The organism is Priestia aryabhattai B8W22, assembly GCF_000956595.1.
GTDB lineage: Bacteria > Bacillota > Bacilli > Bacillales > Bacillaceae_H > Priestia > Priestia aryabhattai.
Genome location: NZ_JYOO01000040.1, coordinates 1 through 42017, shown reverse-complemented (window position 1 = coordinate 42017; position 42017 = coordinate 1). Strand labels below are relative to the sequence as shown.

General features: G+C 33.3%; 22 protein-coding genes and 1 pseudogene. 21 read left to right on the top strand and 2 right to left on the bottom strand.

The window, feature by feature from the left end:
- The first annotated feature begins 5 nt into the window (after nt 1-5).
- From N178_RS22605 to N178_RS22570, 8 genes are all read left to right on the top strand, one after another.
- Nucleotides 6-3515: a non-ribosomal peptide synthetase gene (locus N178_RS22605; RefSeq protein WP_337588893.1), complete on the top strand. Its 3510-nt coding sequence runs from the start codon at nt 6-8 to the stop codon at nt 3513-3515.
- On the top strand, nt 3419-5953 hold the full coding sequence (locus tag N178_RS22600) for a condensation domain-containing protein (protein ID WP_045295057.1): 2535 nt from the start codon (nt 3419-3421) through the stop codon (nt 5951-5953). The genes N178_RS22605 and N178_RS22600 overlap by 97 nt, the downstream gene beginning before the upstream one ends.
- A gap of 11 nt (nt 5954-5964) precedes the next feature.
- On the top strand, nt 5965-6231 hold the full coding sequence (locus N178_RS22595) for an acyl carrier protein (protein WP_045295055.1): 267 nt from the start codon (nt 5965-5967) through the stop codon (nt 6229-6231).
- Nucleotides 6232-6257: 26 nt separating this feature from the next.
- Nucleotides 6258-10976 (top strand): non-ribosomal peptide synthetase, encoded by a 4719-nt coding sequence (locus tag N178_RS22590; protein ID WP_045295053.1) that lies wholly within the window; start codon nt 6258-6260, stop codon nt 10974-10976.
- 68 nt (nt 10977-11044) lie between these two features.
- Entirely contained in the window at nt 11045-12793 is a 1749-nt protein-coding gene (locus tag N178_RS22585; RefSeq protein WP_045295051.1) for a condensation domain-containing protein, read from the top strand.
- A complete protein-coding gene (locus tag N178_RS22580) occupies nt 12780-18728 on the top strand; it encodes a non-ribosomal peptide synthetase (protein ID WP_160297371.1) in 5949 nt (1982 codons plus the stop codon). Before N178_RS22585 ends, N178_RS22580 begins: the two co-directional genes overlap by 14 nt.
- On the top strand, nt 18728-21631 hold the full coding sequence (locus N178_RS22575; RefSeq protein WP_045295048.1) for a non-ribosomal peptide synthetase: 2904 nt from the start codon (nt 18728-18730) through the stop codon (nt 21629-21631). The genes N178_RS22580 and N178_RS22575 overlap by 1 nt, the downstream gene beginning before the upstream one ends.
- Nucleotides 21632-21659: 28 nt before the next feature.
- The gene (locus tag N178_RS22570) at nt 21660-22382 is read left to right on the top strand and encodes a thioesterase II family protein (protein WP_045295046.1); all 723 of its coding nucleotides are present in this window, start codon (nt 21660-21662) and stop codon (nt 22380-22382) included.
- A 343-nt stretch (nt 22383-22725) separates the two neighbouring features.
- Here the strand turns inward: N178_RS22570 and N178_RS22565 are convergent, their stop codons facing one another.
- The gene (locus N178_RS22565; protein WP_045295045.1) at nt 22726-24426 is read right to left on the bottom strand and encodes an L-lactate permease; all 1701 of its coding nucleotides are present in this window, start codon (nt 24424-24426) and stop codon (nt 22726-22728) included.
- A 368-nt stretch (nt 24427-24794) separates the two neighbouring features.
- Between N178_RS22565 and N178_RS22560 the strand changes: the two genes are divergently transcribed.
- The 7 genes from N178_RS22560 to N178_RS22530 all read left to right on the top strand — a co-directional run bounded on the left by N178_RS22560 (nt 24795) and on the right by N178_RS22530 (nt 34374).
- The gene (locus N178_RS22560) at nt 24795-26120 is read left to right on the top strand and encodes an FAD-binding oxidoreductase (RefSeq protein WP_052942423.1); all 1326 of its coding nucleotides are present in this window, start codon (nt 24795-24797) and stop codon (nt 26118-26120) included.
- The gene (locus N178_RS22555; protein ID WP_045295044.1) at nt 26121-27482 is read left to right on the top strand and encodes a (Fe-S)-binding protein; all 1362 of its coding nucleotides are present in this window, start codon (nt 26121-26123) and stop codon (nt 27480-27482) included.
- Complete coding sequence (locus tag N178_RS22550) at nt 27466-28917, top strand: FAD-linked oxidase C-terminal domain-containing protein (protein WP_045295042.1); 1452 nt, start codon at nt 27466-27468, stop codon at nt 28915-28917. Before N178_RS22555 ends, N178_RS22550 begins: the two co-directional genes overlap by 17 nt.
- Nucleotides 28918-29087: 170 nt before the next feature.
- The gene (locus N178_RS22545; RefSeq protein WP_045295040.1) at nt 29088-31265 is read left to right on the top strand and encodes a malate synthase G; all 2178 of its coding nucleotides are present in this window, start codon (nt 29088-29090) and stop codon (nt 31263-31265) included.
- A gap of 108 nt (nt 31266-31373) precedes the next feature.
- Nucleotides 31374-32150 carry a fumarylacetoacetate hydrolase family protein gene (locus N178_RS22540; protein ID WP_045295039.1) on the top strand — a complete coding sequence of 259 codons (777 nt, stop codon included), beginning with the start codon at nt 31374-31376 and terminating at the stop codon, nt 32148-32150.
- A 53-nt stretch (nt 32151-32203) separates the two neighbouring features.
- On the top strand, nt 32204-32998 hold the full coding sequence (locus N178_RS22535) for an IclR family transcriptional regulator (protein ID WP_034268928.1): 795 nt from the start codon (nt 32204-32206) through the stop codon (nt 32996-32998).
- A 143-nt stretch (nt 32999-33141) separates the two neighbouring features.
- On the top strand, nt 33142-34374 hold the full coding sequence (locus N178_RS22530) for an aminopeptidase (RefSeq protein ID WP_045295036.1): 1233 nt from the start codon (nt 33142-33144) through the stop codon (nt 34372-34374).
- 60 nt (nt 34375-34434) lie between these two features.
- Here the strand turns inward: N178_RS22530 and N178_RS22525 are convergent, their stop codons facing one another.
- Nucleotides 34435-34971, bottom strand: coding sequence for a site-specific integrase (locus tag N178_RS22525; protein ID WP_045295034.1), 537 nt, complete (start codon nt 34969-34971; stop codon nt 34435-34437).
- Nucleotides 34972-35168: 197 nt separating this feature from the next.
- Between N178_RS22525 and N178_RS22520 the strand changes: the two genes are divergently transcribed.
- The 6 genes and pseudogenes from N178_RS22520 to N178_RS27935 all read left to right on the top strand — a co-directional run.
- The gene (locus N178_RS22520) at nt 35169-37265 is read left to right on the top strand and encodes a DUF262 domain-containing protein (RefSeq protein ID WP_045295033.1); all 2097 of its coding nucleotides are present in this window, start codon (nt 35169-35171) and stop codon (nt 37263-37265) included.
- Between the two features lie 248 nt (nt 37266-37513).
- Nucleotides 37514-38038 (top strand): DUF1643 domain-containing protein, encoded by a 525-nt coding sequence (locus N178_RS22515; RefSeq protein ID WP_045295031.1) that lies wholly within the window; start codon nt 37514-37516, stop codon nt 38036-38038.
- A 567-nt stretch (nt 38039-38605) separates the two neighbouring features.
- On the top strand, nt 38606-39619 hold the full coding sequence (locus N178_RS22510; RefSeq protein ID WP_045295029.1) for a nucleoid-associated protein: 1014 nt from the start codon (nt 38606-38608) through the stop codon (nt 39617-39619).
- A 2-nt stretch (nt 39620-39621) separates the two neighbouring features.
- Nucleotides 39622-40569: a GapS4a family protein gene (gene gapS4a / locus N178_RS22505; protein WP_045295027.1), complete on the top strand. Its 948-nt coding sequence runs from the start codon at nt 39622-39624 to the stop codon at nt 40567-40569.
- A complete protein-coding gene (locus tag N178_RS22500) occupies nt 40566-41738 on the top strand; it encodes a hypothetical protein (RefSeq protein ID WP_045295025.1) in 1173 nt (390 codons plus the stop codon). Before gapS4a ends, N178_RS22500 begins: the two co-directional genes overlap by 4 nt.
- A 111-nt stretch (nt 41739-41849) precedes the next feature.
- A pseudogene (locus N178_RS27935) lies at nt 41850-41966 on the top strand (aminopeptidase); the annotation flags it as partial.
- Nucleotides 41967-42017: the final 51 nt, after the last annotated feature.

Here is a 42017-nt window from a genome sequence, read left to right as displayed (position 1 = left end):
ATAAGCTGATAGGTATTGATCAATCACTATTGAAGAGCGGAATGAATTCATTATTGATAATGAGATTGATTATGCAAATAAAAAACTTATTTAATATTGACCTTATTCCTTCAGAAATAATGGAGAATGACACTATTTCAAAATTGGCACAGTTTATATCGACTCGTAAAAGCCAAGGTGCATCCCAGGGTTCTACGCCTATAAAAATAAACCACAAAAAAATATATCCTTTAACATATGAACAAGAAAATTTATGGTTTATTTATCAAACAAATAAAGATAAAGCTTTATATAATACAGTATTTTCTTATGACATTTCAGGTGCAATTAATAAAGAAAAATTACAACTAGCTTTAAATAAGATGAGTGTACAACATCAAATTTTAAAGAGTGTAATAAAAGAGGATTCAGGAAAAGGTTCCTTGTTTTTTGATGATTCAATTTATCATTATATTGAATTTATAGACCTTTCTGATGTGTTCATAGATCAAGAAAAACAAATAGATGATTTAGTAGAAAAAGAAGTAACACGACAATTTGATTTAGAAAGTGGTCCGCTCCTATCAATTACATTAGTCAAGAAAAACAAAGGGAATTACCAATTAATCTGTAATATTCATCATATTATTTTTGATGGCTGGTCAATTCCTTTACTAGTTGAAGGCTGGTTTAATATCTACGAGAGCTTAGAAATTGAAGAATCAAGTCAAGGAAGACAGCATAACCCTTTACAATATGGAGATTACGCTCTATGGCAAAAGAATTCTTTAACTTATATCCAAGAAAAAGATGAGGATTTCTGGAGAAATGAACTAGCTACTATTAGTCAAAAATCTTTATTACAATATGATTATCCCAAAACCATAGATAGTAACAGTGACTCTAATATTGTCAGATTTTCAGTGCCCAAAGAGGTCCAAAACAATCTGAACAACCTGAATAAGAAAACAAGATCAACCTTATTTATGAGCTTGCTTACAGCATATCAAACTTTTTTGTCTGCATATTTAGACGAAAAGGAAGTTATCGTAGGAAGTCCCTTAGCAAAGAGAAACCACGTGGACTCTGAAAATATAATAGGATATTTCGTAAACACTTTGCCTTTTAAACTCAATATTTCAAAAGAGGATTCATTTGAAGAAACATTAATTAAAAATATTAAAAATATAACAAACGTCTTTGATCATCAGGACTTGCCAACGGAAAAGATATTGAAGCATTTACCTTTTGATCGAAACATAGATTCATCCCTTTTATTTGATACTGTCTTTGTCTTGCAAAATAACCAGAAAGCAAAGTTAACATATCAAGCTCTAAAATTAAAGCCTAAAAAAATTAATACATTTAAAGCAAAGTTTGATTTGGTAGTAGAAGTAGAAGAGCTAAATAATGAGTTATCCATTTCTTTTGAATATAAAAAAGCCTTATTTAATAAAAACACAATTGAAAGAATGGCAAGTAATTTTAAACATTGGCTGCAGGAAATAACTATGAAGACAGATGAACGTTTAATAGATTTATCCTATATTGAACCAGAGCAGTTGCAAACCATTATTAAAATGAGTACGAACAAAGTTGAGTGTGAAACAAAAAACAACCTCTCATTCAAAGACGTTATTACTAGATTTGAAAAAACAGTAAGTATGAACCCTAAAGATATTGCAATTGTTCATGGCACCAGCCATATAAATTATGAAGAATTAAATTCTAGAGCAAATCAAATTGCCCATTGGTTATTTCAAAACAAAGTTACAGTTGAAGATAAAATAGGCGTATTTATGGATAGGTCCATTGACATGATTACAGCTGTTTTAGCTATTATGAAAGTGGGAGCAGGATATGTCCCTCTGGATCCTTCACAACCAGAATCTAGACTTAAATATATGATTGAAGACTCTGAAATCATTTATTGTTTAACTAATGATGAGAATAAACTTAAATATCCAGGTGAAAGAACTAAATTACTATTAGTGGAGGAAAAAATAAATGAACTCCAAGGTGAATTGGTATGCTTTTCTTCAGTTAAATTGTCCAAAGGTAATCTAGCTTACATCATTTATACCTCAGGTACAACAGGAAAACCTAAAGGGGTCATGATTGAACATGGAGGATTAGCAAATCTTTGTGATTGGCACACTAATTATTATTCTCTAACTCAAAAAGATGCAGCATCACTTGCTTCTAACACTTCTTTTGATGCATCAATATGGGAAATTTTCCCTTATTTAACAAATGGAAATAAACTGACGATACTAGACTACTATGATTTACTGGACGTAGAGGTCCTCTCAGAAAAGTTGGAACAAGAACATATTTCCCTTGCATTCTTTTCTACAGGACTACTCGAGCAACTTTTTATTAACAAAATGAAGTTTCCAAAATCAATAAGAGCTCTTTTAACCGGGGGGGATCGTCTAAAAACAATTCCTAATCATCTAGAATTTGACTTGTATAATAACTATGGACCAACCGAGGGTACAGTTGTTTCTACATCTTGTAAAATTACTCCAAATAATGATGCGGTTATTCCTATTGGAAAGCCAATCCTTAATGTAGAGGCATATGTTTTTAATTCAAACATGAAACTCACCCCTATAGGACAAACTGGTGAACTATATATTGGAGGTAAAGGCGTTGCAAGGGGATATATAAATAACGAGGAAAAAACCCGTGAAAATTTCATTAGAAGTCCGTTCGCACCTTCAGAAAGATTGTACAAAACGGGAGATTTAGTACGTTACACAGAAGAAGGAAACTTACTGTTTGTAGGCAGGGTAGATGATCAAGTGAAAATTAGGGGGTTTCGAATAGAGTTAGGTGAAATCAATGCTGTTCTAAAAAATTGTCAAGGAATAAAAGATTGTGTAGTGACTATAAGAGATGAATTGAATTCAAAGAAAGCAATTCTAGCATATTATATTTCAGACATGGAAATAGATGATGCACATATTCGTAAATATATGAAAACTTACCTTCCTGATTATATGATTCCATCTTTTTTCATGAAAATGGACTCTTTTCCTTTAACCGCTAATGGAAAGGTAGATATAAGAAGCCTACCAGCCCTAAAGGTTAGTAATAAAAAAACGCCTACAAAAAAATATATTAGCAATACGGAAGAAAAATTATTAAAAATTTGGAAGAAAGTATTAAAAAATCAAAAAATAACCACATCCGATAATTTTTTCGAATGTGGAGGGGACTCTATCTTAAGTATTCAAATTTGCTCACTGGCAAAAAAAGAAAATCTGTTTATTACAACAAAAGATATTTTTGAAAAACAAACTATCGAAGAGCTTACTCAAATTGTGGAATTAAAATCTAATCTAAGAATAAGTCAGTCTGAGGTTTACGGAAAAGTATCATTAACTCCAATTCAGAGTTGGTTTTTTAATCAACATTTTGAGAATATAAACCATTGGAATCAATCTGTTACTCTAATTGGATACCCTTTATTAACTTTAGAAAAACTAAAAAAATCATTTGTTATATCGTTGGACATCATGATGGATTAAGATCTGAGTTTTATAACAAAGAGCTATTTTCAACTGTTGAAAAAAATATAAAAAATAAAAAATTCTGGAATATAACATTTGTCGATCTCTCCAGTGTAGATAATAAAGTCAAAGAACAAGAAATAATTAAGCTAGAGAACGCTGCACAAAAAGCTATAAATATCGCAAAAGGGCCTATGATGCAGGTTGTGTGTATAAAAACAGAAGAAAATAATCATAGAATTATTTGGATTATTCATCATTTAATCGTAGATGGGGTTTCTTGGAGAATCTTGATTGAAGATTTTAATCAGTTATATCTTCAAGATCTAAATAATCAGGAACTGAAACTAAGTAATAAAACAACATCATTTAAAGAGTGGGCGAACAAACTAAATAGTTATAAAAACGAGATTCCTAAGGAAATCAAAGAGTATTGGCTTCAAGAATGTACTAAATTAAGTGATGACATATTAATTAAAGGAGACGATATCTATGACGGAAAATCTTTTAAAATAGAGCTCGATGCGGAAACAACTGAAAAGATTTATAACGTAATAACCAAACTTTGTCAAGCATCTCCAGATGAAATATATTTATCTCTTTTCAGCAGAATAATCGGAAAATATTTCAATAAAAAAGAAATTCCTATCACACTAGAAGGACATGGACGTGAAGAGGTCATTGAAAATATTGATTTGTCTAGAACTATAGGATGGTTTACCACTATGTATCCGATTTATTTAAAATGTAAAGAATCGTTATCAAAAACGATTAAAGAAACAAAGAGAAAACTAAGGGGTATTCCAAATAAAGGAATAGAGTATGGGATACTAGCGCAATTTTGTGGAGAAAAATATCTTCCCAAAAATAAGCCGGCTATTAGTTTTAACAATTTAGGGAAGTTTTCTCAAAGTGATGAAATATGTGCAAAAGAAGTTATCTTTTTAAGTGAAAATGACATTCAACAAAACTCCTATACTACACATGATATAGACCTTGAACTTCTTTTAGTGGAAGATAAGCAAATAATAAAAATTAACTACAATAAAAATTTTGTAGGTGCTAATTTCGAAAATTATATTTACACGGAATTACTAGAGTTACTAGAAAGCTTTGGAGAAGAGACAGAAAAAACAAGTAAATCACTAAATATCTTGGAACAATTCCCTATATTTCAAGGTACCGAAGGGCATAAATCATTACTCTGTAATGATTTGAGGATCATTGATATTTATGATTTAACCCATTTACAAAAAGGAATGCTGTATCACAGCTTATTCAATAGAGAAAGCCAAGAATACAAGGTGCAACTTATTTTTGAGATTAAAGGAAGTCTCAATATTTTAGAAATGAAAGACGCAATCAATGCTACGATTAAAAAACATGATATTTTAAAAACTAAATTTTACTCTGATAAAAAAGGAATATTTCATCAAGTGGTAATGGATGAATTAGAGGTAGAAGTTCAGTATAGAGAACTTCCATATACCCATATGGCTCTTGAAAATTTATTAACAACTCAGTACAGAAACATAGATATTGAGAACAATAAATTAAACAACTTTTTAATTATTAAGCAAGCTAATAATGACTATCTCTTAATATGGACCTTCCATCATATCCTTATGGATGGATGGAGTTATTCAATGGTGATAAAAGATGTTTTTAATTATTACCATTCAAAAAGGTTTTCTTCTGACAGAAATGCTTCATTTAAAAGCTATATTGAATATATGAAAGACTATACACAGCAAGCAAAACTTAAAAAATACTGGTCAGAAAAGTTGCAGAATTATTCCATATTGCAACCAAATTTAATACATTCATTCCAGAGTGAGGAACATATAGAAGGTTGCTATTCAAAACAGATAGATGAGGAATTAAGTACCTCTATTCAAAAGTTTTGTCAGAAATATAGGATTACGATTAATACCTTCTTTCTAACTATTTGGCTTTCTACATTAAAAGAAATAAAAGGAACAGAGAGTGTATGTTGTGGCGTAGTGACCTCAGGCAGGAATGTTTCGGTAAAACATATTGATGAGATAGTAGGACCAATTATCAACACTGTACCCTTTATAAAAAAGATGACGTCTACTAGTTCCTATGAGGAACTGCTAAAGGAGGTTCAAACAGAATTCTTAGAACTACGTGACTATGAGAATACGCCATTATCAAAAATTTATGAATGGACAAATATAAAAAGCCCATTGTTTGATTCATTATATGCTTTTGAGAATTACCCAATTGATTTACCAAGTACCGAAGAAATGGACGTGAAATTAAAAGAAGGAAGAGAAAAAACACATTATCCAATTGTCATCATTATCAATCCAGGCTCTAATGTTCAAATTAAATTTAATGAGTCAGTTATCGACGAAAAATTAAGAAACTCTTTTATTAAGGTATTTAATCAAATTTTAGACAAAATGTTGCAAAAAATAAAAGTTAAGTGAGGGAAAAAGACATGGAAATCATTACAATACCTGAAAAAACTTTAATTAAGGAAGAGCTTATTAGTTATTGGAAAGAAATTTTGGAGTATGAGGATTTTAGTGAGGACTCCAACTTCTTTGACCTAGGAGGGAACTCCCTTTTAGCCATGCAATTTATTCAAATGGTTAAAAATAACATGGGTGTTAAATTACCAATTAAGGTAATATTTGAACAATCAACCATTAAAGAACTTACAACACTGATTAAACATATAAAGGATATTAATAAATTGAATTAACTAGGAAAGAAAGGAGAGAATCTTGTGTGAATAAAATCGTTACCGGTACCGAAAAGAAGCTATTAAATATATTATCAATTAATCAAAAACAACTTTCTTTGCTTGAAAATATAAATATAATTTTAGAAACTGTTGAAAAGCAGAATACATTTTTGAATCTTGTAAGACAAGAATTTAATATTCTTTTGACTTCTGACATTATTCAAGTTCATTCCACTGTGGAAAAATTGGCTGCTTTTATAGATATGCTTCTCGATATGAGAGAAGATGAAGAAGATAAACCAATGAAGCTTGGACAAAATAAAGGCATACTTTCTCACAATCAAGATCGAATGTATCTGTTCGATAGATTTGAAAATCAGAGAATGCTCTATAACATGCCATTTAAATTTATTTTGAATGGCATGGTAGATGTTAAAACTCTACAACTTGCACTTAATAACATAATAGAACGTCATAAAATTTTGAGGACTAATTTCAAAAGAAAAGATCATGAAATTTTTCAAGTGGTAAATAAAGCTGATATTAATTTAATAGTATATGAAGATTGTCGCAATCTAAATTTAGATGAAGCTAAATTAAGGGTTAATTCTTACCTCAATAAAGAAATAAAAAAGTGTTTTGACTTAGAAAACGATTTACTTTTCAATATGAAATTATTTCAGTTTGAGGAAGATAAATATTATTTAGCATGTAATTTCCATCACATCATTTTTGATGGAGTATCATTTGAGATATTTTTCAAAGAACTAATGAGAGTTTATGAATTGCTCCAATTAGGAAAAAGTGACAAGATACCTCCAATAGAAATGCAATATTTAGATTATGCTAGTTGGCAAAAGCGATGGATTAAAAAACACGTTTCTGAATGTGGTGAATTTTGGAAAAAATATTTACGGCATGAGGAAGAACCTTTGGCGCTTCCTTATGATTTTCAACGTCCCAAAACAACTTCGTATTTGGGAGATAGATTGGAATTAGTAATTCCCAATGAACTGCGTTTATTAATAGAAAAAGTAACAAGAAGTAGCAATACAACTTTGTTTACTTTTATGGTAACTGCTTACCAGACATTTTTAAGTCAATATACAGGAAAGGATCAAATTACTGTTGGCAGCACAGTGGCAAACCGTGGACAAGAAGATTTTGCTCACACAATTGGCTGCTTTGTAAATACGCTTCCTTTTAAAATAACAGTAGAAAATGAGGCGTCATTTCGTAAAATCTTACAGAAGAATAAAAAAATAATATTAAATTTATTGGAACAACAACATTTCCCATTTGAAAAAATTGTTGAAGCTGTAAATCCAAAGCGAGATTTAAGCTATTCTCCTCTCTTCCAAACGGCATTAGCAATGGAAGATAAATTTGAGGAAAGTTTCAGCAATTCATTCTTCTGTATCAAGAAAGAAGAATTTAATGTTCCTTTTTCAAATTATGATCTTATTCTTAAAGTAAAGAATTCTCATCAACTAGTATTGGAGTTTGAATATTCTACTGAACTGTTTCAACATAATACAATTAACAGGCTTATGAAAAGTTTTAAGAAATGGTTATTTCAAATTTGTGAAAATATAGAAGCTCCACTTTGTCAATTAGAGTATTTAGATAATGATCAATTAAATCTACTATTATCTAAATGGCAAGGGGAAGTCGCGGAAATAAATCCGAAAGATACCATTGTTTCTATTTTTAAAAAAGTTGTTAAAAATTCCCCGTATAAAATAGCTGTTGTAGATGATAAAAAAACTATCACTTACTTAGATTTAGATAAAAAGTCAGATGTAATTGCAAACTTAATTAAAAAACGTGTAAAAGGTGAGGTCAATAAGGTTGGACTACATGTAAATAGATCCATTGATATGATAATTGGTATGTTAGGAATCATTAAGGCAGGATGTGCCTACGTACCTTTGGATCCTAAGTTACCTAGTGAAAGACTAAAGTATATTATTAAAAACTCCAAACTAGATATATGTATTACGAATCAAGATTCGAACGCGTCTAGTATAGAAAAAGTTAAAAATAGAATATGTCTTAAGAAGATAAGTTACGAAGTTACAAAATCTCATTTAAAAAAACTATGCCCTTCAGACCCGGCTTATATTGTTTACACTTCTGGAACTACCGGAAAACCAAAAGGAGTGATGATAACTAATAGAGGTGTAGTAAATTTAATTAGGAGTCAAAGAAAATATTTACAGCTTAATGAGGCTTCACGGGTATTACAATTTGCTACTTTTAATTTCGACGCTTCAATTTACGAAATATTCGGAAGTTTATTAAATGGAGCAGAATTGCATATTGGAAATAACCAAGAAGAAATGTTTGATTTATATGCACTTGAAAAGCAAATTATAAATGACAAATTAACTCATCTTGTATTACCACCTGCAGTATTAAAAGAATTAAATATAAATAATTCTAGTGTTGAATATATTGGCTCCGCAGGATCGGAATGTCCAACAGATTTGCCTAGCAAATATAAAAATGTAAATTTTTATAATGCATATGGTCCAACAGAATATTCTGTATGGAGTACATTTAAATTATTTAAAGCAAACGACAGCACACAAACAAAAAATAAGAAGGTTTCTATTGGGAAACCAATATTGAATACAAATATTTATGTATTGAACCCCTATCAAAAGCTTGTTCCTATAGGTGCAATAGGTGAAATATATATTGGGGGTAAAGGATTAGCTACCGAATATATAAATAATCGAGAATTAACATTAGATAAATTCATTGAAAATCCGTTTAAAGTAGGAGAGCGTTTATATCGAAGCGGTGACCTTGGAAGGTTTACAGAGAATGGTGAATTAAATTTTTTAGGACGCATAGATAATCAAATAAAAATAAGAGGGTTTCGAGTCGAGCTTGATGAGATCCTGATTACCCTTAAGCAATTTCCAACAATAAACGACGCATTTATCAAGATTAAAGATCATCCAGAAGTTAATAAACAAATTATTGCTTACTTTAAATCAAATCAACAAACAGATTTGGATCAATTAAAAAACTTTTTAAAAGAGAGATTACCAGCTTACATGATTCCCACGTTTATTATACAAGTGGATAAATTCCCTTTAAATACCAATGGGAAGATTGATTCGTCTAAATTTCCAGAACCTGAAATTAGAATTAGCACAGAATTAAAAGAACCTAAGACAGGTAATGAGAAAATTCTTCTTGAAATTTTTAAGCAGGTATTAGGAATAAAAAGGTTAAGTATTCATGATAATTTTTTTGAACTTGGAGGAGATTCAATACAAAGTATTCAAATATGTTCCTTAGCTCGACAAAAAGGTATTACTATTAATCCTAAGTCTATTTTTGAAAACCAAACAGTATCTGAATTAGCTTCTGTTGCAACATACGAAAATAAATTAGTAATTAAGCCCGTAGAGACAGAGGGATATGTAAAATTGACCCCAATTCAAGAATGGTTTTTCGCAGAACATCAGAAGGCTATTAACCATTGGAACCAATCAGTAGTCTTTAAAAAAGAAGTGTGTGGAAAAGAAGAGGATATTGAAAACATTCTATCTCAAATAGTAAAGCATCATCATGGGTTATCAACCTTATTTGAAGAGCATGATAATAAATATGTAGGGTTTTTAAACAAAAAGAAAAAAACCTGGGAATTAATTTATAAAGATATTCATCATTTAGACGAAGAAAAGCAACTAAAAAAGAGGAATGAATGGGAAAAAAAGATACAAAGTTCATTGAACATAAAAAATGGACCTATTATGAAAATGCTTGTTTTAAAAGAACAAACGAACAGATACCGCTTTTTTTGGGTAATTCATCATTTATTAGTAGATGCTGTCTCTTGGAAAATCTTACTTGAAGACTTTAATTATCTTCATAACCAATTATTAAATGACAAAGTTGGAAAGTTACCAACTCAAACATCCTCATTTAAAGATTGGTCCAACTTTTTAAGAAAATACGATAAATTCCATTTAAACCCTAAAACAATTCACTATTGGAAAGAGAAAACAAATAGTGAAATCTCAGAATTTAAGCTGACGGAAAGCTTTGTATCAAAAGATGAAATAACAGTAGAAAAATCATTTGATAAGAATGAAACAGATTTATTAGTTTTGAAATTAACTGGTCAATCCAAAGCCACTATTGAGGAAGTTTTATTATCATTCATTGTAAGTGGATTGAACCGTTCTTTTGAAATAAATGATTTCTGGATTGAAATAGAAGGACACGGTCGAGAGATGTTAGATGAGAATGTAGATGTCACCAGAACGGTAGGATGGTTTACTGTAATATATCCTATTCTTCTATGTTCAGATACGACATTTTCTGGTACTTTAAAACACACTAAAAATGCAATTAGAGAAATCCCAAATAAAGGATTTGATTATAGTGTAATTAAGTATTTACGTCCGGGAATTATTAGTGACCCGGATGCTCATGTTACCTTCAACTACTTAGGCAAACTTGATTCTCAATTTGAATCGTCTAATAGTAAGGATTTTGGAGAGTTTGAAAACAAACCGAGGCTTCACTTCTTAGCTTTCATTCAGGAGGGAAAATTAACTATAAAAATCATTTCAAAATTAGATCAGAAACGAATAGGTCAATTAATAAAAAGTATAGATGAAATTGTAAAAGAAGTAATCCAATCTCAAGATGATCAAAGCGCCTTAATGGAAAGTGATTTTCCAGATGCTGTGGTTACCGAAGATGATTTGTTGCACATATTAAACTCTATTAATTAAAAATAATTGGATAATTGATAGTAGAGGTTGATTCAATTATCCAATTAACAATATCGGGAGGGATAAAATTGGAGAAATTAATACAAAACATCTATTCATTAACTCCGCTTCAAGAGGGAATTCTTTATGAGCTTAAGATGGAGAATTCAAAAAAGAACTTATACATATCCCAGATGCAAATTAAAGTAACAGGTGAGCTTGAGGCAAATACGTTACTTAGGGCCTGGAATGAAGTTGTAAATCGTCATGAAGCATTAAGAATGAAAGTTATATCTGAAAATGTTGAAAACAGCGTACAAGTTGTTTTCAATACAATCGACTATCAACCCGCAATCATCGATATAACGAACTTCAATGAAAAAGATCAGCTCAAAGAAATACAAAGAATATCTTTTGAATCTAGGCAAATGGAAGTTAACAACTCTAAGTTAATGAAATTTCAGATAGTAAAACTTAAAGAGAGTGAATTTATTATAATTTGGACCCACCATCATATTATTTTAGATGGATGGAGTACAAGCATTGTTATCAAGGAGTTTTTCGACATTTATAACAAAATGATAAGTAAGAATTCAAAAGGGACTATTTCAAGATCTAAACAGTACGGCGATTTTATTCGATTTATAAATAAAATGAAGAAAGAAGATTTAAACGATTTTTGGGAAAATAAAGTTAAACATATAGACCAACCAACCATTACTTTCCCTGTTAATACACAAATAGAGGAAAAGCAGAGAGAGAATAATATCTTTTGGGAAATAGATAAAAAGCAAAGTAAGATTTTAAGAGATTTTGCAGCCGAAAACCATGTAACAGTTAATGTTTTATTACAACTAATATGGTCGATAGTCTTAAAAAAAATTTCGCATCAGGATCAAATAATATTTGGGATTGTGAGTTCTGGTAGATCGAGCGATTTACCAAAAGTAGAGGAAATCGTAGGTTTATTAATTAACACTCTTCCAATGATAATAGAGGTTAAAAATACAGACTCTATCGTTAAAGTGTTAAAACAATCACAAAAAACATTAAACGACATTCTCTATTTTTCACAAGTGTCCTTGGCAGACATCAAAAGATATACTAAGTTAAAAAAAGAAAATCCGTTATTTGAATCTTTATTTGTTTATGAAAATTACCCAGAAGCTAAAAGTGAAAATTCCGCTATTCAGTGGGAAATAAAAGATGGAACAGAATTACACAGCTTTCCTTTATCATTACAAGCTCAAGATAATAAAGAAACGATTAAATGTAAATTATTTTTCAATCCAAGCTGCTTGGAGAATACATTTTCAGAAAAAATAAAGGAAGCATTTATGCAGATTACTAAACAAATCACAAAAGCTCAGCATATCAATGAAATTTCTATTAAAGTTGACTTCCCAATGGTAAAAAACATCATTAACACTAAAGATGAAGAGTCCTTTGATGCTTCCAAGTCTAAAGTAAATATTGATGAAAACCTTAGAAGATTATGGGAAGAATTCTTTAAAGGGAGCGAGATTCATCAGGATTCTGACTTCTTCCAATTAGGTGGCCATTCAATAATGGCTATGAAGTTTATATCTAAAATAAATAAGTCGCTCAATACCAATTTGAAATTAAAAGATTTATTTGAAAATCCAACGCTACATTTGTTGAATTTGAAAGTATATCCAGAAAAAGTCCATGAGTACGAACTAGGGCAGAATGTTATATCAACTGTTGAATATGCCTTTAAGGAAATATTATCCATAAGTTCCGTTAATAAAAATGCTGATTTTTTTGTAGTTGGGTGGCCATTCTCTTCTAGCTATGAAATTATTGACAAAACTTAATAAACAGCTTAATCATAGCCTAACTCTCAAAGATATTTTTCAACATTCAACAGTTCTTTCCCTGTCTAAATATATCATTGATCAGATCCCGCATACTAGTGAGAGTGATATTGAGGAAATTAAATCAGAAAGCTATACTCTGTCTAGTAACCAAGAGGCTTTGTGGTTTGACCAAAAACTAAACGGTAATACAACTAATTATAATATTCCTCAAAAATATATTCTTACTGGAAAGGTGGATATTAGCCTTCTAGAAAAAGCGTTGAATCAAGTAATTAACAGACATGAAATTTTAAGAACCGTAGTTTATGAAAAAGATGGGAAAGGCTATCAAGAAATACAAGAAAATTTACACTGCAAAATAAAAGAAATTGATCTATCCAAAGTGAATACAGAAGATCAAATCAATCAAATTTCCCAAATAGAAGAAGAAGTAAAATTAAAGATCTTTGAGATTGAAAAAGGCCCTCTCCTATCAATTACACTAGTTAAATTAAAGGAAGAAAATTTTATTCTATTTGTTAACCATCACCATTTCGTATTTGATGGATGGTCAGTAGGTATCTTTTTCGATGAATGGTTATCGTTTTATGATAAAGTAATGAATCAAGAAGAAATTTCTGCAAATAAAAATTTTTTGCAATATAAAGACTTTTCTTTAAAACAGAAAGAATGGTTAAAACGTAATTTTGAACAAGAAATGCTTTTTTGGAAAAGACATTTAAGAGGAAACCTACCAAAATTAGAACTTCCCTTAGATGCTGTTCGAAAAAAGAAAAGTCAAAATAAAGGGAATAGTTTCATCGTAGAATTAGATAAAAAAGAACTTCAAGCTTTAAAATTGTTATCACTGGAAAAAAATTCAACTTTGTTTATGACTTTGCTAACAATGTATCAATCTTTTTTAGGGAGATATACAGGTCAAAACGATGTAATTGTTGGAAGTTCTTTAGCAAATAGAATACTTCAAGATACAGAGCGATCGATTGGTTATTTTGTTAATACGCTACCTTTCAGACTAGAAGTGGAACCTAAGGAGACTTTTGGGGACATTTTGAGAAGAAATACTAAACATATTATTGATGTATATGATCATCAGCAAATGCCTTTAGAAAAAATTGTAGAGGGTATTAATCCTGATAGGACTTTGGCGAACAGCTCTTTATTCCAAACTGTTTTCATCTTACAAAACAATGCCAAAGCTAAATTTCAAAGTGAATATGTGAAGTTACAACCTGAAGTTATAACTTCTAATGGAGCAAAATTTGATTTAAGTTTGGCTGCAGAAGAATATGAAGATAAGCTTTTGTGTGCTTTTGAATATAATTCAGAAATTTTCAATGAAAATACTATTCGATTGTTAAGTGAAAACTTTTTATCATGGGTTAAATCTATTATTATCCAACCTGACCTTTCATTAAATCAGATTTCCGTTATAAGTAAGAGCCAAGAGAACGTTTTAATGGATTACGGGCAAGGTGAAACTATTTCATTTGAGGGAATTGACGCTTCTATCCCAGAAGAATTTTACAAAATTGTGAAAAAATCCTCTGCTAAAATCGCTATTGTTGATGGTATAAAACGTATTACATACCAAGAATTGAATGAAATGAGCAATCAAATCGCATGGTATTTACTGAAAAAAGGAGTATCCAAAGAAGAGAAAATCGGGATATATGCAAATAGGTCTATTGATATGGTTGCAGGGATGTTAGGAATCATCAAAGCAGGAGCGGCTTATGTTCCTTTAGATCCACATTATCCAGAGGAAAGGTTAAACTATATTATTCAAGATGCGTCTATTTCATATTGCTTAACCCACGAAAATTTAAAAGAAAAAGGATTAATTAATTCTTCTAAAGCTATCTGTTTTGAGGATATTGAGAGAGAAGCCCCTATGTTAAGGAGCGAAAACCTATATATTGCAAGTCGTAAAAATCTAGCATATGTAATCTACACTTCTGGAACAACAGGACGACCAAAAGGGGTCATGATAGAGCATCGTGGAGTTATTAACTTAGTATTTAATCAAAATGAAATGATGTGCTTAAATTCGTCAGCTAAAGTTCTGCAATTTGCTACTTTTAATTTTGATTCTTCTGTGATTGAAATTTTTAGTTCCCTATTATTTGGTGCTGAACTTCATATAAGTATAGATAAAAAAAACCAATTTGATATAAATAAACTAGTGGAACAAATAAAAAAAGAAAAGATTTCTCATATTATTTTACCGCCCGCTATTTTGAAAGAAATTCCAATCATGGAACTTCCAAGTATTAAAGTGTTAGGATCTGCAGGTTCAGAATGCCCAGTAGACTTAGTTTCAAAATTCAAGCATATATCTTTTTTTAACGGCTATGGTCCAACTGAATATTCGGTATGTACAAGTTATAAGATATTTCCGCCAAATGAAGATAAAACGAGCGAGTTTGTTGTTCCTATTGGAAAGCCTTTGTCTAATACTACTGTATTTATACTAGATAAAAATAGAAAGTTAGTGCCACTAGGCTCAGTCGGAGAACTTTACATTGGAGGAATTGGGTTAGCAAGAGGTTATTTAAATAATGAGAAGTTAACAAATAAACGATTTATATGTAATCCCTTTAATCCTTCTGAGAGATTATACCGAACTGGCGATTTAGTTAAATTTAATAGGGACGGAGAATTAATTTATATTGGCAGGACGGATGATCAAGTAAAACTACGAGGATACCGTGTAGAGTTATCTGAAGTTAACATTTCTTTACAGCAGATAGAAGGAATTAAAGATAGTTTCACAACAGTAGTACAAGACAAGTTTGGGAATAAAAGGCTTATGGCTTACTATATGGTAGATAATAATATTTCAGAAAAGGTCATTAGAAAACAATTAAGAGAGACACTTCCTAATTTTATGATTCCTTCTTATTTTATGAAACTGGACATCTTTCCTCTTACTCCGAATGGAAAGATTGATAAAAAGGCGCTCCCTAAATGGGATGAAAAAGTTAAAATTCAAAGTCATTCACTGGATGCAGAAAAATTATCTGAGATAGAAATGAAAATTTTGAACATTTGGAGAGATGTTTTAAATAATCCATTAATAGGTTCAAAGGATAATTTCTTTGATTGTGGTGGAGACTCAATTATTAGTATTCAAATTTGTTCTGCTGCAAAAGAAAAGCAATTATTCTTTACCCCAAAAGACATATTTGAATATCAAACAGTGCATGAATTAGCAAACATTGTTCAAGAACAAGCACAAAATACGGTTGTACAAGAAAAAATAGTAGGTTGTGTTCCGTTAACACCTATTCAATCTTGGTTTTTTAATGAAGAGCATAAAAATATTCACCATTGGAATCAATCTATTGTATTAATGAAGAAAAATGAAATGTCAACCGAAAAATATAAAAAAGTCGTTGAGAAGTTAGTAGATCATCATGATGTTCTACGAACGTATTTTGAAAAACAAGATGGGTTATATATTGGTAATATTAGAGATTATAATAACACTTTTGATTGTATCGAATATCACATGTCTGATCTTAAAGAAGGAAACAATTTAAAAAGAATAAAAGAATTAGAAGATGTAGCTCAACAGAGTTTGAATATACACAATGGTCCCATGATGAAGGTACTTCTTTTCAGAGACAAAAAAGAAGTAAGAGTTTTTTGGGTAATTCATCACCTTCTAGTTGATGGAGTTTCATGGAGAATCCTTCTCGAAGACTTTGAAAGATGCTATCAACAGATGAAGAACAACGAGGAACTTTTCCTCCCTCTCAAAACAACTTCTTACAAAAAGTGGTCTGAGGAGCTTAATCGATACGGGAACATGAAACCATCAGAAACAGTTGTTCAATATTGGGAGAAAGAAATTAATAAGCCTGTTTCACCTACTGCAATAAACTTAGGAGAAAACTGCGACTTCGAAGATATATTTAAAATAGAAGTTGATGTACCTCAAACACAAAATCTAATTAAAAATACACTAAGGAAATATAAGACAACAATTGACGAATTATTATTATCTGTCATTGCACGTGTATTTGCCAGTAAACTAAATATCAATGATTTTTGGATTGATCTGGAAGGTCATGGTAGAGAAAACATTACAGATCACATCGATCTCACAAGAACGGTAGGTTGGTTCACCTCTATGTATCCTATAAGAATTGAAGGAAAAGCATCTCTGGGATCGACCTTGAAAAGCACAAAACATATATTAAGAAATGTACCAAATAAAGGGTTTGACTTTGGGGTTCTTAAGTATATTTCTAATCAAAACTATAGCTACCCTACAAGTATTATCAGTTACAACTATCTAGGCCAATTTAATAATCTAGAAGATGTAGTGCATACTGAGAGTAGTAATATTGATTTAAGTTATAAGTTTTCATCTAAAATAAATTTTGTTGTAAGTATCGTAAACAATAAACTTATTGTAAATATCATTGGGGATACAAACAATACAAACTTCCAGTTATTTTGCAAGGAATTTAAGTCAAAGCTAAATCTTATCTTAAACGGACAGCTAAATTTAAACGATGCTGTTGTCGCAGCAGATTTTGATTCGGAAAAAGTAGTTGATGAAAGTACTATTAATTATTTTATTAACAGATTTAAAAATATTGAAGACATTTATCCCGTGACTTCACTTCAAGAGGGTATGTTATTCCATAGTGAAATAGCTCAAAGTTCGGAGTACATTTCACAACTCTCTTTTGATCTAAAAGGTGACCTCAACCTTGATAAATTAGAAAGAGCCTGGAATGACACTTGTAGAAAATACGAAATACTAAGGTCTGTCTTTAGGAGAAATCATATAGGCGACCGTTATCAACTCATTCTTAATGATATCTATTACGTGTTTAATCATATGGATCTACAGAATATTAAAGGTAAGGAGTTAAAAGAAAGGGTAGATAACTTATTATTACAAAGCAGAGAAAGGCAAATAGATTTAGAAAATGGACCACTTATGACTGTAACATTAGTTAAACTATCGGATTCCCACTACAAATTCGTTTGGACACATCATCACGCTCTGATAGATGGTTGGAGTTTACAGATCGTTATTGGCCATTTTATAGATAGTTATCACAATTCCTCTCTTACTTTATTAGATACTGGAGAACATCATCGACGTGCGTACAAACAATTTATAAAGAATGTACAAAATATTAATAAAAATGAGGAAGCAGCTTTCTGGAAATCAGAGCTAAAGAGTATAAATGAAGTTAACGCAATTGCAAACAAGGTCACAGTTGACAAAGCTACTGCCTTAAATCAGGTTATTGAATATAGCTTATCAGAAACTTTGACAGAAAAGTTAATAACAGTAGCCCAAAACAATAGGGTGACCATCAATACAATAGTTCAAGGTGTTTGGGGAATTGTTCTCTCCTATATTAATAATAGCAATGCTATATGTTATGGTATTACAAGCTCTGGAAGAAACTCTAGTATTTCTCATATCGAATCAGCTGTGGGATTGTTAATTAATACACTTCCATTCTCTATGAAAGTTGATTTTGAATACAACTTATCTTCATACTTTGCGGACATTCAAAATAAGCAACTAAAAATGAGAGATTATGAATCTAGCTCATTAACAGATATTAAGCAATATGCTCAGATTCCATGGGATAAGGAATTATTTCAACAAATTTTTGTTTTTGAAAATTATCCTAGCACAGAATTCAAAAGGAATTCAGACATAACAATTGAAAATTCTGCTGGAGATGAGTCAACAAATTTTAACCTTACCTTCTCTGCAGCAATAGTGAATTCTAAATTGCGGTATAAAACTATCTATAAAGATAATATCTTTGATGAAGATAATGTCTTACGTGTAATGAATTCAATGGAAACTTTATTTTTCAAGCTTACTAAAGATGGAAATGTAACTATTAATGACTTACTAAATGACTTGAAAGTTGAGGCGCTATAATGAATAAATTTACGACAATGGATAAATTAATGTCAATAACTGAAGCTTTTAATAAAATAATAGATGGCAAGCAAAATAAAGTTGCTTTATGTACAAATGTACATAAAGTGACTTATGAAGAATTAGATACTCTCTCTGACAAACTTGCTCAAAAAATTATTAGCTTAGGAATTCAAAAAGAAACAATGATAGGAATTCCCGCTCAAAGATCCATTGAACTTGTTATAGGAATGCTTGCAATTATAAAATCTGGCTGTTGTTATGTTCCAATAGATGGAAAGTATCCATTAAAAAGATTAGAATATATAACTTCAGATACATGTATGGACTTTTTCTTATCCTTTGGTAACTATGAAGAGGACTTTAGCAATCTAGGCCTTAAGCCAATACATTTTGATTTAAGTGAATTAGACGGAATGCCACATATTCCTGTCAATCTTTCGTCACCTAATAGTTTGGCATATGTCATTTACACTTCTGGAACGACAGGAAATCCAAAAGGTGTAATGATAGAACAAAGTAGCGTAGTTAATTTGGTACTAAACTCAAAAATTCTTGAAATAAATGAAAATAATAATGTAGCCCAATTTTCTAATCCTTGTTTTGATGCAGCTACTTTTGAAATATGGGGAGCGCTATTAAATGGTGCTACTTTATTCTTAATGCCGAACGAATATACTTCTTTTGAGGATTGGAAAGAAGCAATATCTTTTGGAAAAGTAGATATCGCTTTTTTTACAACTGGACTGTTCAATGCAATGATAGATGAAGATCCATTCATATTTAAAGGTTTAAGTAAAATTGTAGTAGGTGGAGATAAAATATCTATTTCTCATGTAAATAAATTAAAAACAGCACTTAGTAATGTTTCTGTAATTAATGGTTACGGGCCTACAGAATGCACAACATTCTCTATTTGCCACGAAGTTGACGATATAGATATAGACGTCATTCCAATTGGAAAGCCATTAAAAAACGTTAATATAAAAATTTTATCAGAAGATAAAATTGAAGTAAATGAGGGAGAATTAGGTGAGCTTTATATTAGTGGTCAAGGGGTAATGAGAGGTTATTTAAATCAACCAAAGTTAACAGAAAAAGCTTTAATTGTAGATGAATTACATCAGATGAAGTGGTATAAAACGGGGGATTACGGCATTAAGTTAAGTAGTGGAAACATCCTCTACAAAGGAAGAAAAGATAGCCAAGTGAAAATTCGGGGTTTTAGAATTGAACTAAACGAAATTCAAGAGAAACTTGATAAATATTCTCTCATTGAAAACTCGGTGGTTATTGTTAAAAATATTAATAATGAGAAATATATTGTGGTTTATTATAAATACCTAGGAGTAGATGAGAAAAGGATCGAGAAAGATATAAAAGAGTATTTAAATACCGAATTACCCAATTACATGATTCCTCATTTCTTTGTTAAAGTCAATGATTTTCCTCTTAATCATAACGGTAAAGTAGACAAAGAGAAATTATTAGAAATCAATATAAAGCAAATTAATACCTCTGAAGTTAATGAAGTGGAGGGACGGAAAAAAGAAGTATTAGAAATATGGAGAAATGTATTAGGAAACAAAAATTTAGGATTAAACGATAACTTCTTTGAAAATGGCGGTCACTCTATTTTAGCTACTAAACTAGTCTATGTAATGAAAGAAACTTTATTACCAGAAGCGACTTTACAAATGGTATTAGAAAATAATACAGTTAATAAATTCGTAGGCGCCCTCGAAGCTAAATTATCAGGCAGCATGCAAGAAGTTCTAGAAAAAGACTCTAAGCTAAGTGAGTCTATAGGAGAGAAAATAAGAACAATAAGCAAGCAATCAATTATGTTTAAAAAAAACATCTTGCTTACTGGTGGGACAGGGTTTTTAGGTGCACATTTATTACACAAATTGTTGTTAGAGATTGAAGATATCAAAATTTATTGTTTAGTTCGATTCCCTTCAAAAAACAGACTAAAAGATGCATTAATAAATTACAGTCTTTGGAAGGATGAATTTGAAAGCAGAATAGTAGTAATTGAGGGAGACTTTAGTAAAACCCAATTTGGTTTAGATAATATGACATATGAAAAATTAAGTAATGACGTCTCTCATGTTTACCATATAGGAGCCGAAACTAATTTTTTTGAACCGTATAATAAATCGAAAATAGCAAACGTAGATGGTGTAAATGAAATTATTAAATTTGCGTGCTCTAACACTCGAAAAAATATTTATTATGCCTCAACACTTTCTGTATTAACTGGAGAAAGAAAGTGGGATGAGGAAGATAAATTAGTTTATTCATCAGATTTAATGATTGGATATAGTCAATCTAAATGGGTTGCTGAAAAATTACTGCTTCAAGCAAAAGATGCTGGATTAGAAATTGATATCTTCCGCTTGGGAAGAATTTCATCTAACTCTGTAAATGGGGTTTGGAACGAAAAAGATATGTTATATAAAGTTTTTCAATCTTTTGTAGACGAAAGAATATTACCTTTTGAAAGCGAAATTTATTTTGAATTAATGCCTGTTGATTTTGTAAGTGAATTTATTTATAAAGTTTCCAGAACAACTCGAAATGATAAACTAGGAATCTATCACTTATATAACAATCAAAAGATTTCAAGCCGACTAATAACTGCTTTCTTTGAAAAATATAAGATTTCTTACAATAATATGAATTTGGAAGAATGGTTACAAGTACTTAAAGAAAAAACTAAATCTGATCAAATTCATTCTCTGAGTGCCTTGTCACAATTAATTGATGAATCTACTAAATTAAAAGAATCAGAGATTCATCAATTTAAAACCCAAGAGGAATTAGACAAGCTATTTATACAAATGCCGATAATCGACTTAAAGTACATTGAAAATTTTATGAGATATATATTGAAATAATTGTTTTCCTAGTAAAGGAGAAAAAAAGATGAGTAGACTAAAGCTTTTTTGTTTTCCGTATGCTGGAGGGAGTTCCTCTTTTTACAGGGAATGGAAATTTAATAGTCAGGATATTGAAGTTATACCAATGGAGTATCCAGGCCATGGCCGGAAATATGGTGAGTTATTGTGTAATAATATCTCCCAATTAACAGATCTCTTATTGGAAGAAATGAACGAAAAATATCATATAGATTCACTAGAAAATATTTCCTTTTTCGGACATAGTATGGGGGCAATAGTAGCGTATGAAATTGCGATGAAGTTAGAAGAAAGATTTGATAACAGCGTAGAGTACTTATTTTTATCTAGTAAATCATCTCCAAATCATAAACTGGAGCACATTGATTTTTCTAACATACACAAGTTAAAACAATCGTTGAGAAAAATGGGAGGGACAAATGAAGAACTTATGGAAACAGATGATTTCATGAATTTATTTCTTCCAATTATCCAATCAGATTTGAATATGTTGTTAAATTATGAAGAAACTAAGCGACCTAAGAAGTTAAATAGTAAAGCAATTCTATTATTGGGCTCAGAAGATTCTGTTTCAAAAGAAAGTGTGGAAAGTTGGAACCAATACATTACACATATTAAGGAACTGTATATTTTAAAAGGTGATCATTTTTACTTGAATCACAATCAAGATACTGTATTAAAAATTGTTAGAAATTATTTGGTTAATCATGAAGCTGGACTTGTTATTTAAATAGCCCTGTGCGGTATAAAATAGTAAAACCATTATAAATGGTTACTTGAAATTAAATTTAAACTTCACAGTAAATAAAAGATATAGAGATTTTAACAAAAAATTCTTTAATCGATGAATTGCCCTTAAAGTGTTAATCAGTACTTAACACTTTAAGGGCAATTTTATCATTATTAGATTTAAGATATAAAAAGTCAGCAACACATTGTATAGAGAATAGAAATATATAAATTTGTAGTGAAATTAAACAATACAATCGAGCTGTATTTCCAAATTATCCAATAAAATTACCTGTATATCTTTTAGAAAATCTAAAAATTAAAAATATTTCTTATACATCTTATTAAGGAATCATCCACGACAATACATTAGATTGTAAAAATGTTAATACGCAGACAATCAGCAGTAAAAATAAGCTGTGCTTCACCGTAAAACGAAGCAAATCGGACTCTTTTCCGGCCAACCCAACTGCAGCACAGGCAACGGCGATGGACTGCGGTGAAATCATTTTACCGGTTACTCCCCCAGAAGAGTTTGCTGCAAGCGCAAGAAGCGGGTCCATTCCAATAGACGTAGCCGTGATTTTTTGCAAGTTGCCGAACAATAAGTTGGCTGATGTATCTGATCCAGTAATAAAAACACCAAGCCAGCCGAGTACAGGAGAGAAAAAGGGAAATAACGCGCCTGTTTTAGCTAACAGCAGTCCTAAGGTTGTACTCATTCCAGAAGCATTTGTCACGTAAGCAAATGCAACAACGGACATAATTGTAAGCAGCGGCAGCGCTAATTCTTTGCACGTCTCCTTAAATGTAATAAACCAGTCTTTCCAAGAGATGTTGACAATAAATTTTGTGACAACAGCAGACAACAGGATAGCTGTTCCGGCAGCGCCTAGTAATTCTAACTTATACACTGCCGCAATCGGTTCTCCATTTCCATTTAAAATTAAATTATTTAACCAAGGTACTTCTGGCATAAACGTTAAATAATGTCCGATGGAATTAATAGCGCCCAAAAAAGCGTTAGCTCCTTCATAATGTCCTGTCAAAGCGGTTTTAATTTGAGGAATTCCCCATACAGAAATAAAGATCGTTAAAATTAAAAAAGGTGACCACGCCTTTGCAATTTGAGCTCCCGTGAATGCGGGTTGATCTGGAGTTTCTTTTGGCTCAGCTGAAGCGGAAGCTACTTCATGTGCTGCTTTTTCAGATTGAAAACGGAACGTTGTTTTTGGTTTCCAGAATTTTAAGAAAATAGCGAGCGCAAAAAGTGAAACGAGTGCCGATAAAATATCAGGAAGTTCAGGTCCTAAAAAGTTAGAGCTGACAAACTGTGTAAGAGCAAAAGAGACGCCGGATACTAGAATAGCAGGGAGTACTTCTAATGTTTTCTTAAATCCAGCCATTACAAAAACCAAATATAGCGGAATAAATACAGAAATAAAAGGAAGCTGGCGGCCTACCATTTTAGAGATTTCCATTGCCGCTACTCCAGTAGGACCTTCCATAGCAGTGATAGGAATACCGATTGCACCAAAAGCAACGGGTGCTGTGTTTGCTAATAAACATAAGCCAGCGGCATACAGCGGATTAAAACCTAGCCCTACAAGCAAAGCTGCTGAAATCGCAACAGGTGCACCAAAACCAGCGGCACCTTCAAGAAAAGCCCCAAACGAAAAAGCAACTAACAAAGCTTGAAGTCTGCGATCTTCTGTAATAGATACGACAGAGGTACGAATAATATCAAACTGACCGGTTTTTACGGTTAGTTTGTAAAGAAAAACAGACGTAATGATAATCCATCCAATCGGCAGTATACCGTATACGGCTCCTTGACTAGCTGACATAAAAGCCATGCTAGCCGGCATTTTATAAGCAAGTATTGCAACGGCAAGTGCGACCAGTAAAGTTGTAACTCCAGCCATATAACCTTTCATTCGTTTAATAGCCAGAGCCCAAAAGAAGTAAAGAATAGGAATCAAAGCGATTAATGAAGACCAAATGACGCTGTTTCCTACAGGAGTGAACTGCTGTGTCCATGTCATAACTAACACCTCATTTTCAAATTAGTGAACTACGAAACAATCAAAACTACGATGATAAGGTCATCTGATGACTTATGTAAAAATGAATTCGCTTACATTATATTCTAATCCTTTTGTGATAGGCAAGTACTAAAAGGAACTTTTTTTCAAAAAAACGGACATTTTTTTGTAGATAAGAAGAAAATATTGGTTGAAAATCCCAAGAATAGGTGATTTAATGATTGTAAGCGTTTTAAATATATCTTTCCATCTATTCTACTAATTATTCTTCTTATTAATCTACTACTTTTAGTCGTATTATATATGGCACTTCTTTATGTTATTAGTGAAACGGTGTTTGCTATTACAAAACGAGAGGAGTCAATTTATTGAGTACGTTGAAGCTTCCAGGTCATTTAAAATCCATTTTATCTCATCCTTCCACACTTGAAGAACAGCATATGAATCACTTCCTTGGAAATAACGGATCCCTTCATGTTAAGCCAACTTCAGAACAAGAAATAGCAGCCGTTTTAAAGTATGCGGCGGAACACGGAAAAAAAGTCGTCATTGAAGGGAACGGTACAAAAAAAGGGTTTGGCGGACTTATAGATACAGTAGACCTTTTGCTTTCGCTGACTGAATACAGCGGAATTGTTGAACATACAGTAGGTGATATGACAGTTACTGTAAAAGCTGGTACGCCGTTTGAAGAGCTGCAAACGTATTTAAAAACGTACAACCAGCAAATTTCACTTGATCCAGCTCTAAGAGACTACGCTACAATCGGCGGAGTTATTGCAGCGAATGAAAGTGGTCCAAAGCGCTTGTGTTATGGATCAGCGCGAGATGCAGTAATCGGTATGAGAGTCGTATATTCAGATGGAACCATTGTTCGTTCAGGCGGAAAAGTCGTCAAGAACGTGGCTGGCTATGATATGAATAAGCTGTTTATTGGTTCAATGGGAACGCTCGGCGTTATTTCAGAAGTAACGTTAAAGCTGCGTCCGCTGCCTAAGTATCAAAGCGTTCTTTTTCTTTCGTTTTCAAGGGGCAATATCGAAGAAATCCATGCTTTTGTTAGCAAAGTCTTAGATTCCATGATAGAGCCCGTTGCTTTGGAATTATTAAATCCTTCTCTAGCTGAAGATGTAATAGGGCAGCATCTGTTTACGCTTGTAATCAGCTTTGAAGACGTGGAAAGTTCCGTTCATTATCAAGAGAATTACATCAAAAGTATTCAGCCTGCTGATACGATTTTAAAAGTACTGCAGGAAAAAGAAGCCGAGGTGTTCTGGGGATTTTTTAGTAACATTAGTCCAAATGGTGCACTTTGTTCTTCCGAAGAAGAAACGGAAGCCACTTTAAAAGTTGGCGTACCAAATATAAATGTACTTGACGTGATAAACAAAAGTACTGCTTTAAAAACGTCCCTTCCAATGCTGATAAAAGCACATGGAGGAGTTGGACACGGTCTTTGCTCAGTCTACATAAAGGGCTCAGAAGAAGCCATTCTTTCCGTTATCACTTCATTTACTGAAACGGCTAAAACGTACGGAGGATATGTGGTGGTTAAACATTTGCCTTTTATACTGCGCCAAAAAGTAAATGTGTGGGGGGAAAAACCTTCTCATTTTCCGTTACTAGCAGGAATTAAAGCAAAGATGGACGCTAAAAATGTGCTTAACTATAAACGATTTATAGGAGGAATCTAAGTGAATTCAGCGAAAGCGGATATCAAAGATGCTCCATGTCAAAGCGTTAGCAACTATTTGTGGAAAGACGCGCCAGACGAAAAAAAATGGGCGGATTGTGTACACTGCGGAATGTGCTTAGAGTCTTGTCCTACTTATGAAATAACGGGACAAGAGCAGCATTCACCAAGAGGACGCGTTCATCTTATCAAATCGGTAGCAGAAGGAAAAATAAACGTAAATGCACAGTTTACAGACCCTGTTTTTGCCTGTTTGGACTGCCGTGCCTGTACAACTGCCTGCCCTGCAAATGTAGACGTTGGCGGACTCATTGAAGAAGCTCGCGGCCAAATTCGTCAAGCAATGCCTTTGACCGGCTGGAAAGGGATGATCAGCAAATTTTTTCTTAAGGAACTTTTTCCTCATTCCCATCGCTTGGAAGCTGCAGGAAGTTTATTAAAGTTGTACCAAAAAAGCGGGATGCAAAAAATGATGCGCACAACAGGCATGTTAAATATGATGCCAACACATCTAGCAGAAATGGAACATGTAATGCCTAAAATTACCCGTTCTGTTCGAAAAAAATATAAAAAAGAACGCGTTCTAAAAGCAAATGCAGAAAGAAAAGCCGAAGTTGCTTTTTTAACCGGCTGCATTATGGACGTCATGTTCAGCGATATTAACGAAGCGACTCTTAATGTATTAAGAAGAAACGGAAACGACGTTGTTATTCCTCATTCTCAGACGTGCTGTGGTGCTTTGCACGTTCATGCAGGAGACCGAGACATGGGAAGACAGCTTGCAAAAAAAAATATAGAGGCGTTTCAGCATGCCGATACCATTATTGTAAACGCTGCGGGATGCGGCTGCATGTTAAAAGAGTATCCTGAACTATTTAGAGAAGAAGAGCAAGAGTGGCTTGAAAAAGCCGAAGCCTTTGCTGAAAAAGTCCAGGATATTTCAAAATATCTTTACGATACGGGATATCGCCCTCCGCAGGCGAAGCTGCATACGCGCATTACGTACCACGATGCTTGCCATTTAGCTCATGGTCAAGGAGTTAGAGAAGAACCAAGAGATATTTTGCTTTCTATTCCGGGAGTTGAAATGGTTCATATGGCTAACGCGGACCGATGCTGTGGAAGCGCAGGAATTTATAATTTAACAAACCCTGACATGGCGGGAGCCGTGCTTCAAAGTAAAATGGAAAATGTGCCCCATGACGTAGAAATGATTTCAATGGGAAACCCAGGATGTATGCTGCAGATGGCAGTAGGAGTGAAAAAATATGGACGAAGTCAGCAAATTGTTCACACGGTACAGCTTTTAGAGTGGGCCTATCAAAAAGAAGAGGAGGAAGCGCATCGTGTTGAAGAAAAATAGAATAAAAGATCTTCATGTAAAAAATCTTTCTCAACTAGTAGATGCTCATTCTATTTTGTATCACAAAGAAGATTTGCTTGCGTACGACTGCGATGGGTTTACCATTCACAGACACTTGCCTAAAGCGGTGGTATTTCCTCGAAACACAAAAGAAGTTTCTAACATTGTTAAATACTGCAATGAACACGATTTGCCTTTTCTTGCAAGAGGAGCAGGCACAGGACTAAGCGGCGGAGCGATTCCTCTTAATAACGAAGTGGTTATTAGTTTAGTGAAAATGAAGCGCCTGCTTAGCGTGGACTATGAAAACAGACGTGCCGTGGTAGAGCCGGGATTTATTAATCTTAAATTAACCAATTCGATCTCTGAAAAAGGATATTATTATGCCCCGGATCCTTCGAGTCAGTATTGCTGCACCATTGGTGGAAATGTAGCGGAAAATGCGGGAGGGGCACACTGTCTTAAATATGGAGTAACTACCAACCATATTTTAGGGCTAGAGGTGGTGCTTCCAAATGGAGATGTGATTGAGCTTGGCAAGCAAGGTATTCCAGATGAACCAGGATATGATTTATTAGGACTTTTAACAGGATCAGAAGGGACGTTAGGAATCGTTACAAAAATTACGGTACGCATTTTGAAAAACCCGGAAGCCAAACAAACGGTTCTTGCCTATTTCGACCGGGTAGAAGACGGCAGCCAAGCGGTATCAGACATTATATCAGCCGGCATTGTGCCCGCTGCGCTTGAAATGATGGATAAAACCGCCATTGAAGGAGTGGAAGCTGCTGCGTTTCCAGTCGGACACCCTAGAGATATTGAAGCTCTTTTATTAATTGAAGTAGACGGCATTTCAGCCGGTATCGAAGAGCAAATCCTTCGTATTTTAGACGTATGCAAAAAACAAAACGTACGGGAAGTGAAAGTAGCTGAAAGTGAAGAAGAGCGCGCCAGATGGTGGGCAAATCGGAAGACAGGATTTGGGGCGATGGGAGCTATATCCCCTGACTACCTCGTACAAGACGGGGTTATTCCAAGAAGTAAACTGCCTCAAGTGCTGAAGCGAATCAACAAAATTAGCGAAGAAGCAGGTCTTCGTATTGCCAATATTTTTCACGCTGGAGACGGGAACTTGCATCCGCTTGTATTATTTGATGCTAGAAAGCCAGGGGAAACTGAAAAAGCACTCGAAGCCGGAAGCGCATGTTTGCAAGTATGTGCAGAAGTAGGAGGAACGATTACCGGGGAACACGGTGTGGGCATTGAAAAAAAAGAAGAAATGCGATTTGTTTTTAATGAAGATGAAATTCAAGCACAAACGAATATACGAGAAGTATTTAATCCTAAAAATCTATTAAATGCAGGAAAGCTTTTTCCAAGTCCGAGCCGCTGCGCTGAAGTCAAAAAAGAAAAGAAAAAAGTGGGATATTTTTAGAAAATTCTTGAAAATATATTCGCTCGATGATATGATTTTTTTAACAAAAATAAAACGCTGTTTTGTAATAAGAAACAGCACCGCATATGTTCGTCTTAACCATTGTGGCAAAAAGAATTGAAAGCGCGTCCAAATTTAAAATGTAAAAGAATAAGAGGAGGAAACAGACGGTGACAAACTACAAACAAGTTGGAAATCTGAAAGTAGCTCCAGTTCTCTATCAATTTATTAATGAGGAAGCTCTTCCGGGCAGCGGCCTAAGTACAGAACAGTTTTGGTCTGATTTTGAAGCGTTAGTAACCGAGTTAACACCCGTAAATAAACGTTTGTTAGAAAAGCGTGATCAGCTGCAAGCTCAAATTAATGCGTGGCATCAAGAAAATCCTGACGGTGACTTTAACGAATACAAGTCGTTTTTAACGAAAATTGGCTATTTAGAAGACAAGGCAGAAGATTTTCTTATTGGTACAGAAGGAGTAGATAGCGAAATTGCCTATCAAGCGGGACCGCAGCTTGTTGTACCAGTGAATAACGCTCGGTATGCTATCAACGCTGCTAATGCACGCTGGGGAAGTCTCTATGATGCACTTTACGGCACTGATGCAATCAGTGAAGAAAATGGAGCTTCGCGCACAAGTTCTTATAATCCAATTCGAGGAGAAAAAGTTATTGCGTTTGCGAAGAGTTTTCTTGATGAAGTTATTCCGCTCGTTCAGTCTTCTCATGCAGAAGTGGTTCAGTACAGTCTTGAAAATGGAAAGCTTGTCGCTCAATTAAACGATGGCAGTTTAACAGAGTTACAGGAAGAAGATAAATTTGTAGGGTATCAAGGAGAAGAAAAAAGCCCTGATGCTCTTTTATTCAAAAACAACGGCCTGCATTTTGAAGTTCAAATTGATCGTACGGATTCGATTGGTAAAACAGACGATGCGGGTGTAAAAGATATTTTAATGGAAGCAGCTCTTACGACGATTATGGACTGTGAAGATTCAGTAGCGGCAGTAGACGCAGAAGACAAAGTAGATGTTTACCGCAACTGGCTGGGATTAATGAAAGGTGATTTGACGTCTACTTTTAAAAAAGGAAGTCAAAACATGACAAGGCGTTTAAATCCAGACCGTACCTATATTTCTCCCGACAAGGAAAAGATTTCACTGTCTGGCCGTTCACTTATGTTTGTTCGAAACGTTGGGCATTTAATGACAAACAGCGCTGTTTTAGATCGAAATGGCAACGAAATCTATGAAGGTATTTTAGACAGCGTAATTACTAGTTTAATTGCCAAACACACTTTGCTTAAAAACGGTACGTATCAAAATTCTAAAAAGAGCTCTATCTATATCGTTAAACCGAAAATGCACGGCTCCAAAGAAGTAGCTTTTGCCAACACGTTATTTAATTCAATTGAAGATATGCTAGGGCTTGAGCGTCATACAATTAAAATCGGCGTAATGGATGAAGAGCGCCGTACAACGCTTAATTTAAAAGCGTGCATCAAAGAAGTAAAAGACCGAGTGGCGTTTATTAATACTGGATTCTTGGATCGAACAGGTGACGAAATTCACACTTCTATGGAAGCAGGCGCCGTTATCCGTAAAAATGATATGAAGGCGTCTAAATGGCTTCAAGGCTACGAACAGTCTAATGTAAATGTAGGGTTAGCAAGCGGGTTCCAAGGCCGCGCTCAAATCGGAAAAGGCATGTGGGCAATGCCGGATATGATGGCCGAAATGCTTAAGCAAAAAGTGGGGCATTTAAAAGCAGGAGCGAATACGGCATGGGTGCCTTCACCGACTGCAGCGACGCTCCATGCTCTTCACTACCATCAAATTGATGTAAGAGATGTTCAAAATGAATTGCTTACTCAGTCTACCGATCTACGAGATGATATTTTGCAAATTCCTGTGGCAGAAAAACCAAATTGGAGCAAAGATGAAATCCAGCAGGAGCTAGACAACAACGCTCAAGGAATACTTGGCTATGTAGTAAGATGGGTCGACCAAGGAGTAGGGTGCTCAAAAGTACCGGATATTAATAATGTAGGGCTGATGGAAGACCGGGCAACGCTTCGTATTTCCAGTCAGCACGTAGCCAACTGGCTTCATCATGGAATTTGTACAAAAGAACAAGTAACGGAAACGCTAAAGCGAATGGCAAAAGTAGTAGATCAACAAAATGAAAATGATCCTCTGTATCAGCCAATGTCATCGAACTACAGCACATCTATTGCTTTTCAGGCAGCCTGCGATTTAGTATTTCAAGGCTATGATCAGCCAAACGGCTATACGGAGCCGATTTTACACCGCCGCCGTATCGAAGCAAAGGCAAAAGCAGCTATAAAACAGTAAAAAAAAACGGCCTGTCAGCATAGAGATGGCAGGCTGTACTTACATCTTAAGAACCTGACTACCTACGATCCTTATTAAAACACAGCAAATGGGAAAAGGAGTTATGTCATGAAATTTGTAAGGTTCGCTGTACAAGATAGCCGTCATACAGGTGTACTAAAAGAGGATGCGATCAGCGTTATTGAAGGAAATATATTTGAGAAATGGAACTATACAGGACAGACTTTTTCAGTAAATGAAGTAAAGCTTTTGGCTCCTTTAGAGCCGAATCAAATTATTGGAATAGGCGCAAATTATGCAGCCGCAAAGTCGGAGCTTCCAAAGGAAATGCCTTCTATTCCTGTCTTCTTTTTTAAGCCCACATCTTCTGTGATTGGTCCAAACGAAGACATTGTTATTCCAACTGCCATTAAGCACGTTAAGTTTGAATCCGAGCTTGCGGTTGTTATTGGAAAAGAGGCAAAGAACATCGCAAAAGAAGACGTACGGGATTATATATTTGGGTATACAATTGGAAACGATGTAACGGCTCCGGATTATTTTCATGAAGACGGGCACTGGACCATTGGAAAATCCTTTGATTCGTTTACGCCTCTTGGACCCGTAATCGAAACGGAGCTTGATTTTAAGTCAATTCACGTAAAAGCGTTTTTAAATGGCGTTGAAAAACAAAACAGCTCGACAGATTTAATGATTATTTCTGTTGGAGAAATGATCGCTTACCTATCTACTGTTATGACCCTTAAGCCGGGAGATGTGGTTTTAACAGGAAGTCCGGTCGGCGCGGAACTGGTGAGCGCAAACGATGTTATTGAATGCACCATCGGAGAAATTGGAACTCTCCAAAATCCATTTGTTGCAGAGAAAGAACGTGTAAACGTATAAAAGTGATAAAAAAATGCCCGGCAGTAAAATGACACATAGAGGAGAGAAGAAAAATGGAGAGAGAAAATATGGTTAAGTCTGTAAGCCGGGCATTGGATATTGTCACAATTGTCAGCATGGAAAGAGAAGGGGTAGGAGTCACAGAAATTGCAAAGCAAATGGACATTAATAAAAGCTCCGTATACCGTATTCTAACTACTCTTGCTCAGTATGGGTATATTGAACAAGATCAAGAAAGCGGGCGGTACAAGCTTGGGTATAAGTTTTTAGAAGTAAGTTCAAAGCTTTTAGATTCTATTGATTTACGGACAGAAGCAAAGCCGTTTTTGCAAGAACTTGAAAGTGAAACAAATGAAGTTATTCATCTTGTTGTCTACGATCAAGGTGAAGTAGTGTATATTGAAAAATTAGAAGGAAATCAGACGCTGCGCATGCATTCAAAAGTGGGGAAAAGAGCACCAATGCATTGCACCTCCGTTGGTAAAGCTATCCTAGCTTTTTTACCGCTTAACACGGTAACAAGCATTCTTGAAAGAAAAGGCTTACCAGCTCATACCGATCACACCATTACAGATGAAGAAAGCTTTCTTCGAGAACTTTCAGAAGTGAAACAAAAGGGATATGCGCTGGATTTAGAAGAAAATGAATATGGAATTACCTGCATTGCAGCGCCTATTTTTGATCACCTTGGTCAAGTCGTCGCTGCAGTCAGTATTTCTGGTGCTACGATGCGTATGACAAATGAGCGCTTAACATATCTTCAAGAACGCATGGTTGATATAGGCAAGAACATTTCGGAGCGGCTCGGCTACAAAACTGAATCTGTGAAAGACAAAAGTTTGTTCTGATTCTTAGAGAACAAACTTTTGCTATATAATAATCTATAAAATAACGTAATTATATTATGTAAACTATAAGTTAGGATTTTTAATTGGCGTTTTATTCATGATACAATGAAGTTGTTAGAATATATACGTAAAGGAGATAAATTATGGAACAGTTTGAGCGCAATATTGAAAAGTACGCCGAGCTGGCTGTAAAAGTCGGTGTAAACATTCAAAAAGGGCAAGTATTAAATATTAATGCCGATATTTCTTCCGCTGATTTTGTTCGTGAAATTGCGAAAAAAGCGTACGAAGCTGGAGCAAAGTCTGTTGATGTAGACTGGCATGACGATCATTTAGTTCGTTTGAAATATGAAAAAGCGGATGAATCTGTATTTAATGAATTTCCTGCTTGGAAAGCTCAAGCAAGAGAAGAGCTTGTGAAAAACGGAGGCGCTGTTTTATCTGTAATTTCAAGCGGTCCTGACTTACTAAAAGGAGTAGACGGCAAACGTATTGCTGCGTTCCAAAAAGTAAGCGGAAAAGCAATGAAAAAATTCCGTGAAGCAATCCAATCCGATAAAATCAGCTGGTCCATTGTAGCTGTTCCTTCAAAAGACTGGGCAGCTAAAGTATTTCCTGACGTTCCAGAAGAACAGCAGCAAGAAAAACTGTGGGAAGCTATTTTTAAATCCGTGCGCGTAGACCAGGAAGATCCAGTGGCCGCATGGGAAGAGCATAATGCTTCATTACATACAAAAGTAGACATTTTAAATGAAAAGAAATTTTCTAAGCTTCACTATAAAGCGCCAGGAACAGATTTAACAATTGAGCTTCCTGACAAACATATTTGGGTTGGCGCAGGCAGTGTGAATGAAGACGGCAACTCGTTCATGGCCAATATGCCAACAGAAGAAGTATTCACACTTCCGAAAAAAGACGGCGTAAATGGTCAAGTAACGAGCACAAAACCGCTTAGCTACGCAGGAAACTTAATTGAAAACTTCACGCTAACATTTGAAAACGGAAAAATTGTTGATGTAAAAGCAGAAGAAGGCGAAGAAACGTTAAAGCACTTAATTGAAACAGATGAAGGTGCCAAATACTTAGGCGAAGTAGCCTTAGTACCGCATCAATCGCCAATCTCTCAGTCAAACATCATTTTCTACAACACGCTGTTTGACGAAAATGCATCCAACCATTTAGCCATCGGCAGCTCGTATTCCTTCTGTTTAGAAGGCGGAAAAACGATGTCTAAAGAAGAGCTATCACAAAACGGAGCAAACGACAGCATCACCCACGTTGACTTCATGATTGGCTCAGCTGAAATGGACATCGACGGCATCAAAGCTGACGGTACAAGCGAGCCTGTGTTTAGAAAAGGGAACTGGGCGTTTTGATTTAAACCTTGATGTAATAGGGTTTTAACCACCTTAACCTTCTGATTGGTCACAAGCTGGTCACATATTAACGAATAAGGTATTCAATTTATCAGCCACTTCTTGTTGCATACTCGGCAAGACGTGGCTGTATTGATTTAATGTGATTTGAATGGAAGAGTGTCCAACACGTTCAGAGATAACTTTCACATTCACATTTTGCTGAATCAACATGGTTACATGCGTATGACGTAAATCATGAAATCGTATCACAGGTAGTCCAAGTTTTTTAGCATGGTTCTTGAATCTCTTAGATAAAGTAGATGAATCTAAAGAGTTGCCAAACTTTGTACAGTTCACTAAGTCATAATCGTTATAGGCTATACCTTGTTTAAGTTTATTAACTAATACTTTCTTACGCTCTTTTTTCAATTGATTAACAAGCATATTAGGAATATGAATAGAACGTACACCAGACGCTGTTTTAGCCCCCACCTTAAGTTCTTTCGCATATCCGTCGTAGATTTGCCTAATGTAGATAACCTGTTTTTCAAAATCAATATCTCTCCATCGTAGCCCTAGGATTTCTCCTTTTCGTATTCCAGTAAGCAGAGCCATAAAAATAATTATTCAAAGGCTATTGCCCTTTTTGTATAAACATATTATAAACATATTATGATTTTCTGCTATAAAAAAAGCGTCTGCTAAGAAAGGTTAGGTGTTTTATAATTAATTTCCGCATTCGCTTTATTATACAGTTTAATAGGGTAAAATGCTAAAGTATTGATAGAAGAGATGGTATTGGAGGTCGAATAATGTATCAAATTAGATCCGAATCCGCTAAAACATTGATTGAAGATAGAAATATTAGGCTCCCGAGGTTCCAAAGGAAACAAACTTGGGACATTAAGAAGAATTTTAAGTTATGTATTAGTATTTTTAACAATTATCCAATTGGAATTTGTGTTATTAATGAGGAGAAAGGCAAAAAGCGAAATACAAAATGGTTACTTGATGGCAGACAAAGGAGAAACGCTCTTTTACTAATGTTAGAGAACCCAGAAGAGATATACAGTTGGGCTAGAGTATTCTTAAAACTAAAAAATGGTGATCAGCCTGATGAGATAGAAGAAAAGTTTTGGAATGCAATTGAAGAGCATTTAGAAAATGATGAAGTGGAAGAGGAGGAAAAAATTGATACTTCCTCAAAAGAAAGTAGTATAGAAGAAAATAGTTATTCTGATGAACTTTATGATGACGATGACGATTATTTGGAAGACAATGATGAAATAGCTGCAACAATAGAAGATAAACCATCTTTAAATCAGGACAAAGATGATTTAAAATTACTGTTGAAAATAATTCTCGTTTGCCATAATAAAAAAAGAAATGGTACAGGTTTCTCTATTCCATTTAACTTTTCCAGACAAATACCTAACTTAGAATACATTGAATATCATTCAGGTTATGCAAAGTTAAATGGTAAAAAATTAGTTTCGTTTATAAGAAACTTTAAAAAGAACTGCTATGATGAAGGAATTGAGGATATATCAGAACAAGATTTCATAAGTTACTTAATCTCCCGTTATAGTTTAGAAGATAAGGTATTGAGTAGTTTTAGAAAACTACTCCATCAAACCTGGGAAAGAATCGAAGAAAGAATTGAAATAGTAGAATTGATTGAGAATAGACTCAGGGATACATTGATTGGTATAATTGAACTGAAAAGTGCTAAAAGCATTGATGCGCAAAATATATTTAAGTTAATTAACTCCGAGGGAACGGACTTGACAGCAGTTGAAATATTGTCTGCAAAACCTTCTTGGAACAGAAAGATTGCTCATCCATCTCATTCTTTAGAGCAACATGTAAACGAACTATATAATGTAATGAATATAAAACGAGAAGGTGTAGTTAGATGGGATTTTCCAGCTACTTTATTAGGGAGATTAGGAACGCTTAATTTCATCTTTAAAAATTTATCTTACGCAAAGGAAACAGAATTTAGGACTAGGGTTACATTAGGTTTTAAAATTTTGGGTGCAATCTTTGAAAAAGGTATTACAAAAGATAAAATTTCTAATGTATCAAGGAACAGGCAATTAACATGGGAAGAAGATATTGAGCAACTGGTTCGAGATTTTAATGAACTCGGAAGAATAATATCTGAACATTCCTTCTTTAAGTTTTTACTCTCTTGGAATACATGTTTAATGGAATTGACTAGTGATACTATTTCTATTAATTTCTTGGTCATGATCTATAAGGATTGGATACAAAGAGGAAGACCTCTTGGTAATCATGAAATGAAGAAGGTTCAAAGAAATAGCGTTGTTCTTTTCGATAAGATGATATATGAATATGTTACTAAGTTGTGGCGGGGTTCAAGTGACTCAAGGCTTGCTGATAATATTGAAAAGTTTGGTTTTAGTAAGACGTTTGAACCTGTTAAGATTGAAAGGTGGACTTCACTACTAGAAGAAATTTTTGAACACAATACCCTTCATGATGAAGTAATTTCAGTTAAAATATTAAAACCAATTCTGTATTACTATTACTGTTTAGCTGAATTTGATGGTCCAAATAATAAAAGTATACCCATTGAAGTTGATCATATAATACCACAATCATCTTTTGAAGGATCGAATATTGATAATAAAATTGTTCAACATAATCTTTACAATCTTGCATTGCTTCCTAAACGTGAAAATATTAGCAAAGGTAATAAAAAATTAACTGCTATAAATGATCCTTGGTTAATAAGAATGATAGAAAAGTATACAGGTCTTAACGAGGATGAATTTCAGAAGTTTTCATCAGTTCAATCAATTGAAGAATTGAGAAGCAGAAGGGAATCTTTCTTTATGGAAGCTTTTTCCACAGGAAGAGACAAATTAATAAATGGTATATAATAAAAGAAAAGGGATTACTAACCAATTGTAATCCCTTTTCTTATTTATAGTCGGATTTAGAATGATTTTATATATAAACTAGTAAAACTGTAATTTTAATAAGAATAAACAAAATCTGTAAACATGAGAAAAGAATATCTTTTTTAACACGTTTAGATAATAAGTATAAGCTTTTTGTTTCATTAGATGTTTTCTTTTATCGATATTGTGTATTTATTAAATATGAAAATAAGAGGGGAGATGCATTTATGCAGACTAACATCCTTATTAAAAGTGAAGCGGAATTTTCTAAAGATGAAAGTGCAACGCATCGTTATCTACTCAAAAAAGTTTGGGATGAAGAAAAATCTATAGTAACAATAATCATGTTGAATCCAAGAAAGGAAACTGATGCTCTTTATTTAGACAAGTCAGTAATGTTATTTATGAATTATTGTATTTCAAAAAATTTTGGAGGTTTTTATATAGTAAATCTTTTTTCATACAGATGTAACTCGGAGAGTAAGTTAAAAGCTATAGACTATGATAAGAGATACGATCAACAAACTGATAAATGGATTAGACATGCAGTAAATAATAGCGTTAAGCTTTATATAGGTTGGGGGAGTAATAACAACAGAAAAAAGAGGATAAAACAAATCCAGGAAATGTTAAGAGAATGCAATGATATCGATATTGTGAAGCTGAATACGGTAGATGATAGAGAGGTTCATATGAGTAGATCAACTTTGAAAAAAACTGAAGTTGTCATTAATATTGATAAGATTTTATAAAAAGATGTTTAACTTGGCGCAAATTTCAATATTTTAATGGGATTATAGACCATTAATTTAACAAAGAGTAGACTTAACAAACAAAAAGAAACACTTATGATATTAATTAATAGAAGTAAAAAGAAAGAAACCGTAACAAATGAAAACTAGCTAATCGATAGAACTAAAGAAGGACTAAAATTATTCCAGTAGTAGAAGTGGAATAATTAAATATAACTAGGGCTACATTCTATCGCAAGGTTAAGGAGTATAAAGTAAGTTAAATTAAGAGACTCACAAAAGAGTCTCTTAATTTATGTTGTGAAGGTGATGGTTATGGTGGGGATATTTCAAAATTTTCACTGAGAATAGGAGTGGGATTAGGACTTCAACGTAAATAAGCTTTTGGTATAAGAAATGAAGGTAACTCTGATACACAAATTAATCTCAGCTAAACTAAATACCAATGTTTTGAATAAAAAATTTTATGTGCAGAATATTAGACAAATATTGATAAAAATATGTAATAATTAGAAAGTGTTAGGCGAATTTAAGGGCATTTAGAAATAGTTCAAAGGAGGTAATTGGATGCTTGATTTAAGCAAGTGTGTACTTGAAACTGCAGTTTTACATTATATTGCTAGTCCTTTAGAAAATGTTAAAAGTGTTATCTCAGATAGTTTAATAAATGACATTGAATATTTGCAAAAAGCATTTTTGACACTATCATTTAATAGGTTCGAAGAAAATGAGATATGTGAATTTTCCCACGAATCTGAACTGAATCTTAATGAAGTTTACTTTTTTACGAGGGAAATATTAAAAGAGAATAAGGATTTCATAAAAAACTCTCAAAATATAGCTAGGCACCTTATTGAAGTATCAAGGCACCCAAATATTAAAGGTGGAGAATTGCTCACATTAAAATTCACAGGTGCTAAATACGAAAATAAAGAAGTAGATATCTTAAGTATTATAAAAGTGGAGGACAAAGAACTATTTTTACAAGTTAATAACCTAAATGAAAAGCTAACATTATCTAGCTATAAAGGGATAAATCTTAAACAAAACAATAAATTGGGGCTAGTTATGTTTTTTAAAGAAACTGAAGAATCTTTAGTTTTCGTCAAAAATAGAAAACAAGAGGATACAGTATTTTGGAAAGAGAACTTTTTGAATGTAAAGTATAAAGTTGATGAACGATATAAAACTGAACAGTTACTTAAAGAATGCAGGAAATTTATAACTAATAGTCCAGATTTAGCACCGGAGAAAAAAGTAGAATATCTGTCAAAAAGCATCAATTATTTTAAAGAAGAAACATATTTTGATGCAGAAAGGTATGTTGAAAATGTGTTTCAAGAAAAAAATTTAGATGTCAGTTATTTTAAAAAACAAATACAGCCTTTAGAGACTAACATTACATCAGATCTAGTAAGAAAAATTGAGAAAAAGTTTACTAAGACGATAGTACTTGATAGTGATATAAACATAAGAATATCATTAAGAGAAAACAGCAAAATGAATGAGTTTTTGGAAAAAGGGTTTGATGAAGAAAAAAGTAAGAAGTTTTACAAAATTTATTTTGAGGAGGAAAAATAGGGATGGCTGGAGGAGAAGCAGCAAAAAATTCAGGAGAACTTGGAGAGAAAATTGTAGCCAGGTTGCTCGAGATGTTTGGCTGGATTATGCCAGACAGTGGCGTTTCAATAAATTGCGTTCAAAGCAAAAAACATGGAAGTGAAAATAAGTCGAAGTTGAAACATGGTATCGACAATGTTTATCAATACAAATCTAACCTAATAGATAATACTAGACAAGATGTATTAATTAGTGTGAAGTGTAGAGATAAATATCCAGCTAGTGAAAACGGCATAAAAACTAAATTTAAAGAGTTCTATGCAGATCTTTCTACAGCAGCAGAATGCTATCCATCTTCAGAATTGTTCAAAAGAAAAATTAACGGTACAAAGGCAAGAAAAATAGATGGTGTAATTTTCTGGATAGATAGGAACGATGTTGATGGTTCGGAGCATTTAAGTTTGTTAGATAAATTAGATAATATTAGGGTAGAGGAAACATCTGCATTAGATTCTTTAACGCTTGTAGACAATAAGCGAGCACAGTTCCTTTTTGAAGCTGTATCCTTTGTACATCAAGAATATGGAGAAGAAAATGTGGAGTATTTTTACATTGATACGGGTTTAAATAATTCTTCAATGGATAAGTTATATTCAGGAAAACAGTTACCAATGGAATATATCTCCTCGTCTATTATTCCATTCACTGCTAATGTAAATGGAAATGAAACATTACTATTAGTGACTGAAGAACCTTTTGATGAAAACTATTTAAAGCGGTTAATTAGCTTAGCGCAATCTTTTACAAGAGATTTTTCAAGTGAAGTTGTACTTGTTTTCCCGGACTATCATGATATGCATCATAAAGATGTAGTGCGAAACGCTTATAGCTCTTTTAGTTCAGATAAATTTATTAAGAAAATTAAACTAAAGAAATTAAATCCTGATTTTAGGGATGGTGTATTTGAATGAGTAGAGATATCTCTGTATTACTTCCGAATGGAGAAAAACTAAAACCATTGCTAAAAAAATCAGTGATAACTGAAAGTGATATGCAAAGGCTTTTGAAAAAAAGAGGGGTTTTTAATGTTAGTAAAGACAGAAAAACTACTGTGCAATTTCTTACTACGACATTAATCAGTCCTAAAGAGTTTGAAGAATTGCAAGAGATTCAAAAAATTAAGGAAGATAACGTGAAGGTGAGAAACAATACAATAAAAAGTAAAACTGATAATACCCTTTTTGAAGTAATTAACATTGATTTAATAGCTAGTGAGCAATTAGAAACAGACGAGAATAACTGTACTTTTCAAACTGATACAGCTTTAAATGTTGAAAATGAAAATCATTTATATGTCGAGTACGAAGTACTGAGAGAGGATATTACATTAGATTGGGCAAGTATAAATAAAAAATTTTCAGGTAGAGTAGATATTATTAAAGATGGAAATACAGGTGAAATCCAATTTTCAAGTGAATATACTTCAGGAGAAACAGAGGAAATAAATTCTGAGATAATAAAAAGGATAAGCTCTTCCTTAAAGGAAAATGATGAGGTAGAGACAAGTAGCGATCTAGCAAGGTACACTTCAGGAAAACTAAACAATAATAATCGAATGAAGTTTATGTTAGCTTTAGCTAACGATATCCCAGGGGATAAGCTAAAGTTTAAATCAGTAAAAAACATTGAAATCGGTAGAGATAAAACTTTGAAAGTAGAAATGGAAAAAACAGGGTTGCTTTTTGATGATGGTGTTAGGAATGTAATAATTAATGGTGAAAAAGGTGAGACATTAAATAATATAGAATATGTTGTAAATGAAGCTTATTACGATTTTTTAATACTTAGAGCATTACAGGTGGAATATAATTTTGATTATGTATCTGCGAAAGGTGTTTGCATTTTAGAATTTGGATTTCCTCATTTTTTTAGAAAAACAAAAAAAACCGAGGATTTTGAAGTGGTAGTAAGTAAAGTATATCTAAATAAAGAAACCAAGGGAGAGAATACCAAGTCTATTACAAGAAAGATTCTAAAAGATTTTAATAGTTTTTACCAACAGGAATTTAATACAATGCAACAACAACAACAACAACAACAGCAACAACAACAACAGCAACAGCAACAGCAACAACAATAAGTTTAACAGAAGGCAATATTGGGAAACCTTTAATAACAAGCTTAAGAACATAAAATTTGTGGTCACACAGTGGTCACGGATTGGTCACAGAACCCTAATTTTTCACTTTAAAACGACAGCATCACCCACGTTGACTTCATGATTGGCTCAGCTGAAATGGACATCGACGGCATCAAAGCTGACGGTACAAGCGAGCCTGTGTTTAGAAAAGGGAACTGGGCGTTTTGAATTAAATAAATAACAATAATAAAAGCTTCTGCGCTACATCCGCAGAAGCTT

What these genes read in the sequence shown, in the direction of transcription:
- N178_RS22595 (WP_045295055.1), top strand. Translation starts at nt 5,965, where the DNA reads ATGGAAATCATTACAATACCTGAAAAAACTTTAATTAAGGAAGAGCTT.
- N178_RS22575 (WP_045295048.1), top strand. Translation starts at nt 18,728, where the DNA reads ATGAATAAATTTACGACAATGGATAAATTAATGTCAATAACTGAAGCT.
- N178_RS22570 (WP_045295046.1), top strand. Translation starts at nt 21,660, where the DNA reads ATGAGTAGACTAAAGCTTTTTTGTTTTCCGTATGCTGGAGGGAGTTCC.
- N178_RS22565 (WP_045295045.1), bottom strand. Translation starts at nt 24,426, where the DNA reads ATGACATGGACACAGCAGTTCACTCCTGTAGGAAACAGCGTCATTTGG.
- N178_RS22540 (WP_045295039.1), top strand. Translation starts at nt 31,374, where the DNA reads ATGAAATTTGTAAGGTTCGCTGTACAAGATAGCCGTCATACAGGTGTA.
- N178_RS22535 (WP_034268928.1), top strand. Translation starts at nt 32,204, where the DNA reads ATGGAGAGAGAAAATATGGTTAAGTCTGTAAGCCGGGCATTGGATATT.
- N178_RS22530 (WP_045295036.1), top strand. Translation starts at nt 33,142, where the DNA reads ATGGAACAGTTTGAGCGCAATATTGAAAAGTACGCCGAGCTGGCTGTA.
- N178_RS22525 (WP_045295034.1), bottom strand. Translation starts at nt 34,971, where the DNA reads ATGGCTCTGCTTACTGGAATACGAAAAGGAGAAATCCTAGGGCTACGA.
- N178_RS22520 (WP_045295033.1), top strand. Translation starts at nt 35,169, where the DNA reads ATGTATCAAATTAGATCCGAATCCGCTAAAACATTGATTGAAGATAGA.
- N178_RS22515 (WP_045295031.1), top strand. Translation starts at nt 37,514, where the DNA reads ATGCAGACTAACATCCTTATTAAAAGTGAAGCGGAATTTTCTAAAGAT.
- N178_RS22510 (WP_045295029.1), top strand. Translation starts at nt 38,606, where the DNA reads ATGCTTGATTTAAGCAAGTGTGTACTTGAAACTGCAGTTTTACATTAT.
- gapS4a (WP_045295027.1), top strand. Translation starts at nt 39,622, where the DNA reads ATGGCTGGAGGAGAAGCAGCAAAAAATTCAGGAGAACTTGGAGAGAAA.
- N178_RS22500 (WP_045295025.1), top strand. Translation starts at nt 40,566, where the DNA reads ATGAGTAGAGATATCTCTGTATTACTTCCGAATGGAGAAAAACTAAAA.